The following is a 57,671-nucleotide window of genomic DNA, read 5'->3' as shown; positions in this document are numbered from 1 at the left end:
TATCGTAACAACCGCCTTGTAACGGTTGTAGACATCTATGATTACATCCTCAATGGCAAGCTTACGGGCAATGTAAGACTGGCAGATAATGACGTCATCGTCGTTGGTCCATACGATTGTCTCGTAACCATTACGGGTAAGGTAAAGCGCCCGATGATTTATGAGATGAAGAAGAATGAGAGCGTCAACTCCCTTCTAAAATATTCCGGAGGCTTTGCTGGAGATGCTTACAGAAAATCTGTCCGCGTGAACCGCAAGACCGGAAGGGAAAAATCCGTATATAACGTAGAAGAGTTTGATTTTGCCAACTTCCGCATTGATGATGGCGACTCAGTAAGCGTAGATTCCATTCTGCCTCGTTATGCCAACACCGTAGAGGTAAAGGGTGCCGTGTTCCGCCCTGGAATGTACAACCTTGGAGAACAGGTAAACAGCGTCCGTTCACTGATAGAGCATGCAGAAGGACTCACAGAAGATGCATTCACCAACAGAGCCGTAATGCATCGCATGAAGGCAGACCGCAACCTGGAAGTAATCAGCGTGGATTTAGCCGGAATCATGGCAGGCAACACTCCGGACATTCCATTGAAGGAAAACGATGTACTCTTCATCCCTACCCGACAGGACAAGACCACAGAGCGCACCCTGACCATACGTGGCGAAGTGCAGTATCCTGGTGTCTACAAATATGCTGAGAATGAAACAGTTGAAGACTTCGTACTCCAGGCTGGAGGCTTGACTGACAAGGCTTCAACGGTTAACGTGATGGTAAGCAGACGAGTAAGCGATGCTAAGGCAACAGCGCCCGACAGCATCATTGCGCAGACCTATATTCTGTCTTTGAAGGACGGTTTTGTCATTGACGGAACTCCGGGCTTCAAGCTGATGCCTTTTGACGAGGTAAGCATTCGCAAGAGTCCTGCCTATGCAGAACAGCAGAACGTAAAGATTGAGGGTGAGGTGATGTTTGGTGGCACTTATACTTTGAGCCGTCGCAATGTGCGCCTCAGTGATCTCTTCCATAGAGCTGGTGGCGCAACCGAGCAAGCCTATATCAAGGGTGCCCGCCTGATGCGTAAGGCAAACGAAGCCGAAAAAGCTCGTATGGAAGCCGTCCTGAAAATGCAACGTGAACAGCAGCAGAAAAATCTTCTGCAACTGGCTGCCAGCAGCAACAATGCTAGCGCCATCACGCAGACAGCAAAGGAAGCCAAGGACGCGGATCTTCTGAAGTTCAATGTGCCGGAAGAATATCCTGTTGGTATTGATTTGGAAGAAGCGTTGAACAAGCCTGGCTCAGATGCAGACATCATCCTCAGGGAAGGTGACCGTCTGGTTGTGCCTCAATATAACGGTACGGTCAAGATCAACGGCGCTGTGATGTACGCCAACACAGTTGCCTACGAGAAGGGCAAGAGCGTATCCAAGTACATTGCCGAAGCTGGTGGCTATGCATCAGACGCCTACAAGAGCAAATCCTACATCATCTACATGAACGGCAAGGTAGCCAAGGTGGGACATGGTACCAAGGTTCAGCCAGGCTGCGAGATAGTAATACCTGCCAAGATGAAGCGCAAGATGAGCGTTGCAGAAACCATGAGTCTGGGTACAAGCATGAGTAGCATCGCAGCCATGATTGCGACGATAGCTAATCTGAGCAAGTAATGACGATTAACATAAACGAAAAATGGAAGCAAAAAAGATAGATTATAAAAAGGTATTTCAAGAAATAAAGCTGAGACGTAAGCTATATGCAATAATCATACCCATCGTATTTGTATTGTCATGTCTCTATATCGTTTGCGTACCTAGGGTCTATGCTGCTGAAGCAGTAGTAGTACCAGAAGTGGAAAGTGCCGGTTCCGGTAGCGGTTCTGCCTTGAGTTCGCTGGCCTCTACTTTTGGACTGGATCTGTCGTCCATGCAGTCCACAGACGCTATCACTCCGCTGCTCTATCCGGAACTGATGGATGATAATGGTTTCGTATCAAAATTGTTTCATATCAAGGTCACGAATAAGGATCATTCCATCTCCACCGATTACTATACTTACTTGAAGAAACACCAGGAAGTTGCCTGGTGGACTGCATGTATGGGTTGGATTAAGGGGAAACTGACTTCAAAGAAACAGGACTTGGCAACGGATGGCAAATTCAATCCTTATAATTTGTCAAAAGACGATTCAAATATCGTAGAACAAATCAAGGAGAGCATCAAATTTACAACAGACAAGAAGACCGGTGCCATCACCATTAGTGCCAAAGCACAGGATCCATATATCTGTAAGATTCTGGTAGATTCTGTAAGACAACATCTCCAGGTATTTATAACCAATTATCGAACCAATAAGGCGAGAAATGATGTGAAGTATTACCAGAAACTTACAGCAGAAGCCAAAGCTGCATACGAAAAATCCCGCCAGCTCTACGGAAGCTATTCGGATGCAAACATGGACGTTATTTTGGAAAGTATTCATGCAAAACAGAATGACCTGGAGAATGACATGCAGCTAAAGTACAATAGTTATTCCTCTCTCAGCACACAATTGCAACTGGCAAAAGCCAAGGTTCAGGAACGTACACCTGCCTTTTCCTTGATAAAAGGTGCTGTTGTGCCTCTCAGACCAGAATCACCAAAGCGCATGATATTCGTTCTGATGATGACTTTCCTTGCTTTTGCAGGAACAACCATTTATGTGTTAAGGGATATAGTTTTAGATTAAAAAGCTTATGAACACCAATAGTAAAGTTGACAACACACAATCCACCAAACGCATTGCAAGCAACACCATCGTGTTGTTTGCAAGAATGGTGGTATTGATGTTTGTCAATTTATACACTGTAAGGTTGATCATCAAAGCTTTAGGGCTTGTAGACTATGGATTGTTCAATACGATAGCGGGCGTAATCACTACTTCCGCTTTCATCTCCGGCGTACTGACACTTTCCATCCAGCGCTTCTACTCCGTAGCTTTAGGCAAGCAAGATAAGGGAGAGTTGAAAAAAGTATATTCTGCGAGTATAAACATTGAATTAATCTTATGCATCATCATTATTACAATTTTTGAGACTGTAGGTTTATGGTTTGTCAATACTCAGCTTAACATACCTGCAGATAGAATGGAGGCTGTACTATGGGTTTATCAATTTTCTTTGATTACCTTTCTGTGTTCTTTCATACAAATACCATTCCTCTCTCTCATCTTTGCATACGAAAAGATAGGAGTATATGCGCTGGTTTCAACCTTTGAAAGTCTTGGAAAGCTGGTATTAACCTATGTAACCATCCTAATAGGTATGGACCATTTGTGCTTCTATAGCGGCTCGTTACTCTTCGTTGCACTTTTTGTCTTAACCACCTATGTCGTCCTAAGCCATTTACTCTTTAAAGATTTAAAATACACGAAAATAAAGGACAAGAGTATCTATAAAAACTTATTGTCTTTTTCCGGCTGGACAATATTGGGTTCAATAGCCAACACAAGCATGTTTCAAGGAGGTATTATTCTGATAAATATTTTCTTTGGTCCAATCATTAATGCAGCTTTTGGCGTTGCACTCCAGATAAACAATGCTGTTACCGCCTTGGTCAATAGTATGATTGTTCCATTCCGTCCTGCCATGCAAAAAAAATACGCAGAAGGCAATCTGGAATATGTCTGCCAACTGTTTACGATGTCCAATAAATTCATTTATTATGTATTGACAGCGGTATCCATCCCACTGTTCATCAAAATGAAATGGATTCTGACCTGCTGGCTTGGCTTTGCCAATGATATAACGGTTCTGTTCTGTCAATTGATGCTAGTCTATCTCATAGTAATATCCATGCATAATCCTATCACTATCATCATTCATGCAACGGGAAAAATCCGTAACTATCATCTACTGACAGAAAGTCTCACTGCATTGAGTCTTCCTATAACGTGGTTATTCTATAAGCTTGGATTACCATCCGAATCATTGTTCATGTCTATGTTGATAGTTTGCATACTGGCCCATATCGTAAGAATTTATTATATCCGAAAAATATTCACATATTTTTCACTGAGACAATATATGTGGGGATTTCTGATTCCTGCACTTATAGTTTCAATAGTAAGCTACGCTATATTTGCTTTCCTGAATGGATTCATCTCCAATCAGTGGATTAACTTAGCCAGTGTACTCTTAGGTGCGCCCTTATGCATGGCTATTCTAGGTTATATGTTGGGACTTTCTTCAAATGAGCGGCAACTTATCAAAAAGTTTTTAACATCAACAGTATTCAAACATGTCTGAAATCGTATCAAATAATATATTAAGCATATCCTATCTGTTAGTCTGGATATTGACGTTTATCTGGTATCATTATAAAAAAATGGTATTAGATACAGGAAGCGTCATTATGTTTATGTATATTCTATATGCTTTCTTTTCGGTTTTATCCATCAATGATCCGCTGTTTTCAGAAGCATACAAGCCTCTGAAATTATTCCCCTATATCTATTTATATACGATGTTAATGATAGCCCTGTCCCCTATTATCATACATCATCATCATCCTTCGGAATCCATCGAAAATCCCAATACCAGAATATTGGTCATAATAGGGTGCATCATTGTCATCTCAGCAATACTGATGATTCCAGGAATCATAACGCAGGCGAATAAGGGCATCTTGAATTTATTTGTTGATGAGACTGCGGCTAAAGAAGTATATACAGACCAGGTTGATGAAGTTAGCAACTCTGGTGGAGCCATACGTAATCTGCCAGCAGTAATCTACAATTCTCTTTCTGACATTACCATATTCTTACTGTTTTATTTTCTGTCGTTGAAAAATTTTAAACATAAACTAGTGATTTATGGCTTGGCATTTACAACTGTCCTAGGTATTATCATACCTATTACTCATGGACAGCGAGGCGGTATAGTGTCATGTACCCTTACTGTAATTGTTGGCTATTTTCTGTTTAAGCCCTATTTATCAAGCAGAATCAACAAGGCTGTAAAGAAGATTGGAATCATTTCCATGATTGTCATTTCACTGCCAATCATAGCAATAACCATGAGTAGATTTGGCAAGGAAAATGCCGGTGTTGGTGGTTTCATCAATTGGTATTTGGGACAAGGCAGCTTGTATTTCAACAATAATGGACTAGATGCAGGCGGCATAAGATACGGTGATAGAACCATCAATCTGTTCAAACGTATCATTGATCCAGGTACGCCCAAGAATTTTGTTGAGCGTAGAGACAAATATCATAACTTAGAATTGGATGACAATTTCTTCTCCACATTCGTTGGTGATTTTACAATCGATTTCGGTCCAATCCTGGCTTTTGTCATATTTGTCTGTGTATTCTATATGATAAGTCGCAAGACGAGGCTACATGATACTACAATAAAATTACATCAGTTACTGTTGATATACTTTACTGCATGTATCAGCATACAAGGAGGAATGACTCTATTCTCGTATGCAGACACAGGCAACTTGCGAATAATTACCCTTTTGGGATTATATGCATACTTAAGATATCACGAAGTATTATTAATCAAATATCCAAAAGAATAAAGACATGATAAAGAAGATATTAGATGTTATTGGTCAAACTTTGGGCTTGATTTATCCTCGTCAGCTAACGCCCTTATTTCATTCTATTCACAATAGAATATACACAGGTTTTCTGAGAAGAAGATTCAAAACATTCGGAAAATCCATTATCATCTGGCATCCATATACGCTGATGGGTGAAGAATACATAGAAATAGGAAATGATACCATTATAGAGAAGGATATTCAATTGACAGCAAGAAAAATTGATGAAAATCCTCCCTCAATCAAGATAGGCAATCATTGTCTTATCAGGCGTGGTGCACACATCACCGCCATCAGATCCATTGAAATTGGTAATCATGTGCTTACAGGTACAAATGTTTTTATCAGTGACAATTCACATGGCAATACTGACTACCAATCATTACACGAACCAACCACTGCAAGGCCAATAGTCAGTAAAGGTAAAGTAAGAATTGGCAACAATGTATGGATAGGCAATAATGTCTGTATTATGGCTGGCGTAACCATCGGAGATGGGGTTATTATTGGCGCTAACAGCGTTGTGACAAAAGATATTCCTGCTTATACAGTTATTGCAGGTGTTCCTGCAACAAACTTATACAAGAATGAGAATATACCTGGAAAATAGATAAATGCAGAAAATAATGACTGTAGTTGATGGCTATGTCATTTATTTTATATATCTTTGCAATATGGTTGCCCAAGGGCAAGATTATGTTCAACACAATAAGAATCGACTAGAAGATAAAAACAGAAATAAAGATGGAAGCAAGAATCATAGCAAATTATTTGCCACAATTTCACCCTATTCCCGAGAATGATAAGTTCTGGGGAAAGGGGTTTACTGAATGGACAAATGTAGCCAAGGCAAAACCATTCTTCAAGGGACATTATCAGCCTAGAATACCTGCAGATCTTGGCTTTTATGATTTAAGACTGCCAGAAATAAGAGAACAGCAGGCACAATTGGCGCGTGAAGCAGGGGTTGAAGGCTTCTGCTATTGGCATTATTGGTTTGGAAACGGCAAGCAATTGCTGGAAAGACCATTTCAGGAAGTAGTTGCTTCTGGCAAACCGGATTTCCCGTTCTGCCTCTGCTGGGCTAATCATGATTGGTCAAACAAATCATGGAAGAAGGACAGTAAGCTGGATGCTATGATTGCGAAGCAGGAATATTTGGGTGAGAAGGATCATACGGAACATTTCTATTCTCTCCTGCCGGCATTCAATGACCACAGATACATTACGGTAGATGGCAAAATCTTATTCGTAATATATGACCCATATAGATTCCAAGGTATAGAAGAGTTCATACAATTGTGGCGTAAACTGGCTAAGGATAATGGGTTGAAAGATTTCTATTTCGTCGCTATGTGTAACAATACAACTACTATACAGCGAACGGAAGATGGAACACTTAAGAGAGTATTGCCCAATCTGAAAAGCAGTAAAGAGGTTTATGAAAATCTCCTGAAACTCGGATTTGACGGGCTGAACTCGTACGGAAAGTCAAGAGCAGAAATGCTAAGTCAAGGAAAATGGAGAAGAATCATAAGTCTTTATCTACACCAGAAATTCCCTTGGCTCCCTGTACAGAAGTATAACTATCCCAAAGTGGTAAAGTACTTTTTCTCTCCAGAAGACCGATGGGAGAATATTTACCCAACCATTCTTCCACAATGGGACAGAACAGCCAGAGTAGGAAGAAAAGAGGGAGTTTACTATAACTCAACACCAGAAAATTTCAAGAAACATCTTAAAGATGCTTTGAAAATTGTTGAAGGAAGACCTCTTGAACACAAAATACTTTTCCTCCGTTCATGGAATGAATGGGGAGAAGGCAATTACGTAGAACCAGACTTGAAATATGGTCATGGATTTCTTGATGCCATAAAAGAATGTATATTGAAATGAAGCAAAAACTCTGTTTTATAACAAACATCGGGCCACATTATCGATTGCCTATATTCCAGAAGATTTCAGAAACATTCTCCTGCGATTTCTATCTAGGTGACCACATCAACACCAAGATTAAGGCTTTTGATTATAACAAGTTGAAAGGCTATAAAGAAACCCTGCACAATCGTTTCTTTCATAACTTTTATTGGCAAAGCGGCTCTATACAATTAGTCAATAGAGACTATACTCACTATATCCTCGATGGCGAACCATATTGTTTATCATCGTGGATAATATTGTTGTGGGCTTTAATAAGGCATAAGGAAACTATAGCATGGACACATGGCTTTTATGGAAATGAATCCTTTGTTAAGAACATTATCAAAAAAACTTACTATAAATTATTCACGAAGTTAATGGTTTACAGTGAATATTCCATAAACGTCATGAAATCCAAAGGTTTCAACCCGGAGAATATGTATTGCATTGCCAATTCCCTGGACTCTGCACATTTATTGGATATCAGGAAAAGACTTTGCAAATCTAATGTATACTCTAAGCATTTTCACAACAATTACCCAGTTGTGATTTATTGCGGCAGAATACAGAAGAGAAAGCAATTGAACCACATAATAGATAGTGCAAAAATGCTCTACGAGGAAAACTGCCCTATCAATATTATATTTGTAGGAAAAGATGTAGACGGAGTAGACATTCCAAGCTATGCTAAAGAAAAGGGAATAGAACAAAGCGTATGGATGTATGGTCCTTGTTATGAAGACTCTACCCTAGCTGAACTGTTCTACAATGCTTCCGTATGCGTTTCACCTGGTAATATTGGCTTAACTGCCATCCATGCTCTCTCATTTGGTTGCCCGATTATTACTCATGACAACTTTGCAGAACAAATGCCTGAGTTTGAAGCCATAAAGCCATCAAAGACCGGATACTTTTACCTGCAGGGAGATGTAGCTGATTTGAAAGATAAAATCAGAAAAGTTATATCAGCTGACGAAAAGACCTGGGAAGAAACCCGAAAAGAAGCATTCAAGGAAATAGACAGAAAATGGAATGTTGATTATCAAATTAATGTACTCAAAAAAGTTTTAGAAAATGAATAATCTGAAAATGTATTTTCGAACACAAGCAAGAAATTGCTTTCTTCATATCATGGGACTCTTCAAAGAGCCTCAGCCAGGAATTCATATTCTTAACGGACACCGTATAGCAAAGGAGAACGAACCATCTACATTCAGAAAAATGCTGGAAGAGCTTTCTCAAAAGGTTGAGTTCATTAGATTTGAAGATGCTGTCGAGAAGATTCATCATCATGAAATGCCTTCAAAGCCACTTGTTGCATTCAGCTTTGATGATGGTTTTCTGGAAGACTACGAGATATTTGCCCCTATATTAGAGGAATTTGGTACGAATGCAGCTTTCTTCATCAATCCGAATTATGCTGAAGGTTCACAGGAATATATCAATCATTTTAATGATTGCATCGTGATGACTCCAAACAAGAAACCTATGAGATGGGAGCAGATTATTGACCTGCACAAACGTGGACATATTGTTGGTGCTCATACGATGGATCATTACATGATCAATAGTACAGATAAAAAAGAACTAGAGTACCAGATTGTAGAGTGTAAAAAGATAATAGAAGACAAATTGGGATGCACCTGCAAATATTTTGCCTTCCCATACGGTAAGCTCTCACAGGCAAACAATCTATCTATTGATATTGCCTGTAAAACATACCAGTATGTGTTTGCACAGTCTGTTTATAAAAAATATTTTTCATTCAACGGAAAAGTAATCAACAGACGTCACTTTGAACCTTTCTGGCCAATCAGACACATGTACTATTTCCTGGGATGTAATAAGAAGTATGAAGAATAAAAAAATGTTTGAATGAAACTACTGCAGATTAACATAACAGCCAATTGGGGTTCGCACGGAAAAATTGCCGAAGGAATCGGCCAACTTGCCATAAAGGAAGGATGGGAAAGCTACATCGCCTATGGGCGCTGGAGTAATCCCAGCCAATCTCATCTCTACCAGATTGGCTGCATGATGGATGAAAGAATACATGGAATCGCTTCACGTATTCTGGACAATCATGGACTGATGTCAAAACATCCAACCCGACGATTAATCAGCTATATAGAAGAAATCAACCCCGATATTATCCACCTGCATAATATACACGGATACTATCTGAACTATCCACTATTGATGGAGTTTCTTGCCACATATAACAAACCTGTGGTATGGACGCTACATGACTGTTGGGCTTTTACCGGACACTGTGCCCACTACATGTTTGTAAAATGCAATAAATGGCAAACACATTGTGAGAAATGTCCTCAGAAAAAAGCTTATCCCAGCTCGTTATTGCTTGATAATGCCTACCGTAATTTTGAACTGAAAAAGAAATACTTCAATTCCATTCCCAATCTGACAATCGTTCCTGTCAGTAAATGGCTGGAAGGTGAAGTCAGGAAATCTTTTCTTTGTAATATTCCTCTCCAACAAATATATAACGGCATTGATTTGGAGACTTTCAAGCCTAGCCTTGAAATAGACATTAGAACAAAATATCAGCTTGCCAAGAATACAAAAATCATTTTGGGAGTGGCTTCTAATTGGTACAGAAAAGGATTAGATGACTTCATTTCCTTGAGCAAGATCTTGCCTGAGGGATATAAGATAATCCTGGTTGGAATCAACGAAAAAGATGCGCAAAACCTACCGGATGAAATCACAGCTATAAGAAGAACAGAAAACATCAATGAGATGAGATGTCTCTATTCGCAGGCTAATGTTTTCTTCAACCCAACCATCGAAGACAACTTCCCGACTACCAATATAGAATCATTGGCATGCGGCACTCCAATTGTTACCTATAAGACTGGTGGTTGTGAAGAAGCCATTTCTGCAGAAACGGGCTATGCTGTTGAACCAAAGAATTTAGAAGAGGCAAAAGGCTATATTCTGGAAATATGTGAGAAAGATAAAAAAGCCTACCAGCTTTCCTGCAGACAAAGAGCAATGAAACTTTTTGATAAAAATGAAAGACTCATAGAATATATAAACCTTTACAAACAACTGATATAGGTTCATTGAGTTTAGAGCATTCACTTAGAATACTCTAAACTCAAAAATCTTATACAGGAATTTTAGAGAGACAAGAAATGAATTGGTATAAATGCCATTATCGCGACAAGCTTTAACATCTTCGCGGATAAGCGTGAGGCGATTTCTGAAATATTGATTGCTGGCTCCCCCCGTTCGCATGGTTACAAAATCCTTAGATATGTAGCGACTTGAAATGCCATATTTTCTGAATAAGCGAACCATCATCTCATAATCAGCTCCAATCTTGTAATCCAAACTATATAACCCCGCCTTGTCGAAAACCTCACGTTTGCAATAAAAGGAAGGATGAGCGGGCATGAAACCGAAACGAAGCCAAAATGGAGAAAATAATCTTGAAGAATAATACCTCACACATTTGCCTAAATCAGCATCATGAACAAAATGAATATCGCCATAAACTGCATCTACAGAATAATTCATGAAATTATCAGCTACTGTCTGCAATACATTTTCATCCGTATAGAAATCATCAGAATTCAAAATTCCCACAACATCACCGGTTGCCATTCTGATTCCTTTATTCATCGCATCATAAATTCCCTTGTCTCTTTCTGAAATCCACTTCAATCTACCCTTGAAAGCAACTTGATATTCCTTCACAATATCAATAGAATTATCTGTAGAACCTCCATCGACAACTATATATTCAAAATCTGGATATGTTTGACGAAGTACAGATTCTACAGTATGCCTGATTGTCTTACCTCTATTATAAGAAGCTGTAATTATACTAATTTTCATTTCATCTCTTTAATTATTATTTGAATAGATTCATCTCACTAAGCAAAAGTGCAAGACTATCTTTCTGCAAATTTACATCTTTTGTATGAAACTGCCAAACTTTTATGATTATTTTATGCCTGCAGATAAAAATATTGGTTGTTGATGCAATAAATAACTACATTTAAGGTTATTAATAAAAAAGAGAAAAATTAAAATACTAAATAATGACACAAATATTGTTACCCATTATAGGGTCTTTCCTGCTCAGCGCTTGCTGCGGATTCCTGTTTATCCCTGCATTATTGCGTTTCTGCAAGCAAAAGAATCTATACGATTTGCCCAACCTTAGAAAGGTGCACCATACAATGATTCCGCGACTTGGAGGTATTGCATTCATACCCAGCATGATCATTGCAGCAGTCATCGTCATGTATACTATGACTTCCAACACAATGAATGGCAAAATCCAAATCAGCCTATGGAGCATGGGCTTTCTACTCAGCTTACTCCTGGTTTATGCTGCAGGAATAGTGGATGACATCATAGGACTGAATGCCAATATCAAGTTTTTCATCCAGATTGTTGCAGCTTCCATATTACCGCTGTGTGGACTATGCATCAATAATCTGTATGGTCTTCTGGGAATATACGAAGTGCCTGCATGTATAGGAATACCGCTAACCGTATTTGTCATCGTCTTTATTGACAATGCAATAAACCTGATTGATGGCATTGACGGCTTGGCAGCCAGCTTGTCATTGATAGCATTATGCGGCTTTGTATATTGCTTCATGCAGTATAGTCTTACAGCTTACGAAGTAATGATTTCAGGATTAATAGGTGTATTGGTTACTTACCTCTACTTCAATGTTTGGGGAGATCCGGCAAAGGGCACGAAAATATTCATGGGTGATTCAGGCAGTCTTACCCTGGGTTTTATCCTGGCTTTCCTGTTCGTAAAATCAATAGCCGTAAGCCCTAACTTAATGCCTGTTTCCATGGAAAGAGTTTTCCTGGCTTACAGTCTACTGATAGTCCCAACATTTGATGTCGTGAGAGTAGTATTACATCGTATACGCAAGAAGAAACCGATTTTCAGTCCTGATAAAAGCCATATACATCATAAACTGATGCAACTGGGCATGAGCCAGCATCTTGCGCTGATAAGTATTATCCTACTAGCCTTGCTTTATATCATCATCAATCTGTTAATGTATAACTGGGGCTGTAATTTGACCATTACAATGGTTGCAGATATAGTAATCTATGTCCTACTCCATTTGCTCATTAATAAAGGTATCAGGAACAAAGCTATCATTTCATGAAAGAAAAAGAAAAGACATACATAGATAAGAGTAGTTTTATCGAACGGTTTGTAAAGCGTTCGATAGACTTCTTCTTGTCTGGAGGATGTTTAATAATCTTCTCTCCTCTTTTCGCTATTATTGCCTTAGCTATCAGACGGGAGGATGGATTACCTGTCATTTATAGCCAGGAACGAATCGGGCGGTACGGAAAGCCCTTTCATATATATAAATTCCGCTCAATGAAAATAGATGCAGAAAAAGACGGACCCAACCTATTGGAAACTAGCGGAGACCCCAGACTGACAAAGGTGGGAAGATTCTTGAGAACACATCATTTGGACGAACTACCTCAGCTCTGGAATGTCCTGAAGGGAGATATGGCTTTTATCGGTCCGCGTCCGGAACGTAAGTATTACATAGACCAAATCATTGAGCAAGATCCTAGATATAAATACTTGTATCAGATAAGACCGGGAGTAACTTCCTATGCAACCCTATACAATGGATATACTGATACAATGGAAAAGATGTTGAGGCGATTAGAGCTAGACCTTTACTATCTGGAGCATCGCTCATGGTGGTTTGATACTAAAATTCTGGGTAAGACCTTTATCAACATCATTTTCGGCAAAAAGTTCTAGTTTTAAAAGGAAACTAGAACTTTTTAAAATTCAATCTTAATTCTTTCGTACGAAGAATCATCTTATCGCCATTCATTTTCTCTTTATAATATGACTCAACCAGGTGGTTAATTCCACACTGGCGAAGTGTATCATTGATTTCTGTCAGGGGAATATCTCCACCATTCTCTACATCCTGATGCCAATTATTCTTATAGGGGGATAAAAGAATGAGACTATCAGAAGTCTGACGGAATCGGAAATAAAATCTCCCTCCTTCGTAATTATTCACTGACAGCAGCTTGTATTGTACTCCCCAGAAAACCCGTTGCTTGCTATAGTCGCTTCTGCCACCAGTGGCAAGCGTATCAATACTCTCCAAATGCCAGAATCCATCAAGACTGCCATTGTCACTACTCTCTATTTCACAGGAGTTCAACAATACACTGCCCAGCACTAGCATCAGCAGAACAAAAACAGATGCAATATTCTTATTCATATTTTTATTCATCTTTGGTTAAACGAATCATTTTAGCAATCCCTTCTTGGAAATGGTAAATTGGAATCCTGCATTATGTCCCAACATCTGATTACTTCCAAAATCCATTGCATAACCAGCCTTGACACTCCAGCCATGATTAAAATCATACTGCGACTCTAACAGAAAACTCATATTGTGATGCTCCTTCGTAAAAGGCTCGTCATAAGTACCCCAGCCTTTCTGATACGTAGCCATAGCCCGATATCCCAGTCGTTTTGTAGGCTGTCCGTCAAATCCTAAATGGTAAGCTATGAAACGGTTATTCTGCACCATTATTTTCCCATCTGTATTATAAATAGGTGAACGGAAAAGAGGGTTTCCGATTACTTGCCCCCAATGCTGCCAGCCGGTATAAATATTGTGATTATAATAATCGTCCATTCCGGCTACATGATCAGGAATATTCAACGTATGGTCGTGATTATACGGACCGCTTTGATACTTGGTGTAGATATATTCGAATACAACATTTCTCAACCATCTGGAGTTCTTTAAGTTCAACTCCATTCCCCAGAGCATATCCTTCAGTGCATAACGGAAGAAACGGGACTTCTTCTTCTGATTCCATTCATCACCTTCACCATATCCGTTATAGTCCAGCAGGAACATCTGGCTATGATCCTCAAAAAAATGGTCTAAATATGCATGAAGCGCCCAACTATCTGCCTGATAATTCACACGCATCAGCCAGGAACCCATCTGATTACCTGCAGCATTCGTATATTCACCATCCGTCGCATCAGAACCACCTGGAACAAAAGCGTGCCAAAAGCCTTTCAAACCTTTCTCGGTAGGCATCTGCACCATTTGTCCATCATACATCTGATAGGGATTTCCTCCAAACTCAGCGCCCATTTCCAAACCTAGTTCTACGCTCCAAAGACTGTTCATCCTCTGATTTTCTATCTTAAGATAACCCGCCTTGCTATGAAAAAGGACATGATCAGCATATTTTGATTGACGTGAAGTGAATTCGTGCTGCCAACGGTCATCAGTCATCATTCCATAAGCAATATGACCTTTCAGCTGCAACCAACCATTCAGAATAGGTAGCGTTATGTATTCTGGCAAAGCCAAACGAACTTGAGGTATTGGACGAGCATTAATACCCAACGTCTGACTACCGCTTGACAAAGTCTGATTCTTGAGTTCCATAGGATATTCCTTAGATCCTATGGTCATAGTTCCATGAAGCCAGCGAACCTCAGCAAAAGCCTGCTGTACAATAAAACTGCTGGTATAATTTACTGGTACAGCAATATCCAAGCCATAGCCAACTGCCCAACGACGAGCTGAATCTGATTCCAAAGGACGAACCAGACTACCGCGTAAATAACCATTGCAGTCATCTAATGAACTGAGACCATGCTTATTGGCATTAAGCCATAAAGGCGTTTTTCCCTTGGAAAAAGAACCCTGCATTTCGGCTTTCCATTCAATATTGCTGCAAAGATTTATCTTACTTTTCCCCTCTCCTTCGTAATCTGCATTCTGCGCATGTATAATAGGAGATAGAAAGGATAAAACCGCAAGAAAAGGTTTAATATTCTTCATTTTTGATTACTATTTATATAATAAACGATTTCTATCCACATTTATTATATCTATTGAATGAAGGATTTCTTTTTTCTTTTATTATATCAGTTTATCAGACAGTAGAAGTCGTTGGAAAAGACAGTAGAAGTTGTTGGAAAAGATAGTATATGTTTTCAGAAAAGTTAGCTTCTTAGGCCGCACAACAGCTGTTGTGCGCTTGCATAACAACTGATGTGCGCTCGTAAATCAGCTGATATGCGTCCGTCGCACAACTGTTATGCAGCAACAGAAATCATACCAGACTTTCCTAAAAAAATCGCCTTACCGATTATTCGGCAAGGCGATTATAATTTCATATCATCCTATGCAATTACTTGCTCTCTTCCTCAGCCTTCTTGGTCTCAGGTGCATTAGGCCCATAGTAACCATAGTAAGCCTGGTAACGGGTGTAACCCCAGTTAGCCTGTGCCTTCTCTGGATCGAGTTCCTTAGCCTTATCAAGAATCTTGATTGCCTCCTGAAAAACTACCTTACGGCCCTGAACAGCCTGGATATCACCAGCCTTGCTGTTGTAGCAAGCACCAAGATATGTCATCACTACAACATTGTCTGGCTTTGCTTCGAGAGCCTGCTTGAGGCACTTGATTGCATTGTCAGCATCGTTCTTCTGAATGTACATCATACCCTTGTTGGCAAGAGCTACGAAGTTCTTAGGATCCTTAGCGATAGCTGCATCCAAAAGCTCAGTCTGCTCTTTCTCCATCTTCAAGGCAGAATACATAGAGTTCAAGCCATCGAGCATTACCTCATTAGATGGATCCTTAGCATAGAGATCCTTCAGCTTGTTAACGTAGTTCAAAGAGTCTTCCTTAGTCTTCAAACCATCCTTCATTACATAGAGCTTGAGGTTAAGAGCATCCTTAGCCTCCTTCTCGCTTGTCATGGCAATGTCGCAATACTTCTCGCAACGAGCAGCATCCTTAGCCTGATAAGCATAACGAGCTGCGAAGAGAGCAACCTGACCGATATACTCCTTCTCACCTTCCTTCTGCTTAGCATCAATAGATGCGAAGAGAGGCTCAGCATCAGTATCCAAGAATGCACCCCAATACTTCAAAACATCATCAGCCTTATTGTTCTGAGCTGCAGTCTGACCTGCATTTACAAGCTGCTGGCGAGCACCCCAAACGCGGGAAGCATTGCCATTGAACTTAGGAGACACCTTACCCTTTGCATTAGGAAGCTGATCGTACTTGTAGCACTCGATAGCGTTCATCAAAGCATTGTAAGCGCCCTCGTTCATTACATTCTCATCAACAGGATCATTCTTCTTCATGAGCTGATTGGTCTGCTGAATAGACTGCTGATCGTTAAAATCCTTCATACTAAGGTCTACCAACTTGTTGTAAGCCTTAGCCTTCTCTGCATCATTAGCAAACTGACCCAAGTTCTGCTTTACCAAAGCCTCAGCCTCAGCATAAGTCTTTGCCTTCATGACAGCCTTGAGTGCATCACTGTCACCTGCGAATGCTGATGTGGCACCTAGTACCAACATAGCAGCTACGATTAACTTTTTCATTTTGTTTAAAGTTTAAAAAGTTGAAATTTATAATTTGTTACGCTTCGACAATATGATATGAACGAGTGTTCAGGGGATTACTCCTGAACATTCTCGTCATCTTGATTCTCCAACTGAGCTTCTGCCTCAGCTGCTTCTTCAGCAGTCTTGGCACCAACAGTATCGTTTTCTATTTCCTCGCTCTTCTTTGCCCAAGCTGAACGGCTCTCCTCTTCTACAGAAGCTTCGAGTTCTGAACTCATCACCTTACATACGCTAGCAATGACATCATTCTTCTTAGCCAGATTGATGAGGCGGACTCCCTGAGTAGCACGACCCATGATACGGCAATCGGCAACAGCAAGACGAATCACGATTCCACTCTGATTGATAATCATGAGGTCGTTATCATCGGTTACGTTCTTGATAGCTACCAGACGACCGGTCTTTTCTGTAATGTTAAGAGTCTTCACACCCTTACCGCCACGGTTGGTTACACGGTAATCTACTACGTCAGAACGCTTACCATAACCCTGCTCGCTGACAACCATCACGGTTTCCTTCTCAGGATCATTGACTACAATCATACCAATCAAGGCATCATCGCCCTCATCAAGACGCATACCGCGGACACCGGTAGAAGTACGTCCCATAGTACGGATCTGATTCTCATCAAAACGAACGGCACGACCGTTTCTGTTGGCAAGAATCAACTCGTTATGACCATTTGTCAAACGAACATCTACCACCTCATCACCCTCTACGATGTTGATGGCAATCACACCGTTAGTACGTGGACGTGAATATGCCTCGAGACATGTCTTCTTCACTGTACCGTTCTTGGTAGCAAAGACTACATAGTGATTATTGATAAATTCGGCATCATTCAAGCCTCTCAGGCGGAGGAATGCATTTACCTGATCATCATTCTCGATATTGAGGAGGTTCTGGATAGCACGACCCTTTGAATTGCGGTCGCCCTCAGGAATCTCATAGCACTTGAGCCAGTAGCAACGTCCCTTTTTGGTAAAGAACAGCATGGTCTGGTGCATAGTTGCAGGATAGATATACTCAGTGAAGTCCTTATCACGAGTACGTGCACCCTTAGAACCTACACCTCCACGAGCCTGTTCACGGAACTCTGACAATGGAGTACGCTTGATATAACCAAGGTGACTCACGGTAATAACCACAGGATCATTTGGATAGAAATCCTCTGGATTGAACTCATGATCATCTGGCTTAATCATGGTACGGCGAGCATCACCATACTTTTCCTTCACCTCATTGAGTTCATCCTTCATTACCTTCTTGCAAAGCTCAGGGTCATTCAAGATCTGATTCAAGTAGTCGATGGTCTTCATCAACTCATTGAACTCGTTATGCAACTGCTCCAGACGCAAGCCTGTCAACTGGCTGAGTCGCATGTCTACGATTGCCTTACTCTGCAGTTCATCCAGTTCAAAACGCTTCTCCAAGTTGCGCTGAGCATCAGATGGAGTCTTGCTGGCACGAATGATATGTACTACCTCATCAATATTATCACAAGCGATAATCAGACCTTCAAGAATGTGAGCACGCTCCTGTGCCTTCTTCAACTCGAACTGAGTACGACGGATTGTTACATCATGACGATGGTCAACGAAGTACTTCACGCATTCCTTCAAGCTCAAAAGGCGCGGACGACCATTAACCAAAGCAATGCAATTCACTGAGAATGAACTCTGAAGAGCTGTCAACTTGAAGAGTTTGTTCAAGAGAACATTGGCATTGGAATCACGCTTTACATCGACAACGATACGCATACCCTGACGACCGGACTCATCGTTCACGTTAGCAATTCCATCAACCTTACCTTCCTTGGCAAGATCTGCAATTGCCATTACGAGCTGCTCCTTGTTAACTCCGTAAGGAATCTCAGTGATTACAATCTTATCATGGCTTTCACCGCTTTCTATTTCGGCAGTAGCACGAACCACGATTCTACCCTTACCTGTCTCGTAGGCATCCTTCACTCCCTGGATACCATAGATAGTAGCACCTGTAGGGAAGTCAGGAGCAGGAATATACTGCATCAAGCCATCAGTATCGATATCAGGATTATCGATATAAGCACAGCAACCATCAATCACCTCGCCCAAGTTATGGGTAGGGATATTTGTAGCCATACCTACAGCAATACCATTACCGCCATTCACAAGGAGATTAGGAATCTTTGTTGGCATGACGGTAGGCTCCTGGAGCGTATCATCAAAGTTGTTCATCATGTCAACGGTCTCCTTATCGAGGTCGTCCATGATGTGTTCACCCATCTTTGAAAGACGGCACTCTGTATAACGCATAGCAGCAGGAGAGTCGCCATCCACAGAACCGAAGTTACCCTGTCCGTCGATGAGAGTATATCGCATATTCCATTCCTGACCCATGCGAACCAAGGCACCATATACGGAAGAGTCACCGTGTGGGTGGTACTTACCGAGCACCTCACCTACAACACGCGCACATTTCTTATATGGTTTGTCACTGGTGTTTCCAATTCCCAGCATACCGTAAAGAATACGGCGGTGCACAGGCTTGAAACCATCACGTACATCAGGAAGGGCACGAGCCACAATCACTGACATCGAATAGTCGATGTAGCTAGACTTCATCTCCTCCTCAATGTTGATTTTCATGATTCTATCATGATCCATTGTCTGATTTTCGTCCATTTCTTATATTTATGTTTATGTATTTTTATTACCATGATTTTAATGGAAAATCGCTCAGAAGGGCATTTATTTGCGTTCTAAGCCGTTTTGCCTCTCCAAAAATCTCGACAAAGATACAAAAAAATATCCATACTCAAACGCTTTACAGGCAAAAAAAATGAATCTTTTAGCATTATTTGTCTTTTGAGAAAGAAAAAAAGTTGGCTGGAGGTTTGCAAATACCAAAATTATTTGTAACTTTGCACTACTTTATTAAGAAAGGAATATAGAATATGCAAAATCCATTTGAACATATACAGAAGATTCTAGCGCAGTGTGGTGAGAATGTAGCTCGCCGCCATGGCAATAAGATTACGATAGAACATCTAATCTTGGAATTCGTGCGAAAGAATAAAGAGATAAACTACATATTGGAGACAGGATTCAGGGTCGACATCAACGTTCTTGAAAATTCACTCAATCAAGAAATTGCGAAAGAACCAAATTGCGACTCAGAAGAATCTGAACAGGGAACTCCTTCTTTGGACGCAACAGCTTCCGAGCTGATGCGTAATGCAATTAAGGAGGCTTATATCTGCGACAATTCACCTTATGTAGAGCCTAAGCATGTACTTCTGGCTCTGCTGAAACAGAACAATAATCCTATTTCCAATTTGCTTTCCGGCAATGGAATCACCTACGATAGTCTCAGAGATTATCTGAAAAACCAAAACAGGAAAGCGGATGATGAAGCAAAACATCAGGCAGAAGAGATTGCAGAGGCTGAAGATTCAGAAATGGAACATGGAGAGATTACTGAAACAGACATAGAGGATACTCATGCAGAAAGTGAGTTGGCTGTAGATGAAAACAACGAGAATGACGAAGTTGAAACAGAAGAAGATATGGAACAGAAAAGTAAACGTCCGAAAGCTAACCTCCTGGATTCAGACGATGAGCCCCTGGACCTCAACAGCAATCCTGAAGACAATAAGAAAACGGCTAAGAAAGAGGAGAAAAAGACTAAGACAAACACTCCTTTCATAGACAAATATGGTCACGATTTAACTCAGGATGCAGCTAAGGGAATTCTCGACCCTATGGTTGGAAGAGAAAACGAGGTACAGAGAGTGATGGAGATTCTGGGACGCCGCAAGAAGAACAATCCTGTTCTCATTGGTGAACCAGGCGTGGGTAAGAGTGCTATCGTTGAAGGGTTAGCCCAACTCATCAAGAACCACCAGTCTGCCCCACTCCTCTTTGATAAGCGTGTCATCAGTCTCGATCTTACGAGTCTTGTCGCAGGCACTAAATATCGCGGTTCCTTCGAAGAGCGTATCAAGGGAATCGTGAACGAACTGGAGACGCACCCGGAAATAATCCTCTTCATCGATGAGATTCATACGCTCATCGGTGCAGGAGGAGCTGAAGGTGCCATGGACGCAGCCAACATCCTGAAACCGGCTCTGGCTCGTGGAGTAATACAATGCATCGGTGCAACAACACTGGATGAATATCGCAAGAGTATTGAGAAAGACGGTGCACTGGAAAGACGATTTCAAAAGATAATCATCAATCCGACAACGCCAGAGGAGACACTGCGGATACTTCATAACATCAAGAACACCTATGAGAAATTCCATGAGGTTACCTATAGTGATGAAGCATTGGAAGCATGTGTGAAACTGACTGACAGATATGTTACTGACCGTTTCTTCCCAGACAAGGCCATAGATATTCTTGACGAGGTCGGCTCGCGCGTACATCTTAAGAATGCAAGCATTCCTGATGACATTCTGGAATTGGAGCATAATATAGAAGTATTGATTACAAATAAGCAAAATGCTGTAGCGAATCAAAACTATGAATTGGCCGCTGCTTATCGTGACCAGCAAGCCCAAATGGAGAAGATGCTGACACGTGCCAGAGAAAAATGGCAAAACGGAGAAAGCGACAGTCATCGTACACCAGTAGAAGTAGATGACATTACTGCCGTGGTGAGCAAAATGACAGGTGTTCCGGTACAACGTATGGCTGAGGCTGAGAATAGCAGACTCTTGAAGATGGCAGAAAAATTGAAGAGTAAGGTCATCGCACAAGATAATGCCGTAGACAAGATTGTAAAAGCTATACAGCGCAATCGTATCGGCTTGCGAGATCCAAATCATCCAATAGGAGTATTCATGTTCCTGGGTCCTACAGGTGTTGGAAAGACATATCTGGCAAAAAAACTTGCTGAAGAAGTTTACGGAGATTCCAGTGCACTGATCCGCATAGACATGAGCGAATACGCTGATGAGTTCAACTCATCCAGACTGGTTGGTGCACCTCCGGGATACGTAGGATATAATGAAGGTGGTCAACTTACCGAGAAGGTTAGACGCAAGCCTTACAGCATCGTCTTACTCGATGAGATAGAGAAAGCTAGCGGCAAAATTTTCAACATGCTTCTGCAAGTACTTGACGAAGGTAGACTCACAGATGGCAATGGACGTCTCATCGACTTCCGCAATACCATCATCATTATGACTTCAAATGCCGGAACCCGTCAGCTAAAAGAGTTCGGCAAGGGTGTCGGCTTCAAGTCTGGCAGTATAGGTAATGTTGCCACCATGTCGGATACGGACAAGGAATACGCCCGCAATGTGATACAGAAGAGTCTGAGCAAGCAGTTTGCACCGGAATTTCTGAATCGCCTTGACGAGATTATCACCTTCGACCAGCTCGACATCAATGCCATCAAGCGAATCATCGACCTGGAACTCAGTTCGCTCATCAAGCGCATCAACGATATGGGTTATGGCTTCCAGATAACAGAAAAGGCAAAGCAGCTGGTTGCCGAGAAGGGATATGATGTACAATTTGGTGCTCGTCCATTGAAGCGCGCCATCCAAACCTATATAGAAGATGGAGTCTGCGAGTTGCTGATGCAGGGTAAATTGGAAAAAGGAAGCATCATCAATGTCGGGAAATGCCCTGGTAAGGATGAGTTGACTTTCAAATAAAAAAGGAAGAATCAATAACACTTCATTAAAAACATAAAGCGAAGCCCCTGTGCCTAAAAAAAAGAGCACAGGGGCTTTATTTTTTAAAGTATCATTCTACAAGCTATTATTAAGCGCCATCAAGGCAAGTACAGCCTCATTGTATTCATTGATAACATCAGCTTGTTTCATTCTCATATCGATTGCCTCGTTCAAGGCATTCACATATTCCACATAATTGATTTCACCATTCTCATATTCCGTGGTACTCAGACGAACTATCTCATTGGCTTTATCAATATTCTCTCCGTTGTAATATTGCAACTTCTTCGTAGCATTCTGCAAACGGTTATACCACAACCGGTAATCACGTTCTTTCTCGCGGCGTTCCTGCTGCATATTCAGCTCTGCCAGCTCCCGGTCTTTCCTTGCAGCCTTCACCTTGGCCTTGGTTGCCCCATAAAAAAGAGGTACACCCACACCAATTTCAAAACCGAAGAAATTACCCTCTGTAAAACGCTGACGGTCGATATGATATGGATCCCAACTGGAAATCAGCAACTGCGAACGCAAAGCCAGAGAAAGCGAAGGCGCATAACCGGTCTTTGCACTTTTTATCTCCTGATCGAGTACCTTCAGGCGGTCCTGCTGATACTGGGCATCAGCCGTCTGCTGGTAATTAAACGAACTACTGATTGATGAATCCAATATGATAAGATGAGACTCTGACGGCAATATAGGCTGGTCTGAATTCAGCAGATTCATCAAAATCATCTGTTGATTCTCTGCCTCCGACTTCACATTTCTCATCTCCACCTGATTCTCATCACGCAGACGCTCTGAGGTAAGTACTTCCAACTGGCGGGTTTCTCCCGCCTTGTATCGTTTACCGGCAATATCACAATAACGATTCAGTATAGAATCAAGACGTTGAAGAATACTCAGACGATAGGTCTGATACAGCATCGCATAATAAGTAGAAGCGATTTCCTGCTTCAACTGTTGCCTGGACACATTCAATCTGCTCTTTTCAGCCTGCGTCTCTGCTTTCAACTGTTTCTTCCTAGCTGCATAGACAGTAGGAAAATCGATGCTCTGAGAGAAGGTAAGTCCATTATCTGTATCACCGCTCGAAGCAGGATTCTGAGAGAAAGCCACCTCGGTTTTATCTACATCCCAAGCTGTACCTTCCATTACCTTGGCACGTTCTATCGTTTTTCTCCCTGCCTGAAGCGAGAGATTCTGCTGTTCAGCCAGATCAAAACACTGCTGCAAAGTCATTTTCTTCCCCGGCAGACTCGCATCAAAAAACTGGGCATGGACTGTTCCTGGCAGCAACAATATCATGACCGAGAATGTTACCTTTCTAAATGTTCCTATATACTTCTTCATGATAAGTTATTTTTTAATAAAAGTCTTGTAGATGGCTGGCAACACAAGCAATGTGAGCAACGTACTTGTTATCAAGCCACCTATCACTACAGTAGCCAACGGGCGCTGCACCTCTGCACCATCGCCCTGCGAAAGTGCCATTGGCAAGAAACCCATAGAAGCAACAAGAGCTGTCATTAAGACAGGGCGCAAACGAACCATACAACTCTCGATGATGCGATGATGAATCACTTCTGAGAGATTGGCAGAAGTGTTATCAGGCGAAGCCTTCTCTTCACGCTGCATCTGATTCATCTGTCCGATGAGTACAATGCCATTGAGAACTGCCACACCAAAAAGAGCAATGAACCCAACACCAGCCGAAATACTAAACGGCATTCCCCTGAACCATAAAGCCCAAACACCACCGATTGCTGCCAAAGGAATGGCAGAGAACACGAAGAGCGACTCTCGAACATTCTTGACCGTAGCATAAAGCAGCAGCAAGATGATGACAAGCGCTATCGGTATTACCACCATCAAACGCTGCGTTGCACTCTGCAGGTTTTCAAACTCGCCACCATAATTATAATAGTAGCCCTCCGGCAGCTTCAACTTTTCATCGAGAATTTCCTGAATATCCTCTACAGTACTCTGCACGTCTCTCCCCTTTACATTGAATCCCACATAGATGCGACGGGCACCATTTTCATGAGACACCTGTGCCGGAGCTGGCTCATAGACGATATCCGTAATCTGAGAAAGAGGAATCTTAGAACCATCAGTCAATGGAATACTCAATTCCTGCAGGGACTCTGCATTACGCTGAGAAGGATCCATACGAAGCACAACATCAAACTTCTTATCACCTTCATAAAGTGCACCAGCTACTGCACCAGCAAAGGTGGTTTCCAAGACCTGATTGATTTCATCTACGCTCACTCCATAAGAAGCCATGCGTTCATGATTGTATTTCACCTGAATCTGAGGCAAACCCGATACTTCCTCTACAAAAATGCCACTCACACCCGGTACACGCTCTATCAACTTCTTTACCTTTCCGGCTTCAGAAGTCAAGACATCAAGGTCTTCACCGAAGATTTTGATAGCCACGTCCTGTTTGATACCCGTCAGCAACTCATTGTTACGCATCTGTATAGGTTGCGAAATCTCAGCTTCCAAACCAGGAATCGCCTTCAAGGTCTCCTCCATCTTCTCCATCAACTCCGGAGTAGTTTCTGCAGACGTCCATTCTGCCTTCGGTTTGAGGGCAATCATGATGTCAGCACGTTCTATAGGCATCGGGTCTGTAGGAATCTCTGCACTACCAATGCGGCTCACCACCTGTTTGACTTCCGGATACTGCGCCTTCAGCAGCTTTTCTGCCTTGGTACAACATTCCACCATCTGAGAGAGCGAAGTACCTTGTGCCATACTCATCTCTACAGCGAAATCACCTTCTTCCAAACTAGGAATAAACTCGCCGCCAAGGAACTTGAAGCCCATGATACTGACACAGAACAATCCGATAGCGGCAGTAATGACATCTTTATTGCGCGCCAACACCCAGTCAAGGACAGGTCGATACCAACCTTGGAGTTTCTCTATCATCTTATCAGAAAATGTCTTTCGGTTATGTACCTTGCGACTCAACAACAGTGAGCTGACCATTGGCACATAGGTAAGCGAAAGAATGAAAGCGCCAAGGATGGCGAAGAAAACAGTCAGCGCCATCGGACGGAACATCTTCCCTTCAATCCCAACCAAGGTCATCAGCGGAATATAAACTATCATGATCATAATTTCACCGAACGCAGCACTCTGTCGGATGCGTGAAGCTGAAAAATGCACCTCTTCATCCATCTGCTTCTGTGTAAGAGCAAATGGAATATTCTGTCCGCCATTCTGACTTTGAGCCAGATAAGCAGCCCTCAGTTCTGGCTGCGAAAAATGCCCCGTATTAATATGTGTTACTACCGCCTCAACAATAATAACGGCAGAATCCACTATCATTCCAAAGTCGATAGCTCCGAGCGACATCAGGTTGCCATCAATACCGAAAGTCTTCATCATACCGAATGCAAAGAGCATACTGAGCGGAATCACACTGGCTACCACCAAACCCGCACGCCAATTACCTAAGAAGATAACCAGCACAAAGATAACAATGAGTCCACCTTCTATCAGGTTTCGGGCAATGGTACCCTCTACTCTATCCACCAGGTTGGTACGGTCAATGAACGGCTCTATCACAACGCCTTCTGGCAGCAATTTCTGAATCTGCTGAATACGCTCCTTCACATTGTGGCTTACTTCCTGAAAGTTTTCGCCTTTCAACATGATGGCGATACCAGCCACAACCTCACCTTCTCCATTGCGGGTTACAGCACCAAATCTCGTCGCATGTCCTAACTGAACCTTAGCTACATCGCTCACCTTAACCGGTGTACCGCCAGCTGTCTTCACCGTGATATTGGCAATATCCTCCAAACTCTTGACGGTTCCGATACCACGGATATAATATTGGTTGGCATTTTCTTCTATATAACTGCCACCGGTATTGGCATTGTTCTTTTCCAGCGCATCAAAAACTTCGCTAACGGTAATATTGTTGGCATTCAGCTGGTCAGTATTCACTGCCACTTCATATTGCTTCACGTAACCGCCCCAACCGCTCACTTCTGCAACACCGGGAGTTCCTGAAAGTTGCTTTCTTACTATCCAGTCCTGCAAAGTTCGCAATTGGGTAAGAGAGTATTTATGCTCATATCCTTCCTTGGCCCTTACCGTATAATGGTAGATTTCACCCAATCCGGTAGCAATGGGTCCCATTTCAGTATCAGTATTCTTTGGCAACTCTTTCTCTACCTGAGTCAGTACTTGGCTCACCTGCGAGCGAGCCCAATAGATATCTGCATGATCATCAAACACCAAGGTGATGACGGAGAGACCGCTACGGGAAATACTTCTACGTTCCTGAAGCCTAGGAATATTGGCGAGCGCCATTTCCACAGGAGTGGTAACATATTGTTCCACTTCTTGCGCTCCAAGAGAAGGGGCTTGGGTTATCACCTGAACCTGATTATCAGTAATATCAGGAGTAGAATCAAATGGAAGATGAACAAGCGACCAGATGCCCCATACCATTAGGGCTATAGAGAGAACTCCAATCACCAGCTTATGGCGAATGGAATAAGTAATCAATTTCTGAAACATAAGCTTTAATCTAAAATCTTTTACTGTCTATTGATAAATAATCAACTAAAGCTTAGTGAGCATGTTCACCATGTTCGCCTGTAAGCGATGCGAGATAGAACGCATTGTCGGTAACTATCTTCTTGCCTGCCTTCAGATGGTCGCAAAGCTTCACTTCTGTAAATCCACCGCCTGTAACGCCAGTGCTAACCTCATGTCGGGAGAAACTATACTCACCCTTCTTTGGTTCTCCATTGAGAGCAAAGACATACTGCTTACCATCGGTAGAAACAATTGCTTCAGAAGGCAAGGCAAGACATCTCTGTGAACCAATAGCAATCTGTCCACTCACATACATACCATCAAAGAGTTTGATATGATTGATACGACTTGTTTTCAATGAAGAATCATCCATTTTTATATGAACAGCAACAGATTTCGAACCGTCGTTAAAGTATTGGTTCATACCATAAACTGTACCAGACAGCTTGACACCAGGCTGATTGGTCAAAGAGAGAGTTACACGATTACCCACCTTCACCTTGGCCAAATCTTTCTCAAAAACATTCAGATCGCATTCCACTGCCTGAGTATTTCGAATTTTCATCAGTGGAGTCTGCATATCTGCATAACTACCCAGACTTGCCGTCAACTGACTGACAACACCGGAGATAGGTGCACGAAGAGGAAAAGCCGTAGTAAACTTACCTTTGGCAACAGCCGAAGTAGAAATGCCCATCTGAGCGAGCTGTCTGCCAATACCCAAAAGATTGGCATGAGCCACTTGGTAATCTTTCCGGGTCTGCTGTAAGTTGCGCTTCACACCCGCTCCCTGCTTACTGAGCAGAAGTTGGCGCTCCAAATCAGCCTTAGCAAGTTCACACTCCTTGGCAGCAGAGTAATACTCACGCTGAAGACTTACCACATCTGTATTTTCAACAGAAGCAACAATCTGTCCTCTATGAACAAGCTGCCCTTCTTTTACAAAAATAGATTTCACGATACCGCCCATCAAGGAGGCAACATCACCCATCGCCTGTGCACGCAGTACAAGCGATCCTTTTGCTTCTATAGTGGCATCCATCTCGCGCTCCACAGCCTCACCCATCTTCAAATCTACGGTGCTGACCTGCTTGGCTGTCAACGGAATATGATCAAAATCCACTTCTTCATGCTCATTCTCCTCGTGTGCATGAGCCTCTGAGCCGGTCTGTTTCGCCAAGAAAGCGAATCCAGCCCAGGCTATCGCCGTAACGGCGACAATCAAAATTACTTTTTTCATGTTTGTCTTTTCTTCTATTTTATAATTCTACACAACAATTTCACACAACGAATCTTATCAAAAAGCCGTTGGCAAAAGTATACAAAAAATCTTGCAACTCAGTTGCATTCGAATCTTCAAACCGATTTCTGCAACCAAGTGGCAAACTTGTAAAATCATAAAATAGAAGGAGGTCCCCGTCTGCTATAGCCTGCCGCCAGTTCCTCAGCAAGATGAGAAGCAGCCACATGCTGCCATCTCACTGAAATGAGTGAGAGACGAGGGAGGGTTAAAAGGGAAGAACAAGACAAGACCACAAACTGATGGTTCTCATCTACCAGCAACTTGCGGATATTCTTCACCGCCTTGGAATTGACTACAAACTGATGCATTTGACGAACGCTACAGTTCTCACGATCACCTTCGCTCTCCTGATCATGATGCTCAGTATGCTCATCATTGATATTGCCGTCCTGCTCACATTGTTCTTCTACCATACAGATACGCCCTTTGTGGTGATGATGTGTCATCACCGTAGATAGCATGATACTCATGGTGGCTATCCAAAGACAGAATATGTACAGTATTCTTTTCTGCATACTAAATTTTTGCGCAAAATTACAGAAAAAAAGGTTAACCACCAAGAATAACAGATGTTTTTATAGCATTTTTTCTTAAAAAAACAAAAAGACCTATACCCGAATCAAAATTATAGGCGTATTTATAAGTATTAATTCGTAACTTTGCATTCAAAATTAATACAAATATAGAAATGAAAAAAATTTTTGCAGTTTTACAATTACTCCTAGTAGTAATGTTGGCGCAGGCGCAGATGGTGAACCCAGTCAAGTTCTCTACTTCGCTCAAGACCAATGGTACCGCAATAGCGGAAATCGTATTTAATGGTAAAATCCAATCGGGATGGCATGTCTATTCTACAGGATTGGGAGCAGACGGACCTATCTCAGCTACTTTCAATGTCAACAAGATGGATGGTGTAGAGTTGGTTGGCAAACTTCAAGCTCGTGGTAACGAGATTAGTAAGTTTGACCCACTCTTCGAGATGAAGCTACGTTATTTTGAAGGCAGCGTTACCTTCGTTCAGAAAGTGAAGTTTGTCAAGCCAAACTACCATATCGATGCATACGTTGAATACGGTGCGTGCAGCGACCAGAATTGCCTTCCTCCTAGCGAGGCAAGTTTCAAGAAGAGTGGAAAATCTCCAGCAGTAGATGGCAAGGCTGAGACTGACAGTAAGGACGCAGCCAAGGCTAACGGTCCTGAAGTCATTGATGCCGTCAAGGCCAACACCGACTCTTCTTCACTTCAGGGAGTAGCTGAAAAGATGGACAGTACAGCCAATATCGATGCTGCATTCTCTGTAGATAGTGATGACGCAAAGGCCTGGTGGGCTCCAGTAGTAAAAGAGCTTCAGGCTTTCGGTGGCAATAACGACATTGCAAACCACTCACTCTTCTATATCTTTATCATTGGCTTTGTAGGCGGACTTCTAGCACTTGTCATGCCATGTATCTGGCCTATCATCCCTATGACTGTAAGCTTCTTCCTCAAACGAGCTAAGAACGATAAGAAAAAGGGTATTCGCGATGCTTGTACATACGGATTGAGCATTGTTGTCATCTATTTGGTTCTCGGTCTTGCCGTTACAGCCATTGCAGGTCCTAGCACCTTGAATGCACTCAGCACCAGTGCTGTGTTCAATATCATCCTCTTCCTGCTCTTGGCAGTTTTCGCCTTCTCATTCTTCGGATGGTTTGAAATCAAATTGCCAGACAGTTGGGGAAATGCCGTAGACAGCAAGGCTTCCAGCACTACAGGTATGATCAGCATTTTCCTGATGGCTTTCACACTCGTGCTCGTAAGTTTCTCTTGTACCGCTCCTATCATCGGATTGCTTTTAGTACAGACTGTTACTTCTGGCGATTGGCTGGCTCCTACCATCGGTATGTTTGGTTTTGCCCTTGCTTTGGCACTTCCATTTACCCTCTTCGCCTTGTTCCCATCATGGTTGAAGTCTGCTCCTAAGTCAGGTTCATGGATGGAAACTGTAAAGATTGTACTGGGCTTTATCGAGTTGGCATTCTCATTGAAGTTCCTTTCTGTTGCAGATTTGGCATACGGCTGGCACATTCTTGACCGTGAGGTATTCCTCTCTCTCTGGATTGTCATCTTCGGTCTCTTGGGGCTCTATCTCATCGGCAAGTTGAAATTCCAGGTTGATGCCATTGGTGGCGACATCCAGAAGCCTATGCCTGTACCTTGCATCATGCTCGGTCTCTGCTCTTTGGCTTTCTCTGTATATATGATTCCTGGACTTTGGGGTGCACCTTGCAAGGCTGTCAGCGCTTTCGCTCCACCTATCAATACACAGGATTTCAATCTCAATACCAAGACTGTAGAACCTGCTTACAAGGACTACGAAACCGGTATGGCAGCAGCTAAGGCAGCAGGTAAGCCAGTACTCATAGACTTCACAGGTTTTGGATGCGTAAACTGCCGTAAAATGGAAGCATCAGTATGGACAGATCCTACTGTAGCAGACATTTTGACAAAGGATTACGTCCTCATCTCTCTTTATGTAGATGACAAGACTCCGTTGCCTCAGCCAATGGAAGTAGAATTCAATGGCGAGAAGCGTACACTCCGCACCATCGGAGACAAGTGGAGCTATCTGCAGGCAAGTAAATTTGGTGCCAATGCCCAGCCTTTCTACGTACCAGTAGACAACGATGGCAAGCCTTTGAATGCAGCATTCAGCTTCAAGGAGGACGTCAGTGCCTATCTCGATTTCCTGCACAAGGGACTTGAGAATTACAGAAAATAATCTGGAATTATAGATTACCAGCAAATAATCTATATATATATATTGAATTTAATTGATTACAATGATGAACAACAAGGAAGTTCCGGTACTCCTACTCACAGGTTACCTTGGCAGTGGTAAGACCACACTGCTAAACAAAATTTTGGCAAATAAGAAAGGTATCAAATTCGCAGTTATTGTGAATGACATTGGTGAGGTCAACATTGATGCAGCACTCATAGAGAAAGGTGGCGTAGTGGGTCAGAAAGATGACTCGCTCGTTTCATTGCAGAACGGTTGCATCTGCTGCACGCTCAAAATGGACTTGGTTGAACAGTTGAAGGAAATCGTAGACATGAAGCGCTTTGACTATATTGTAATCGAAGCTAGCGGCATCTGCGAGCCAGCTCCTATTGCCCAGACCATCTGCTCTATCCCATCATTGGGACCTCAGTATATCAAGAATGGTATCTTGCGTCTCGACAGCATTGTAACCGTCGTAGATGCTCTCCGTATGAAGGATGAGTTTGCAAACGGTTCTGATTTGATGAAGTCAAATCTTGACGAGGAAGATCTTGCATCGCTTGTTATCCAGCAGATAGAGTTCTGTAATATCATCCTCTTGAACAAGGCTGCAGAGGTAGAGCCTAAGGAGCTGGAACATCTCAAGCAGATTATCCGTGCCATACAGCCTAAGGCAGAGATCTTTGAATGCAACTATGGTGATATTGATCTCGATTTAATCGTGAATACCCATAAGTTTGATTGGGAGACTGTAGCTACATCTGCTGGTTGGATTCAGGAGATAGAGGCTGAAAGAAATGGCGAGGAAGATGAACATGAGGAACATGAACATCATCATCACGATGATGAACATGAGCACCATCATCACGATGACCATGACCACGATCATGACCATTGCCACCACCACGATCACGACCATGACCATGAAGGTGGTGAGGTAGAAGAATACGGAATCGGAACCTTTGTATATTATAGACGTAAGGCATTCGATCTAGCTCTCTTTGATGAATTCGTAGCCAGAAAATGGCCTCGTGACGTAGTACGTGCCAAGGGTATCTGCTATTTTGCTGACGAACCTGACATGTGCTATGTATTCGAACAGGCAGGACAGCAGAAAACTGTAAAGCAGGCAGGACAATGGCTCGCAACGATGCCAGCTGACCAATTGGCTGAGCTTCGCAGAAACAACCCTCAACTGGAGAAGGAATGGGATGACAAGTATGGTGACCGAATGATAAAAATCGTATTTATCGGCCAGCACATCAAAGAGCAGAAGGATGCCATCATCAAGGAGCTCGATAAATGTTTGAGCTTGTAACAACATGCTAGGGCATCTTTGAAGACTATAGTTTCAGAATTTGAAGCTATAATAGCCTCAAAATAGAGAAAAAAGGAGAAAAATCGACACATTGGTTTAGTTTTTTCTCCTTTTTCGCTTTTATTTCGTTTTTTTTTGTTAAATTTGCAGCGGATTTAATATAATAAAGGAAAGATAATATGAAGACTGACTTCAGACCTGCATACAAAAAAGATTTTGAAGCTTGCTGGAATGTCATAGATCAGGCAAGAAAACTCATGATTGCTTCTGGAAGACACCAGTGGACTAACGATTATCCGTCTGTTAAAGACATTCAAAACGACATAGACAATGGTAATGCTTTTGTCATCACGGTTGATGATCAAGTAGCTGTCTATGGTGCCGTCATGCTGAACGGAGAACCACAATATGACTTTCTTAAAGGAGAATGGCTAACGAATGGAGATTACTATGTAATTCATCGTTTCGCTACTTTGCCGATGTTCCAGAGAGAAGGATTGGCTCGAATCTTTATCGATAAGGTTAACAGCCTTTGCGAAGTAGAAAAAGTACCAAGTATCAAGGTTGATACCAATCACGACAACTTACCTATGATAAATCTTCTCTCTTCAATGGGATTCTGCATCTGCGGACAAGTAAACTACGGAACGAGAGGTATGAGATTTGCATTTGAAAAAACGACTATGGAAATTGAAAAATAATGAACGATAAAATATCACTTATGAGAAGCTTGGTTGAACGACTCAATCAAGCTTCTCTTGCTTATTACAATGGTGAAGGCGAACGGATGACCGACTACGAGTGGGACGCCATGTTCGACCAACTGAAAAAACTGGAAGAGGAAACTGGTGAAATACTACCCAACTCCCCTACCAATAAAGTTTCTGAAGACCAGATTGCCGGTCAGAAAGAAGAGCATGAATTTGCAGCACTATCCCTTGCAAAGACAAAAAAGGTGAGCGATCTCGTCAAGTGGGCTGAAGACCGCCCGATATGGATTTCCTGGAAGCTGGACGGTCTGACTTTGGTGGTAACTTACGATAACGGTAGTCTCAGCAAGGTGGTAACACGTGGTAATGGACATGTCGGCACCAACATCACCCACCTGGCTCCAGCTATCAGTGGTATTCCAGCAACAATCAAGGAGAAGGGTCATCTTGTTGTACGTGGTGAGGCAGTCATCTCCTATGCCGATTTCGAACAGTTCATCATTGAGAGTGAAGGCGACTATGCCAATCCTAGAAACCTGGCATCAGGCTCCCTCTCACTGAAAGATGTAGAAGTGGTTAAGCAGCGCCATATACAATGGATTCCATTTACACTGGTATATACCGAACATGAAATCACATCGTGGGGAAAACGTATGCAGTTACTGGAAGACCTGGGACTACATCCTGTGGAACGACAGTTGATAGAGCATCCTACGGAAGACCACATCCTACAGGAAATTGATGTCTTTACCAAAAAGGTAACCAACAAGAAAAATCCATTTCCTGTCGATGGTCTGGTTATCTGCTACGATGATACCGTGTATGGTGCCACAGGTTCTGTTACGGGCCATCATGCAACCAGAGCTGGCTTTGCCTTTAAATGGCAAGACGAACATGCAGATACAGAATTAGACCATATCGAATGGTCGTGTGCTGCAAATACCATCACGCCTGTTGCCGTTTTCAAGCCAGTAGAGTTGGAAGGAACCACTGTGCAACGTGCATCTCTCTGCAATGTAAGCGAATGTGAACGCTTGGGTATCGGTGGTAAGGGAACGAAATTGCAGGTGATTAAAGCAAATAAGATTATTCCTAAAGTGATTCATGTCACTGAAGCTATAGGAACTTTCGAAATACCAGAGTTCTGTCCGGTTTGCCATGCTGAAGCCAAAGTACAGGAAAGCGAGAGCGGTACAAAAACCCTACATTGTACAAACCCACATTGTGCAGCCAAGCAACTGAAGAAATTTGCCAGATTCGTCAGCAAAGAAGGTCTCAATATCGAAGGTATTTCTGAGCAGACTATCTGGAAATTCGTAAACGAAGGACTAATAAGCGAATATGCTGATTTCTATAAACTCAGAGAACCAGAAAAAGTCTTTAAAATTTCTAACTTTGAAGGCTTTGGCAAGAAAAGCGTCAGCAATTTACTGAACAGTGTAGAAAAAAGCCGTCATACCGATGGGCGTCATCTTCTCTATGCGCTCAACATTCCCCTTTGCGGTGGCGATGTTGCCAAGAAATTGATAGAGCGCTACCCGTTAGAGGAATTGATAGATATAGCCCAAAACAGCACCAGCTTGTTTGGTGATGACTTTGCTGACATTGATGGCATTGGACCGGAAAAAAGTGCTAAGTTCATCAACTGGTTCCATGATGCAGACAATAGAGCTCATGTAGCGCACCTCCTTCCACATCTCGTCATCGAGAAGCAGGAGCCTATAGAAAAAGGTACGAAGTGTGATGGTTTGACATTCGTAGTTACGGGAGATGTACATCATTATAAAAATCGCAATGAACTGAAAGCGTACATCGAGAGCCAAGGTGGTAAAGTGACTGGCAGTGTGAGCAAGAGCACCCATTATCTCATCAACAATGATGCAGAATCACAAAGTTCAAAGAATAAGAAAGCGCATGAATTGAATATTCCTATCATAACCGAAGAGCAATTCATTGCACAATTTGGAGAAGAACAAGAAAAGAGCATCTCGTGAAAACGGGTATTCCCTTATTGTTATCAAGACGCCCTGTAAGGACAAAAGCATGAAAATGAAAGCCTTTGCCTTTACAGGGCGTATTATTTCTTCGGATAGTGAATCATACAACTTTCACTCATCCCCCTTCAGCTGGTATAAACACAAATGTTATTTTGCCTTCTTCTTTTTCAATTCCAACTTTGGAATCTTGATCTTCTGTCCACTCTTAATAGTAGAGGTACCATTGAGAGCCTCAATATAACATTCCATACCAGGACCTAAATATCGCTTGCTGAGTGTAGCCATTGTCTGATGCTCGCCAACAGTTACTACCTGGTCTACACCTATGATACGATAGGCACCAGTACGAACCCTTGGGTCACTGTCATATTTATCTGACACTACATTTGCATGTTCAGCTGCCTTATCCTGCTTTTTATCTGTTGCAGACTTCTTTTTAAGTTCTGCAGACTTTTCATCAGTTTTCAAGTTCTTTACAGAGATTTCTTTATCTACAGCAGCCGATTTTAATGAATCGGCTCTTTCTGCAGCCTTAATAGCATCATTTGCCTTTGCCATACGCAAACTGTCCTGTCTTGCTTTTTCCTGAAGAAGTTGCTCTTGACTCTTCACATTAGCAGGCTTCGCTACGACATTCTTATCCGTCTTATATTGCGCCAATTGCAATTCAAGATGATCACGTTGAGCTGCCATCTGCCCGTAATTGAAGGCAAACCATCCCAAGCCTCCTATTAATAATAATAAGGTGAAGCTTGCAATAATCACCACATATTTTGGAATGATGAAATGACGATGACGTATCTCAACTTCATCATCTGCCTCAATTTCAGCATCAGTCTCAGCCTCAATTTCTGCATCGGCCCCAATTTCAGCATCTGTCTCAGCCTCAATTTCTGCATTAGAATTTTCCTCCCTGCTATCTGCCTGAATATCATCTGATACAGATGAAGGAATCTCCTCCGTTGGCACTACCTGAGAAACAGTTGTCTGCGGTTCAATCGTCGAGTCTTCACCAATCACCACCACACTACTATCTTCAGATGGATTTTCAGGAACATCCAGAAAATCTATAACTCCACTAGTAGTAGGTTCTGAAGAGGAAACAGCTTCAGCCTGTGTAGTTTCTTCTGAAATAACGTCCGGTAAAGGAGTTTCCGTAGGTTCAACAACCTCTATTATAGGCTTAGGTTTCTCAAGAGATTCCTCTTGCTCCTCATCCTCTAAACTATCCTCATATTTCTTATCTATTGACTCGAAATCAACACCGTCGTTCACAATCACAGTCTCAAACTGAGCAAAAGGCCTATTGACAATTTCCTTGAGAATATTATCAGGAGTAAAGGAAATCTTATCACGTCCCTCTATAACGATACGCTCACCCGTATTCACATCTACACTCTCACGTTCCTTCACGGAAGTAACCTTGAAAGTACCTAGCCAGCGCATCTTGACTATCTTATCAGCAACAAGCCCCTGATGACAGACATCAAACATTTTACGAATAAAAAGTTCTGCCTCAATTTGGCTCAGCCCACTCTTCTCGGCCAATTTATCAGCCAATCCATTCAGACTATTCTTACTCATACAGCATCCCCTCCATTTTTAAGTTTCTCCTTGACAGCAGCTACCGGACGAAATCCTAATACGAGCTTCGGTGGCACCAACTGGCGCTTTTTGGTAGTAGGATTAACCACCACACGCTCCATACGCTTCTTTACCTCAAACGTACCAAAATTGGGGATAGCGACAACCTCGCCATCCTCAAACTCAGTTATCATAGCATCGATAACCTTACGTACCAACTTCTGAGTGTCATCTTGTGAATAACCAGTTTGCTGAGCCAACTCAGCGACAAATTCCTTATTATTCATAAGCCATTTATTATTTCACCACTTCACCATAGAGATCAAACTCTTCGCTTGCAGTAATCTTAACATTATAGAAACAACCCACACGCAGGCGCTTCTCCGTAGCACGAATCAATACTTCTGGATCTACTTCCGGCGAACAGAATTCTGTACGACCTATATAATAATCACCTTCCTTACGGTCGATGATAACCTTTAAGACCTTGCCTACCTTTTCTGCCTCTATATCAGCACTGATGTCCTGCTGAAGAATCATCAATTCATCAAGCCGGCGCTGCTTCACATCTGCAGGCACATCATCCTCATAGTGAGTAGCACTATAGGTTCCCTCTTCTTCAGAATATGCAAAGGCTCCCATACGCTCAAAACGCTGCTCACGTACAAAATCCATCAATTCGTCAAAGTCTTCCTTAGTCTCACCAGGGAAACCAACCATCAGTGTAGTACGGATATGAATTCCTGGCACACGCTCACGGATAGCCTTCAAGAGATCTATTGTCTCCTGCTTGGACACATGACGGTGCATACGGGAAAGCATGTGATCACTGATATGCTGCAACGCTATATCAAGATACTTGCAGACATTTGGTTTCTCGCGCATCACATCGAGCAGATCCATAGGGAACTGATTAGGATAAGCATAATGCAATCTAATCCATTTCACGCCTGGAATATCAGCCATTTCGCTGATAAGCTCTGTGATATGATGCTTGCCATCAAGGTCAACACCATAATAGGTTAATTCCTGAGCAATAATCTGAAATTCCTTAACTCCTTCTGCCATTAACTCCCTAACCTCATTCAAAATCTCCTCCTTAGGGCGAGAAACATGTTTTCCTGTAATGATTGGGATGGCACAATAGGCACAATGACGGTTACAGCCCTCTGCTATCTTGACATAAGCATAATGACGAGGAGTAGTAAGATGACGGTGTCCATCGCAGGAAGGAACGTCAGCCTTACCTAATTCGTGAAGTAACTGCTTATAATTGAATTTGCCGTAAAACTTATCAACCTCAGGCATTTCTGCTTCCAGTTCCTTCTGATAACGCTGTGAAAGACAACCCATTACATAAAGTTTCTTCAGTTTTCCTTCTTCCTTAGCCTGGATAAACTCCAGAATGGTATCAATACTCTCTTGCTTGGCATCTTCTATAAAACCGCAGGTATTGATAACGGCTATTTCCCCCTGAGGACGCTTTGGGTCATGAGTACAATGATAACCGTTGGCCTCAAACTGCTTCATGAGCAATTCGCTGTCAACCAGGTTCTTCGAACAACCCAAAGTTATAATATCTATCTGATTTTTCTTCATCTATTTTTTCACTACTATTTCTTAAAAAGAGAGTCAACGAACTCACGCTTATTGAAAAGCTGGAGATCTTCCATACCCTCACCAAGTCCAATGTACTTAACAGGTACCTTCAACTGATCAGAGATACCGATAACAACACCACCCTTTGCTGTACCATCCAGCTTGGTGATAGCAAGCGAAGTGATATTGGTAACAGCCGAAAATTGCTTAGCCTGTTCAAAGGCATTCTGACCAGTACTGCCATCAAGAACCAGCATTACCTCATCAGGTGCATCAGGAAGCACCTTCTTCATCACTTCCTTAATCTTCTTCAACTCGTTCATCAGGTTCACCTTATTATGAAGACGACCGGCTGTATCAATCAGAACTACGTCAGCACCGTTAGCCTTAGCACTCTGCAGAGCATCAAAAGCCACACTGGCAGGATCGCTACCCATCTGCTGTTTTACAACAGGCACCCCGACACGTTCGCCCCAAATACAGATTTGCTCTACAGCAGCTGCGCGGAATGTATCGGCAGCACCGAGATAAACCTTCTTGCCAGCCTTCTTAAACTGGTAAGCCAATTTGCCAATGGTGGTAGTCTTACCTACACCATTCACGCCAACCACGAGAATAACGTATGGTTTATGGTCGCTAGGCAAATCCCAATCATCATTATCATCAGAATGATTCTCAGACAAGAGATTGGCGATTTCTTCACGCAAGATCTGATTGAGCTCTGAAGTTGAAACATATTTATCACGTGCTACACGCTCTTCGATGCGACGAATGATTTTCACGGTAGTCTCTACACCTACATCAGAAGTGATGAGAACTTCCTCCAAATCATCAAGCACATCGTCATCTACGGTCGACTTACCAGCCACCGCACGAGCTAATTTTCCGAAAACACTCTCTTTGGTTTTTTCCAAACCCTTATCGAGAGTTTCTTTTTTCTTATTACTGAAAAATCCGAATAATCCCATTATTTATTTTTTATAGCTATAATTTTCTGCAAAGATACGAAAAAAAATGTATACATCTGCCATTTGAGGCGAAACTTTTCAATTAATTTTTATTTATATTGAAACCTTTTGCCAGTCCTCCCTCACTCGTTTCCTTATAAAGAGAAGGCAAATCATGTCCTGTCTGGCGCATCACCTCCACCACTCTATCAAATGAAACACTATGATGACCATCAGAGAAGGAAGCATAGAGATCTGCATCCAAAGCACGGGCTGCCGCAAAGGCATTACGCTCAATACAAGGAATCTGAACCAAGCCACAAACAGGATCGCAGGTCATGCCCAAGTGATGTTCCAAGCCCATCTCGGCAGCATATTCTACCTGTGCAGGACTTCCACCAAAGAGCTGACAGGCTGCAGCCGAAGCCATTGCACAAGCCACACCTACTTCACCCTGGCAACCAACATCTGCACCACTGATAGAAGCATTATGCTTCACGATATTACCCACCAATCCGGCAGTAGCCAAAGCACGAAGGATGCGCTGTTCACTCATATCATGAGCCGTGTGCATATGATAAAGCACAGCAGGCAACACACCACAAGCACCGCAAGTTGGAGCTGTCACGATGGTACCACCAGAAGCGTTTTCTTCACTTACAGCCAAAGCATAGGAATAAACCAATCCTCTGCTCTGCAAAGAGGCACGATAGCCCCTTGCCTTGATAAAATAAGTAGCAGCCTTGCGCTGAAGCTTGAGAGGACCAGGCAATACTCCTTCATGATCCAATCCATTACGGATGGACTGTTTCATTGTTTGCCAGACAGTACCGAGGAAATCCCAAATATCACTACCCTCACACTTTTCTACATACTCCCAGAATGATCGGCCGTTATCATAACACCATTGCTGAATCTCGTGCATGGTATTCAAATCATATATATCTTTAGCCCCCAACTCATCATGGCCATCTGTGCCATCAGAAAGAGCACCACCACCAATACTGTAAACCGTCCACTCTTCAATAATATCACCATTCAGATCTTTACCCACAAACTTCATCCCGTTTGGGTGGAAAGGCAGGAAGGTCTGTGGCTCCCAAATGATGTGAACTAACTTATGCGGCCTGAAGACCTCCTCAATAGCAACATCAGTCATGTGCCCCTTACCAGTAGCCGCAAGACTTCCATAGAGGGTAACTTCGTAAGTAGAGGCATTTGCACAACGTTCCATAAACAGCTTTGCTGCACGCTGAGGTCCCATGGTATGACTACTGGATGGTCCCTTACCAATTCTGTACAATTCCTTTAAAGATTTCATCGTAATAATGTTTTTTTCAGTTATTTATAGATTTTATTTCACTTGAATAGCCTTGAGGATTACTACATCCTCTAAAGGTCGGTCATTATTTTCTTTGTTAGTGGCTACATTCTGAATTTTGTCTACCACTTCCAAACCTTCCAGCACCTCTCCAAAGACGGTATAGCCGTTATCGAGATGTGGCACTCCTCCATGCTTCATATATCCTTGCTGAATCTGCTCAGAAGGAATGGCATAGTTCTTACCCTCGTTCTTCATTTTGTTGACGGTATACTCCATTTGGCGTGGAGAGAAATTGCGACCCCAAGTGATATAAAAATCAGTAGAAGCCGAAGCCTTGGTTGGGTTTTCATCATCTCCTTCACGGGCAGCACAAAGCTGACCGCGTTTGTGATAGTATTTAGGATAAATGATTTCAGCAGGCACGGTATAATCAACATCAAACTTTTCAACCTTTCCTGGAGTCACCTTTCGGGTCGAATAGTCACCACCCTGTATCATAAAGTTCTTGATAACTCGCTGGAAGATGCAGCCATTGTAAAATCCGGAATTCACAAGTTTCAGAAAGTTATCTCTATGCTTCGGTGTATCATTATATAACGCCACAAGAATATTGCCCATATTGGTTTCGATCATCACCTGATGACAGGTTGGATCATGAGGAGTTTCCCAAGGCAAGAGTTGCATGGTACTATCCAGAGCTGCCTTGTCCATCAAATTTCCTTTTGAACCCATATTTGCATTTTGAGCATGAACGGCTGTTGCAGTCATCATGAACAAAATAGTGAATAAAGAGAATACTTTTTTCATTTTTTCTTCAATTTTTACCCTTATTTATGTTATCGAGTGCAAAGATAACGATTTTATTCTAAAAAGATGAGTGTTTCTCAAACTTTCTTTATAACTTTGCGTCTGAAATACAACTTTACGTCTTATTTCTTGCTTTTCAGTAGAATTACATGACGGTCATGGCATTCTGAATCTGGGATTTCAGGAATCTGAGTAAAGAATTTATAAAAAACAATATACAATGAATAAGAAAAGACTATATATCCTTTTCATGTCGGCCTGTCTGATGATGACCCATGCATACGCCCAACAAATCAGTTTCGGGCCTTTGCATAGTCTTGACAGTCCTCGTGAAGATTGGATTTTGCCAGGCGATACCATTCTACAGGATGGCAAAAAGATGATTTATAGCGGAAAGCCTATGCAGAACTCCTATGTTCCGTTACGACATATCAATGAATCCGCATCTAATGGACTTGCTCCAACGGCAGTATACAGTTCTGCACAAGATAGCCTTCAGACAAGTCTTTGCCTTTCCAATCCTACCCCAACCGATTACGGATATGGATGGGGAGATTACGGTTGGGGACTTCATAAAGGACTCAATATGTCGGTTGATCTTTCTGCCTTTGCCACCTTCGGCAAACATGCGCCTCATCGTGGCGGGTTTACCCAGACGATAGATGCCACCTATCTTACACCACTCAGTAAGGACGAAAAGTTATGGATGGCATTAGGTGCTTATCTTACAAATACCAATTATGGTGGCGACAGTTATCATGACGGTGGTCTCTATGGCATTCTAGGATATAAAATCAACAAGAATTGGGAGGCTTACGTATATGGTCAACTGAGCGTTGCCAATAATTACAACTCAATCTATGGCAGATATGCCGGTTACGGTCCATACGGATATGGTGCGTACGGTTACGGTCCATACGGATATGGTGCGTACGGTTACGGTCCTTATGGTTTTGGAATGCATCCAGGTTATTGGAGCCACGGCATTATGCCAGGAGGTTATGGAATGGGAGTACCGGGAGCCAACGTGTTAGGCGGTGGCATCAGATACACCAATGACAAGAAAACATTCTCCATCGGTCTGAATGTAGAAGGTATCTGGTATGACAATAAAACTCCTTCTTATTTCAAGAAATACGATTATCCTACGCCAAATAATACAGCAAAATAAAAAAAAGCGCCCTGAAAAAGCAAGAGCATTTTACATCAATGCTTCTGCCTTTTCAGGGCGCTTTACCATGCTATATGAATCCCCTTTCTTCAAAGGATTATTCAGCAAGAATCTGAACGATGCGTTCTGCAGATCTTCCATCCCATCTGTCAGGAATACCAGCCTTTTTCCATTCACCATTCAATATTTTTTCCATCGCATTCTGCAATTTTTCAGGGTCCTCTGCCACCAGTTCATTGGTACCTACAGTCACAGTCTCCATGTGCTCGGTATAACTGTTGAGCGTAACACAAGGCACGCCATTGAAGGTTGCCTCTTCAGCCACATTACCGGAATCTGTAATGACGCCCATCGCATGAGCGGTAAGATATGAGAACTCGAGATAACCCTGTGGTTGTACCACCATAATGCCCGACTGATGATCGGCAACATCCTGATAAGCCTTGAAGGCGAGAACAAAACCCAATGCCTTACCACGCAATGGAGCCACGACCTTGATGCCAGCCTTTCGAGCCACGGAATCAATAACTGTGATAAGACTCTTCATTTCATCAATGTTATTGACTATCGCCTTGCGGTTCAAGGTCAGCACCATATACTTGCCTTCTTCCAGATGCATCTCATCCATCACCGCAGGACGCTGCATACGCTGCTGCAGGAATCGGATATTATCGATAAGCACATTACCTACCATATACACCTTGGAAAGCTCAGCTCCCTCTTTATTGGCAATACTGTTATTGGAAATACCTGCGGTAAAGAGAATGTCAGAAAGCCCGTCAATCACAAGACGATTGATTTCCTTTGGCATCGTAATATCAAAACTGCGGGTTCCTGCAGCAATATGAGCCAACTGCACGCCCTGCTTCTTGGTTACGATAGCAACAGCCATGGTAGAAGCCAGGTCATCAACAACGATAACGACATCCGTAGGATGATCCTGAAGATAACGCTCGAATTGCGCCATTACCATACCCGTCAGTTCATTCATATTCACGCAATCCACCTCAAGGAAAACGTCAGGACTCTGAATATCCAAGTCAGAAAAGAGTGAAGATTCCAGTGTTGGATCGTCCTTTCTTCCTGTATAAACCAATTGATATTCTACATCAACGCCCGACTTCTGGGCATTGCGAATGGCTCTGATAACTGGTGCTACCTTAATAAAATTTGGTCTGGCACCAGCTACAATACATATATTCTTACTCATTTTTTATAATAAAGTACCGTTTATTAAAAATCAACCTTTAAACAAATCTTTGATACCACCAATAGATCCCATCAGATTTGTAGCCTCATAAGGCAGGTAAACCACCTTATTATCCTTACCCTGAGCCACTTCCTGCATCATGGCAATATACTTCTGGGCAAGGAGATAGTTGGCAGGATTTGTACTCTGTCCCACAGCTTCTGTAATCTTCTGAATGGCAATAGCCTCTGCCTCTGCCTTGCGGATACGGGCTGTTGCCTCACCTTCAGCTCTGAGGATAGCCTGCTGTTTGGCTGCCTCTGCCTTGTTGACGATGGCAGCCTTCTCACCCTCAGAAAGCAGACGCTGCTTCTCTTTCTCACCTTCAGAGGTAAGGATGGTAGCACGTTTGTTACGTTCTGCCTGCATCTGCTTCTCCATTGCCTGCAATACACTTTCCGGTGGAGTAATATCCTGCAACTCTACACGGTTCACCTTGATACCCCACTTATTAGTAGCATCATCCAGTACCGCACGAAGTTTAGTATTGATGGTATCACGAGAGGTCAGGGTCTGGTCCAATTCCATCTCACCTATGATATTACGAAGAGTAGTCTGAGTCAACTTCTCGATAGCATTTGGCAAATTGTTGATTTCATATACACTCTTGAAAGGGTCTACAATCTGGAAATACAGCAAGGCATTAATCTGCATCTGGATATTATCCTTGGTAATCACATTCTGTCGGTCGAAATCATATACCTGTTCACGGAGATCAATGCTGTTGGTATAAGTATATCTTCCATTTCTCATAGCCACGATGTCCTTGGCATGATCGATAAAAGGAATGATGATATTGATACCTGGCTTCAAGGTGGCGTAATAACGTCCCAGACGCTCAATGATTTTCGTTTCACTCTGAGGAATGATAACGATGGTTTTCTTAACCACGACAAGTGCGAGCAATACGAGAGCTGCAAGTACATAAATTCCTATGCTCATGATGTTTATGATATTAAGTGAATAATGATTATTTCTACCTTTATAATTAATTCTTCCCAGGAAACAAGAATTAAACTTTTTCTACTTTCAGAATGATAGACTCAAGTCCCAGCACCCTTACTCGCTGACCCACCTGCAAGTCTTCAGTACTATCAGGAGCCTGTGCCTTCCAGTCATCGCCATCAAGTTTCACGCGTCCGAAACCGCCAGCCACGATGGTCTCACTCACTTCACCAATCTGTCCTGCCAAAGCATCATAATTGCTCTTTCTGTTATCTGCCCCATGTCTTATTGCCTTTACAAGATGTGGTCTAATCAAGAGAATGCTCAATACCGAGCAAACGGCCCATACCACTACTTGAACCCAGAAGGGAGCATCCATCACGGCCACAGGAATACTGACCAAAGCACCGATGGCAAAGCACGTAACATAGAAGTCACCCGAAGACAACTCCAGGATAAGGCAGATGAACATGATAACTGTCCAGAACAGCCAAAGATTTTGTGAGATATAATCCATCATAGTTGTTAATATTTAGTGAATACTACTTTCTTCTTTTAGTTGTTTTCTTGGTTGACACCTTCGTGGTCTTCACTGTCTTGGAGGTAGAAGTAGCCGGCTTGTAATACTTCAAAGCCTCTGGCATTTCCTTCTGAAGAGCAGCAATACGCTTGGCGTCCGAAGGATGATCACTGAAGATATCACTCTGGTTGGCGCTCTTACCTTGCGACATGCGCTGCCAGAATGGAATTGCCTGCCGAGGGTCGTAACCTGCCATGGCAGCAAAGATAAGTCCCATGTAATCAGCCTCAGTCTCGTTGTCACGGGAATATTTCAAGTTGCGGAAAGAGAAATACTGTCCGGCTACGGCACTAGCCACATCGCCAACGCCATTACCTACAGCCTGATTCAACACACTACCCACAATGGCAGTACCTACCTGCTGGTTCTGCTGCTTACTCAATTGCTCGGCACTATGCTTAGCCACGGCATGCGCAATTTCATGACCTAACACAATAGCCAGACAAGTCTCATTCTGAGTATAAGGTAACAAACCTTCGAAAACAACGATCTTGCCGCCAGGCATACAAAATGCATTGACGTTTTTATCTTGTACGAGATTAAACTCCCATGCATAATTCTTCACATCATTGGCAAAGCCATTATTCTTCAGGTAAGTTTCTACAGCATTAGCCAACTTTTTACCAACACGCTGCACCATGGCAGTATTGGCAGCGTTTGTCGACTTTTTAGCCGATGCCATATATTTGGTGTATTCCTGATTAGACAAGCTCAAGACCTGCTCATCGGATACAGAGATGCGATGAGTTCTACCAGTAAGAGGCACCTGCTGAGTGGTACCACAAGATGACAGCGCAAGAATTGTGACTGCTGTCAAAGCCATCATTTTAATACTTTTCATTTTTACCTATAACATTTTAAAATATTTACACTGCAAATTTAATATATCTTACCGAAACCACCAAATAATTCAACAAAAAACTAAACAAAAATTCTCATTTATTTCAAAAGGTATGACCTTTTATCCTTCTACCGTTAATATTACCTAAAAATCAACCACCTTTCTTGCTCCTTTCCAAGAATATCATTACTTTTGCGAACGATTATCACGGGGTGCTGAAAATTCGGCTGAGATTATACCCATTGAACCTGACACAGATAATGCTGTCGCAGGGATTCGATATAAGCTTATCATGATAGAGCCCCTATTCCGTGCAACTTCTGCTAGGATTAGGGGCTTTATTCATACCGGACTTTCTCAAGAACAGTTCTCCGTGTTGATTACATATTATTATTAGGAATAAACAACGATGATTATCATCGATGGCGAAAGATAAACATCTTTCTTTTCCCATGATGAATATCATCATAAAAACGAACTGTTATGAAAGTAACTATCAACAACAAAGAGACAGAAACTCAGGCAAAGAACGTAAAGGAACTTGCCCAGGAACTCGACCTTCCTGCTACAGGTTGCGCTGTAGCCATCAGTAACGAAATGGTGCCACGTGATGAATGGGAAAACCATCTCATCCAGGAGGGCGCAGACATCGTGATTGTCAAGGCATTCTGCGGAGGATAATCTATAGTTTATAATTTATAGTTTATAGGACTATGGCAAAAATACCTCTAGACAGTTTTCAACTGCAGTTCATCTCTCACCAGAATGAGAAGATGACTTACCTGGATGGCATCCACGAGGCGATAACAGGACTCTGCAGATGGGTTCAGCTCCGCATGAAGGATGCCTCTGACAATGAGGTGCGCCCCATCGCCTACAAGGTGAAGGAATGGTGCAAGATCATGAATGTTACCTTCATCATCGACGACCGTGTGGAACTAGTGAAAGAGGTGGGTGCCGATGGCGTGCATCTGGGCAAGAACGATATGCCGATTGCCGAGGCCCGCAAGATTCTGGGCGACGACTTCATCATCGGCGGAACGGCAAACACCTTCGAGGATGTGAAGGCTCACTATGAGGCTGGAGCCGATTATATCGGTTGCGGTCCGTTCCGCTTCACTACCACTAAGGAGAAGCTCTCCCCCATCCTTGGTCTTGAAGGCTATCGCGAGATCATCCAGAAGATGAAGGCAGAAAATATCGATATCCCTATCGTTGCCATCGGTGGCATCACCAGGGAGGATATCCCCGACATCATGAAGACGGGAGTTAACGGCATCGCCCTCAGCGGCTGCATCCTCAATGCCAAGGACCCGGCATCAGAAACCCATGATATCATGGAAATGATGAAGGAATTCAGATAAGCGACGCTAGGCATCCAAAAAAATAAAGCCCCCTAGGCGTACAGAAAAAATAAAGCCCGCTAGGCGTCCCGCCGGATTTGCAATCCGGCGTAAAAAAGGTCCCAACCTATTTAAGATCTGCGGATTTGAAATCCGCAGCAAACTAGGTTGATAAGGGGATTACAAATCCCCAGGTTTAAGTGGTCGAACATTTTTTAACGACGGATTGCAAATCCGACGGAACGCCTAGCGGATGAAGGACCGTCGGAACGCCTGGCGGATAAAGTGATTCAGATAAGCAAACATTTAAAAATAACAATACAAAAAAAATGGAAAAATTAGTAATTGCAGGACGAGAGTTCAACTCCCGCCTCTTCCTCGGAACAGGAAAGTTCAACAACAACCAGCTCATGGCTGAAGCCATCAAGGCTTCTGAAACAGAAATGGTGACCGTTGCCATGAAGCGTATCGAACTCGAAGACAAGCAGGACGACCTGCTCTCTCATATCGTGCAGAACCCAAATATCCAGCTCCTTCCTAACACCAGTGGCGTGCGCAACGCCGAGGAGGCTGTATTCGCAGCACAGATGGCTCGCGAGGCTTTCGGAACCAACTGGCTCAAGCTCGAAATCCACCCAGACCCTCGCTATCTTCTTCCAGACTCTATCGAGACTCTGAAGGCTACCGAGAAACTGGTAAAACTCGGTTTCGTGGTATTGCCATATTGCCAGGCAGACCCAACCCTCTGCAAGCACCTCGAAGAGGCTGGTGCTGCTACCGTGATGCCACTCGCTGCACCTATCGGTACCAACAAGGGATTGAGAATGAAGGACTTCCTGCAGATCATCATCGAACAGGCTACTGTTCCAGTAGTAGTAGATGCAGGTATCGGTGCGCCTAGCCACGCAGCCGAAGCCATGGAGATGGGTGCCAGCGCTTGCTTGGTTAACACAGCCATCGCCGTTGCCGGTGACCCTGTAGAGATGGCCAAGGCATTCAAGGAAGCAGTAGTATGCGGTCGCCGTGCATACGAGGCTGGTCTCGGAGCCATCAGCGATTGTGCCGAGGCAAGTTCTCCTCTCACCGCATTCCTCAACGACTAATTATAATTATAGATATACAAAGGCATGAAGGATGAAGGCAAAGAAGCAGAATGTTCTTTTTACCTTTTTACCCTTTTACCTTTTTACCTTTAAAAAAATAAAAGGCATGAAGGATGAAGGCAAAGAAGCAGAATGTTCTTTTTACCTTTTTACCCTTTTACCTTTTTACCTTTAAAAAAATTATGCCAAACGATAAGAAAGCTTACGCCCAGAGAGAAAAGGCGTATATGCAGGGAAAAATCTTCCCACAGATCAAGGTTGGAATGACCAAGGTAAACCTCACTCCTACTGTTGTGAAGGATGAGCGCGGCATTCCACATACAGAGCCAAACGCTCCGGTTTACATCTACGATACCAGCGGTCCTTACAGCGACCCTAACTATCAGGTAGATTTGAAGAAGGGCTTGCCAAGAATGCGCGAGCAGTGGATTCTCGACCGCAACGATACCGAGCAGCTCAAGGAAGTTACCAGCGAGTATGGCAAGCAGCGCCTTGCTGACCATAGCCTCGACCACCTCCGCTTCGAGCACATCCAGTTGCCTCGCCGTGCACAGGCAGGCAAGCACATCACCCAGATGGCATACGCCAAGGCTGGCATCATCACTCCAGAGATGGAGTACGTGGCTATCCGCGAGAACATGAACTGCCAGGAGTTGGGCATCGATACCCATATCACTCCTGAGTATGTGCGTGATGAGATTGCACGCGGACGTGCCGTTCTTCCTGCCAACATCAATCACCCGGAGAGCGAACCGATGATCATCGGCCGCAACTTCCTCGTGAAGATCAATACCAATATCGGTAACTCTGCCACTACTTCCAGCATCGAGGAAGAGGTGGATAAGGCTGTATGGTCTTGCAAGTGGGGAGGCGATACTTTAATGGACCTCTCTACCGGCGACAACATCCACGAAACCCGTGAATGGATTGTGCGCAACTGTCCTGTACCAGTAGGAACCGTGCCTATCTACCAGGCTTTGGAGAAGGTAAACGGCAAGGTAGAGGACCTGAACTGGGAAGTATTCCGTGATACCCTCATCGAGCAGTGTGAGCAGGGTGTTGACTATTTCACCATCCATGCCGGCATCCGTCGCCACAACGTGCATCTTGCTGATAGCCGTCTCTGCGGTATCGTGAGCCGTGGCGGTAGTATCATGAGCAAGTGGTGTCTCTATCACGACCAGGAGAGCTTCCTCTATGAGCACTTCGACGACATCTGCGACATCGTGGCACAGTACGACGTAGCCCTCTCTTTGGGCGATGGTCTGCGCCCAGGCTGTATTGCCGATGCCAACGATGCAGCCCAGTTTGCCGAGTTGGATACCATGGGCGAACTCGTTACCCGTGCCTGGGACAAGAACGTGCAGGCATTCATCGAGGGCCCTGGTCACGTGCCATTGCAGAAGATCAAGGAGAACATGGAGCGCCAGCTCGACCACTGTCACGAGGCACCATTCTACACCCTCGGCCCATTGGTTACCGATATCGCTCCAGGTTACGACCACATCACTTCAGCCATCGGTGGCGCCCAGATTGCATGGCTCGGCACCGCTATGCTCTGCTATGTAACACCAAAGGAGCACCTCGCCTTGCCTAACAAGGAAGATGTGCGCACAGGTGTGGTAACCTATAAGATTGCCGCTCATGCAGCCGATTTGGCTAAGGGTCATCCAGGTGCAACCATCCGCGACAACGCCCTCTCCAAGGCACGTTTCGAGTTCCGCTGGAGAGACCAGTTCCACCTCTCACTCGACCCAGAGCTTGCCTTGAAGTATTTCGAGGAGGCAGGTCATACCGAGGGTGAATACTGCACCATGTGTGGTCCTAACTTCTGTGCAGCCAAGTTGACACACGATTTGAGAAAGTTTAAAAAGTAAGAAAATGTTTTCAGACGAATTAAAGAATATCAGTTGGGAGGAGACCACGGAGCGCATTGCTCGAATGACCGATAACGATGTGCGCCGTGCCCTTGCCAAGGATCATTGCGATGTGAACGACTTCATGGCGCTGATTTCACCGGCAGCCGAACCATACCTGGAGGTTATGGCGCGTCTTTCCCGCAAATATACCGAGGAGCGCTTCGGCAAGACCATGTCGATGTTCATTCCTCTCTACATCACCAATTCATGCTCCAACTCCTGCGTGTATTGCGGTTTCCATCGTGAGAATCCGATGGCTCGTACCATCCTCACCCCAGAGCAGATTGAGAACGAGTACAAGGCAATCAAGCAGTTGGCTCCATTCGAGAACATCCTTCTCGTTACGGGCGAGAACCCAGCCAAGGCTGGCACCCCTTATCTTGCCAAGGCAATCGACATCGCCAAGAAGTATTTCTCTAACGTGAAGATTGAGGTGATGCCGCTCTCTACAGAGGATTACAAGACCCTCGCCGACCATGGTATGAACGGCGTAATCTGTTTCCAGGAAACCTACAACCACGAGCACTACAAGCTCTACCACCCACGTGGCATGAAGAGCAAGTTTGAGTGGCGCTGCGATGGTTTCGACCGCATGGGTATGGCAGGCGTTCACTCCATCGGCATGGGTGTGCTCATCGGCTTGGAGAAGGAATGGCGCACGGATGTAGTGATGATGGCTCATCATCTGCGCTATCTGCAGAAGCATTACTGGAAGACCAAGTACAGCGTGAACTTCCCTCGTATGCGCCCTGCACAGAACGAAGGTTTCCAGCCAAACTGCTTCATGACCGATAAGCAGTTGGCCCAGGCAACTTTCGCCATGCGTATCTTCGACCACGATGTAGATATCTCCTACTCTACCCGTGAGCCAGCCTACATCCGTGACAACATGGCAACACTGGGTGTCACCACCATGTCGGCAGAATCAAAGGTAAATCCTGGTGGTTACCATACCTATCCTCAGGCATTGGAGCAGTTCACCGTAAGCGATGAGCGTACCGCCAAGGTAATCAATGCGAGATTGAAGGAATTGGGCAGAGAGCCAGTATGGAAGGATTGGGATGCCTCATTCGATTTCTTCGGAAATATCGCAAACGGATAAAGAAGATGTAATTAAACAGAATAAAAAAAAGAGTGTATCATAAATTCATGACACACTCTTTTTTGTTAATATTCTCAGACTGACGCCCCTATAATAGATCATTTCAGATGGATGGTCTGTGTTTTCCCCGTGATATCAGTTACCACGGCGATCCCTCCATCACGAATCTCGACCTTCTCATATTTGGCATCAACTATCACCTTGCCTTTTAAGGTCATAATACCCCAATATCTTGGAATCTCTTCAAAGGCACAATAGGCACCAACAGGTTGCGCTATGCTGCGATAAAGGGGTGGCACGACAACTCTGCCATCCACTTTTATGCCCCATTTCTTTCCAGCCTGATATAATTCCACATGTCCTGCTACAGACTTTTCATGCAAAAGAATCATCTCGCTTGCTTCCTTTTTCTTCTCCTGTAACATCATCTCATCATAGTATTTCTTGCCAAGGCGAGGCATTACAATATGAAGATCTTCATTTTCATTCTTTGGGTTATTGCATCCAATATAGGTCTTCTTCAAATATGCATCCACCAGGTAGTAGTCCTGCTTGCTGTCCATAACCACGATACAACCACAACGAAGAGTGGCACACATCCAATACACATGTTCATAATCACCACGCAAGAAACATACTCGATTACTATCTATAGTAGCCTTCATCATCAAGCCATTGCCTCCTTCATAATAGTACCATTCCTGGCAACCACTATCTACTAAATAATTATAACGATATATCAGGTAATCCCCAAAATTGAACAGGTCATATTTGGAAGGGCAATATGGCCAAGAGAAATGTTCGTAGGTGCGAGACATATAAACATCTCCATATTTGATGAACTCCCAACCTTCTAGCGTAACCACCTTTGGAACATCGTAAACATTGGAACCATCGTCAATAATAGCTCCAGACAACAGGTCATAATAGCAGACCTCCTTTCTGCGATGTCGGTAGAACAGGATGTTGCCATCCAACAGCTTCATGTCACGGTAATCGCCTGGCTCCAAGACTTGTTCTCCCTGCCGGTTCACTACCGTCATCTTCCCATCAGGAAGCTTGATGATGCCAAACTCCCCTTTGCTATCTACAAACTCACGATACTGTATCGTTTGGAGCAATTCTTCATGGCTCATCACCATCATCATTTCTGAGTCTGGATGAATCAGAATATCGTCTTGCTTCTCGTTCATCAGGAAAAACTCTCTATCCTTCGGAGTCTCCTTTCTCTTGCCAACTTTCAGCTTTCCCTCGAACATAGCATTCCAGTTCCATACTTGCGAAGGCAACCCGAACACCCGATATAGTCCCACATTATCTATAATCACGCAATTCTTCTTTCCCCTGGCTACTCGCAATCCTCTTCCTACCATCTGCAGATACTTGGCAAGCGACAACGTTGGTCGTGCCAACTGTACAAACTCCACATCCGGGCAGTCAAATCCCTCCGAGAAGATGTCCACATTCACCAATACTTGTATAGGAGCAAGTCCATCAGCAAGTCTATCAGCAAGTCTATCAGCAGCCCCATCAGCAGGTCGCAAGCAAGTAGTACCAAGCCCATCAGCAGCCCGCAAACAAGTAGCAGCAAGTCTATCGCCAACTTTATCTGCAGGCCGCAAGCAAGTAGCACCCAGGCGGTCCCCAAGACCATCACCAAGGCGGTTTACACCGCACAAACAATCTGGCGAGACCTTTGATGGTCCGCCATCCTTAGAGCGTAGCGGTTCCGAGCGACGAGGAGGAGCGGTTACATCCCCGCTTCCTGAGGAAGAGGGGCTTGGGGAGAAAGTGGAGCCCTCTTTGGAAAGAGGGACGGGGTGATTCGAAAAATCCTTATGAAGGATGGATGGTTGGGTTTTCGAAAAAGAAGAATATTTGAACCTTTCAATAAGTTCTTTTCGTAAAGAACTTGGCGTTTTACTATCAATAGCAACAGCCGCGATGCCGTGTTCTCTGTAGAACTCGGCAATAGCATTAGCATGACTGATATTGATGGCATACACGATGCCCTTTCTGTCTTTACCAAATTCTTCCAAGCTCCGATAGAGCCTTTCGATACTCGGCTTCTTATTCAGCAGCATATCCATTTCCTTGTTCTGATAATCACCATCTGCTCCTCGCTTCTGCAAGGAGTCGATGAGCCGTTGCGTCACACCATCTGATTTGATGCTCACAAAATCGTATGTTGCCAATCTTCCCTTGCTGATAAACTCAGGAACACTCCACGACTGCACCAAGACATCAAACAGATCAGTGAATCCCTTACCATTCAATCGGCAAGGAGTAGCCGTCAGTCCCAGGAACTTAGCATTCGGGAATCTCTCCCACATCCCCTTATAGGTCTTGGCAAGCGCATGGTGCGCCTCGTCAATCACAATCATCCCCGGTTCTTCCTCTATCTCGTCATAGTGCTTCGACAACCATTGTATCGACACAGCCTTTATAAGTGAAGAACGAAGAGTGAAGAGTGAAGAATCCAACGGCTTTTCTATCAAATTGAAAGAAGTATCATCCTCTTTTTCAGCAAGGCGGTTTACACCGCACAAACGATCTGGCGAGACCTTTGATGGTCCGCCAACCTTAGAGCGTAGCGGTTCTGAGCACCGGAGGGCGGTTACATCCCCTGTCCCCTGAGGGGAAAGGGGCTTGGGGAAAGCGGTGGAGCCTCCCTTAAGGGTAAGGGAGGACGGGTGGGTTTTCGAAAAAAAACCTTCTTTGGCTAAAGAGGGACGGGGTGATTCGAAAAAAACTCTTTGAATCGTTTCTCGAATCTGAGAAACCAACTCCCTTCTATGGGCAACAATCCAAACCTGACAATTGGAATGTTCCCTCAAAAACGATTCTACGACCGAAGCGAGTAGAACCGTTTTTCCCGTACCCGTTGGCATTTGTGCCATCACGGACCGATGAAGGCGCAACGCCTTCTCAATCCGTTCCTTCATATCCTCCTGGTAATCAAAGAGTTTAATATTCTTCATATAAAAGCATATAATGAATATAGCGTCCCTGCTATATTCCAAGCAGTGACACCTATCAGTATGTTAAAAAGTAATATGGTATCTTTTTTTTAAGAAAAGTCAAAAAGATAGGCAGAGCTTCATCAAAAGCCCTGCCAATCTTAAAGTATATAATTAAAATTATAAATCTTATCCCTTTGTGTTTCTCTGATATTATTTATATAACTTTCCAAAAATACACTTTTTCCTCGAAACCACCAAGAAAATCAAAAGAAATCAGCAATTTACCAGCAAATAACCTGGATATAAACTATAACCAGTCATCCCCATGCGGTCCCATCCCGCATAACATGGCGAAGACCTTTGATGGTCCGCCATCCATAGAGCGTAGCGGTTCTGAGCACCGGAGGGCGGTTACATCCTTCCTCCTGAGGAGGAAGGCTTGGTTAGAGGTGGAGCTCTCCTTGCAGGAGAGACGGAGAGGTAGAAAAGTCAGCACTAAGGGCGGTTTTCCTCCTCTTCCCTGAGGGGAGAAGACCGAGATGAGAGGTGGAGCCTTCTTTAATGGTAAAGAAGGACGGGATGATTTTAGAAAAACCTCCTTTTGGCTAAAGGAAGACGGAGGGATTCGAAAAATATCACCTCAATATTTTTAGGAAGAGCCCTTTCTTTTAGTTTTCAAAAGGACTTTCAAAGTCCTTCAACACCTCATGTTTTGTATCCTTTTCCGAAAGATTAGCGTGTTCCGTAGGAATGCGCCAATCGATACCGAGAGAATCATCCAGTATCGAGATACCCCCATCAGCCTCTGGGTGATAGAAGTTATCACACTTATACTGAAATACCGCAGTCTCTGATAATACAGCAAAACCATGCGCAAAGCCCTTAGGAATAAAGAACTGACGATGATTATCTTCCGTCAGTTCCACAGCCACATGCTTACCGTATGTCGGCGAACCCTTGCGGATATCCACGGCAACATCCTGCACTCTACCCTTCACGCATCTTACCAGCTTGCTCTGTGTAAACGGAGGCCTCTGGAAATGCAAGCCTCGCATTACACCATAACTACTCATGCTTTCGTTATCCTGGCAGAACTCCACCTTGTAGCCAACCAATGGCTCCACTTTCTCTTTAAACTCTCGCTCGCTAAAGCTCTCGAAGAAATAGCCACGAGCATCTCTAAACAGACGAGGCTCAATAATGAGCACGCCTTCAATATCAGTCTTTATTATTTCCATAATAGCAATTACAAAATAAAATTCAACTTACAAGCACCAGCAAAATCCGGTATAGAATATCCATGCTTCTTAAAGAAAGTCCTTAAACTCTTGAAATGCATAAAAGCTTTTTTTCCTATTTTTGCACTAGCACGCAGATGATTATGTATCATCTGCGATTGAGGTACATAAACAACAGGTCTATTCATTAGCCAAGACCTTAAACAGAGGTCTTCATCTTCCATATATAGGAAATAGTCTTTATCAAATCCAGCAAGTTTGCTATAAACCTCTCTTGAAACAAAGAGAGCTGCACCAACTGCCCAATTTACAGGTTGAACCTTTTCCACATCAATATTCTTACACAGATATTTCTCTACAGCCTTGTTTGCTGCATCATCCTTACCATGCGACAGTACACGATTCACAAAAATCATTGGAGTAATAAATCCTCTAATAGAAAATTGATGAGTCAAGTCCTTATTAAAAAGGTGAGGAACGGCAATACCTACCTCGGGATTCTTTTCCATAAAATCGTAAAGCGAATCAAGACTTCCCTTGCAAAAAGAAACATCAGGATTGATGATGGCTAGATATTTACCTGTCGATGCTAATGCACCAATATTATTATTCTCACCAAATCCTTTAGGGGTTCTATTCCTGATAATTTTCACTTGTGGATATTCCTTTTGAAGAAATTCCACACTACCATCTTTTGAGCAGTTATCTACATAAATGGCTTCGAAAGAAACATTTGGTTTTGTTTCTTTCGCATATATGGACCTATAAAGCTCCTTTATATATATTAAATGATTCATACCTACCGTAATGATAGATACCATAGGATTTTCCATAATTACATTATTATTTAATTAAAGTTTTAATTTGCCTAAATCCCCACATAAACAATAATGGGAACCCTACTCCAAATAGAGCATAAACAAAAAGCAAGAGATTATTACCATCAACACCTGGAGTCAAATCACTAAGATTTGCCCCCCCATAACCTATGCCTTGCAATGCTAAAGTACAAATTTTAAAGCCAACAAAGTGCAAAGCCATCACATAAAAAGAGTCCTTTCCAATATATGCGATAGCCTTACCTACTACATTAGCCTCGATATGCTTACCTATATACATTATTATATATAGAACTGCAGGCGCAGCAACTAACAGCTGAAGAATATCTTTATATTCATTACCATTCAGAGCTACACCACCAAGCATACAAGCAACTTCGAAAGCCACCAATCCACATACAATTGCCAAATATCCATTATTAAAAGACAATTTTATATTCTGATACATTATTTTGCCAACATATATCAACAGCATTGCAGTAAATGTATTACTAAATCGACGGATGGTCAAACCATACTTATTACTAAGAATACCTGCTATCATACACATTGTCAGCAATGCAATGAATCTCATCCACTCATATTGTCTATCATTCTTTGCAATCTTCTTGATTGCCCAGGAAACAATAGATAAACCTATCAGAGCCATGAAAAGCACATACACAAACCACATTGCACCAACAATCGGTTCTCTTCCGCCTAAACAGATAGCCAATACAGTGTAAGTATCCGCTCAACTCCGTATTGCAAATCTCAAAATAATGTTGTACCTTTGCACGGCGGCATCATTTTTCTAATTTTGAGACAAGAATACGCAATTTAGCCCTCCATC

The 57,671-nt window shown here is 43.1% G+C and carries 46 protein-coding genes and 1 riboswitch (1 of these 47 running past the window's edge); of the genes, 22 read left to right on the top strand and 24 right to left on the bottom strand.

Annotated features, from left to right (window positions below):
• The 9 genes from ACTQ16_RS10910 to ACTQ16_RS10870 form a co-directional block, all read left to right on the top strand.
• Positions 1 to 1,665 carry the 3' portion of an SLBB domain-containing protein gene (locus tag ACTQ16_RS10910; protein WP_441937398.1) on the top strand. Its footprint begins 936 nt before the window's first position, so only the last 1,665 of its 2,601 coding nucleotides appear in the window; the start codon falls outside the window, past its left edge; it ends in the stop codon at positions 1,663 to 1,665.
• A gap of 22 nt (positions 1,666 to 1,687) precedes the next feature.
• Positions 1,688 to 2,722, top strand: coding sequence for a chain-length determining protein (locus ACTQ16_RS10905; RefSeq protein WP_441937396.1), 1,035 nt, complete (start codon positions 1,688 to 1,690; stop codon positions 2,720 to 2,722).
• A 7-nt stretch (positions 2,723 to 2,729) separates the two neighbouring features.
• Positions 2,730 to 4,280 carry a polysaccharide biosynthesis protein gene (locus tag ACTQ16_RS10900; protein ID WP_441937394.1) on the top strand — a complete coding sequence of 517 codons (1,551 nt, stop codon included), beginning with the start codon at positions 2,730 to 2,732 and terminating at the stop codon, positions 4,278 to 4,280.
• Positions 4,273 to 5,559, top strand: a complete 1,287-nt coding sequence (locus tag ACTQ16_RS10895) for an O-antigen polymerase (protein WP_441937392.1) — start codon at positions 4,273 to 4,275, stop codon at positions 5,557 to 5,559. Before ACTQ16_RS10900 ends, ACTQ16_RS10895 begins: the two co-directional genes overlap by 8 nt.
• A 4-nt stretch (positions 5,560 to 5,563) precedes the next feature.
• On the top strand, positions 5,564 to 6,193 hold the full coding sequence (locus ACTQ16_RS10890; protein ID WP_441937391.1) for an acyltransferase: 630 nt from the start codon (positions 5,564 to 5,566) through the stop codon (positions 6,191 to 6,193).
• 134 nt (positions 6,194 to 6,327) lie between these two features.
• A complete protein-coding gene (locus tag ACTQ16_RS10885) occupies positions 6,328 to 7,479 on the top strand; it encodes a glycosyltransferase WbsX family protein (RefSeq protein WP_441937390.1) in 1,152 nt (383 codons plus the stop codon).
• Positions 7,464 to 8,585: a glycosyltransferase gene (locus ACTQ16_RS10880; protein WP_441937389.1), complete on the top strand. Its 1,122-nt coding sequence runs from the start codon at positions 7,464 to 7,466 to the stop codon at positions 8,583 to 8,585. The genes ACTQ16_RS10885 and ACTQ16_RS10880 overlap by 16 nt, the downstream gene beginning before the upstream one ends.
• Before the next feature lie 49 nt (positions 8,586 to 8,634).
• Entirely contained in the window at positions 8,635 to 9,366 is a 732-nt protein-coding gene (locus ACTQ16_RS10875; protein ID WP_441937388.1) for a polysaccharide deacetylase family protein, read from the top strand.
• A 12-nt stretch (positions 9,367 to 9,378) separates the two neighbouring features.
• The gene (locus ACTQ16_RS10870; RefSeq protein WP_441937386.1) at positions 9,379 to 10,584 is read left to right on the top strand and encodes a glycosyltransferase; all 1,206 of its coding nucleotides are present in this window, start codon (positions 9,379 to 9,381) and stop codon (positions 10,582 to 10,584) included.
• 24 nt (positions 10,585 to 10,608) lie between these two features.
• On the opposite strand, the gene ACTQ16_RS10865 is transcribed toward ACTQ16_RS10870, so the two are convergent.
• Positions 10,609 to 11,367: a glycosyltransferase family 2 protein gene (locus ACTQ16_RS10865; RefSeq protein ID WP_441937384.1), complete on the bottom strand. Its 759-nt coding sequence runs from the start codon at positions 11,365 to 11,367 to the stop codon at positions 10,609 to 10,611.
• A 347-nt stretch (positions 11,368 to 11,714) separates the two neighbouring features.
• Here ACTQ16_RS10865 and ACTQ16_RS10860 point away from each other — a divergent pair, with 347 nt between their 5' ends.
• Together ACTQ16_RS10860 and ACTQ16_RS10855 are read left to right on the top strand one after the other, a co-directional pair.
• The gene (locus ACTQ16_RS10860) at positions 11,715 to 12,674 is read left to right on the top strand and encodes an MraY family glycosyltransferase (RefSeq protein WP_441937383.1); all 960 of its coding nucleotides are present in this window, start codon (positions 11,715 to 11,717) and stop codon (positions 12,672 to 12,674) included.
• Positions 12,671 to 13,297 (top strand): sugar transferase, encoded by a 627-nt coding sequence (locus ACTQ16_RS10855; protein ID WP_441937381.1) that lies wholly within the window; start codon positions 12,671 to 12,673, stop codon positions 13,295 to 13,297. Before ACTQ16_RS10860 ends, ACTQ16_RS10855 begins: the two co-directional genes overlap by 4 nt.
• Before the next feature lie 13 nt (positions 13,298 to 13,310).
• On the opposite strand, the gene ACTQ16_RS10850 is transcribed toward ACTQ16_RS10855, so the two are convergent.
• The 4 genes from ACTQ16_RS10850 to gyrA all read right to left on the bottom strand — a co-directional run bounded on the left by ACTQ16_RS10850 (position 13,311) and on the right by gyrA (position 19,622).
• The gene (locus ACTQ16_RS10850) at positions 13,311 to 13,775 is read right to left on the bottom strand and encodes a lipocalin-like domain-containing protein (protein ID WP_441937380.1); all 465 of its coding nucleotides are present in this window, start codon (positions 13,773 to 13,775) and stop codon (positions 13,311 to 13,313) included.
• Positions 13,776 to 13,802: 27 nt separating this feature from the next.
• Positions 13,803 to 15,371 carry a capsule assembly Wzi family protein gene (locus ACTQ16_RS10845; protein WP_441937379.1) on the bottom strand — a complete coding sequence of 523 codons (1,569 nt, stop codon included), beginning with the start codon at positions 15,369 to 15,371 and terminating at the stop codon, positions 13,803 to 13,805.
• Between the two features lie 352 nt (positions 15,372 to 15,723).
• Positions 15,724 to 16,932 carry a tetratricopeptide repeat protein gene (locus ACTQ16_RS10840; RefSeq protein ID WP_294970732.1) on the bottom strand — a complete coding sequence of 403 codons (1,209 nt, stop codon included), beginning with the start codon at positions 16,930 to 16,932 and terminating at the stop codon, positions 15,724 to 15,726.
• A gap of 77 nt (positions 16,933 to 17,009) precedes the next feature.
• On the bottom strand, positions 17,010 to 19,622 hold the full coding sequence (gene gyrA, locus ACTQ16_RS10835; protein WP_294970734.1) for a DNA gyrase subunit A: 2,613 nt from the start codon (positions 19,620 to 19,622) through the stop codon (positions 17,010 to 17,012).
• A gap of 545 nt (positions 19,623 to 20,167) precedes the next feature.
• On the opposite strand from gyrA, the gene ACTQ16_RS10830 reads away from it, so the two are divergent.
• Positions 20,168 to 22,606, top strand: a complete 2,439-nt coding sequence (locus ACTQ16_RS10830; protein ID WP_441932545.1) for an ATP-dependent Clp protease ATP-binding subunit — start codon at positions 20,168 to 20,170, stop codon at positions 22,604 to 22,606.
• Positions 22,607 to 22,702: 96 nt separating this feature from the next.
• Here ACTQ16_RS10830 and ACTQ16_RS10825 read toward each other — a convergent pair whose 3' ends face one another.
• From ACTQ16_RS10825 to ACTQ16_RS10810, 4 genes are all read right to left on the bottom strand, one after another.
• Positions 22,703 to 23,977: a TolC family protein gene (locus ACTQ16_RS10825; protein WP_294970736.1), complete on the bottom strand. Its 1,275-nt coding sequence runs from the start codon at positions 23,975 to 23,977 to the stop codon at positions 22,703 to 22,705.
• 6 nt (positions 23,978 to 23,983) lie between these two features.
• Entirely contained in the window at positions 23,984 to 27,172 is a 3,189-nt protein-coding gene (locus tag ACTQ16_RS10820) for an efflux RND transporter permease subunit (protein ID WP_441937376.1), read from the bottom strand.
• A gap of 52 nt (positions 27,173 to 27,224) precedes the next feature.
• Positions 27,225 to 28,433 (bottom strand): efflux RND transporter periplasmic adaptor subunit, encoded by a 1,209-nt coding sequence (locus ACTQ16_RS10815; RefSeq protein ID WP_441937374.1) that lies wholly within the window; start codon positions 28,431 to 28,433, stop codon positions 27,225 to 27,227.
• A 155-nt stretch (positions 28,434 to 28,588) separates the two neighbouring features.
• The gene (locus ACTQ16_RS10810) at positions 28,589 to 29,011 is read right to left on the bottom strand and encodes a hypothetical protein (protein WP_295346553.1); all 423 of its coding nucleotides are present in this window, start codon (positions 29,009 to 29,011) and stop codon (positions 28,589 to 28,591) included.
• 173 nt (positions 29,012 to 29,184) lie between these two features.
• On the opposite strand from ACTQ16_RS10810, the gene ACTQ16_RS10805 reads away from it, so the two are divergent.
• From ACTQ16_RS10805 to ligA, 4 genes are all read left to right on the top strand, one after another.
• Entirely contained in the window at positions 29,185 to 31,257 is a 2,073-nt protein-coding gene (locus tag ACTQ16_RS10805) for a cytochrome c biogenesis protein CcdA (protein WP_294970744.1), read from the top strand.
• Positions 31,258 to 31,321: 64 nt separating this feature from the next.
• A complete protein-coding gene (locus tag ACTQ16_RS10800) occupies positions 31,322 to 32,578 on the top strand; it encodes a CobW family GTP-binding protein (protein WP_441937431.1) in 1,257 nt (418 codons plus the stop codon).
• Positions 32,579 to 32,757: 179 nt separating this feature from the next.
• On the top strand, positions 32,758 to 33,279 hold the full coding sequence (locus ACTQ16_RS10795) for a GNAT family N-acetyltransferase (protein ID WP_153125955.1): 522 nt from the start codon (positions 32,758 to 32,760) through the stop codon (positions 33,277 to 33,279).
• The gene (gene ligA / locus ACTQ16_RS10790) at positions 33,279 to 35,282 is read left to right on the top strand and encodes an NAD-dependent DNA ligase LigA (RefSeq protein WP_441937372.1); all 2,004 of its coding nucleotides are present in this window, start codon (positions 33,279 to 33,281) and stop codon (positions 35,280 to 35,282) included. Before ACTQ16_RS10795 ends, ligA begins: the two co-directional genes overlap by 1 nt.
• Positions 35,283 to 35,432: 150 nt before the next feature.
• On the opposite strand, the gene ACTQ16_RS10785 is transcribed toward ligA, so the two are convergent.
• The 6 genes from ACTQ16_RS10785 to ACTQ16_RS10760 all read right to left on the bottom strand — a co-directional run bounded on the left by ACTQ16_RS10785 (position 35,433) and on the right by ACTQ16_RS10760 (position 41,546).
• Positions 35,433 to 36,869 (bottom strand): HU family DNA-binding protein, encoded by a 1,437-nt coding sequence (locus ACTQ16_RS10785; protein WP_441937370.1) that lies wholly within the window; start codon positions 36,867 to 36,869, stop codon positions 35,433 to 35,435.
• Complete coding sequence (locus ACTQ16_RS10780; protein ID WP_217760689.1) at positions 36,866 to 37,156, bottom strand: HU family DNA-binding protein; 291 nt, start codon at positions 37,154 to 37,156, stop codon at positions 36,866 to 36,868. The genes ACTQ16_RS10785 and ACTQ16_RS10780 overlap by 4 nt, the downstream gene beginning before the upstream one ends.
• A 10-nt stretch (positions 37,157 to 37,166) precedes the next feature.
• Complete coding sequence (rimO, locus tag ACTQ16_RS10775; RefSeq protein ID WP_441937368.1) at positions 37,167 to 38,468, bottom strand: 30S ribosomal protein S12 methylthiotransferase RimO; 1,302 nt, start codon at positions 38,466 to 38,468, stop codon at positions 37,167 to 37,169.
• Between the two features lie 14 nt (positions 38,469 to 38,482).
• Positions 38,483 to 39,436, bottom strand: a complete 954-nt coding sequence (gene ftsY, locus ACTQ16_RS10770) for a signal recognition particle-docking protein FtsY (protein ID WP_295346561.1) — start codon at positions 39,434 to 39,436, stop codon at positions 38,483 to 38,485.
• Positions 39,437 to 39,518: 82 nt separating this feature from the next.
• Positions 39,519 to 40,736, bottom strand: coding sequence for an L-serine ammonia-lyase (locus ACTQ16_RS10765; protein WP_294970756.1), 1,218 nt, complete (start codon positions 40,734 to 40,736; stop codon positions 39,519 to 39,521).
• A 33-nt stretch (positions 40,737 to 40,769) separates the two neighbouring features.
• Positions 40,770 to 41,546 carry a peptidylprolyl isomerase gene (locus tag ACTQ16_RS10760; protein WP_295346563.1) on the bottom strand — a complete coding sequence of 259 codons (777 nt, stop codon included), beginning with the start codon at positions 41,544 to 41,546 and terminating at the stop codon, positions 40,770 to 40,772.
• 220 nt (positions 41,547 to 41,766) lie between these two features.
• On the opposite strand from ACTQ16_RS10760, the gene ACTQ16_RS10755 reads away from it, so the two are divergent.
• On the top strand, positions 41,767 to 42,717 hold the full coding sequence (locus ACTQ16_RS10755; RefSeq protein ID WP_441937367.1) for a hypothetical protein: 951 nt from the start codon (positions 41,767 to 41,769) through the stop codon (positions 42,715 to 42,717).
• A 97-nt stretch (positions 42,718 to 42,814) separates the two neighbouring features.
• Here ACTQ16_RS10755 and ACTQ16_RS10750 read toward each other — a convergent pair whose 3' ends face one another.
• The 4 genes from ACTQ16_RS10750 to ACTQ16_RS10735 all read right to left on the bottom strand — a co-directional run bounded on the left by ACTQ16_RS10750 (position 42,815) and on the right by ACTQ16_RS10735 (position 46,332).
• Positions 42,815 to 43,927 carry a UDP-N-acetyl glucosamine 2-epimerase gene (locus ACTQ16_RS10750; RefSeq protein WP_441937365.1) on the bottom strand — a complete coding sequence of 371 codons (1,113 nt, stop codon included), beginning with the start codon at positions 43,925 to 43,927 and terminating at the stop codon, positions 42,815 to 42,817.
• Positions 43,928 to 43,957: 30 nt separating this feature from the next.
• Positions 43,958 to 44,908: an SPFH domain-containing protein gene (locus ACTQ16_RS10745; protein ID WP_294970765.1), complete on the bottom strand. Its 951-nt coding sequence runs from the start codon at positions 44,906 to 44,908 to the stop codon at positions 43,958 to 43,960.
• Positions 44,909 to 44,978: 70 nt separating this feature from the next.
• Positions 44,979 to 45,431: an NfeD family protein gene (locus ACTQ16_RS10740; protein WP_441937363.1), complete on the bottom strand. Its 453-nt coding sequence runs from the start codon at positions 45,429 to 45,431 to the stop codon at positions 44,979 to 44,981.
• A gap of 22 nt (positions 45,432 to 45,453) precedes the next feature.
• A complete protein-coding gene (locus ACTQ16_RS10735) occupies positions 45,454 to 46,332 on the bottom strand; it encodes a M48 family metallopeptidase (protein WP_294970770.1) in 879 nt (292 codons plus the stop codon).
• A 198-nt stretch (positions 46,333 to 46,530) separates the two neighbouring features.
• A riboswitch (TPP riboswitch) is annotated at positions 46,531 to 46,626 on the top strand.
• A 189-nt stretch (positions 46,627 to 46,815) separates the two neighbouring features.
• Here ACTQ16_RS10735 and thiS point away from each other — a divergent pair.
• The 5 genes from thiS to thiH all read left to right on the top strand — a co-directional run bounded on the left by thiS (position 46,816) and on the right by thiH (position 51,799).
• The gene (gene thiS / locus ACTQ16_RS10730) at positions 46,816 to 47,013 is read left to right on the top strand and encodes a sulfur carrier protein ThiS (RefSeq protein WP_153125928.1); all 198 of its coding nucleotides are present in this window, start codon (positions 46,816 to 46,818) and stop codon (positions 47,011 to 47,013) included.
• Between the two features lie 32 nt (positions 47,014 to 47,045).
• Positions 47,046 to 47,696, top strand: coding sequence for a thiamine phosphate synthase (locus tag ACTQ16_RS10725; protein ID WP_441937362.1), 651 nt, complete (start codon positions 47,046 to 47,048; stop codon positions 47,694 to 47,696).
• A gap of 308 nt (positions 47,697 to 48,004) precedes the next feature.
• Positions 48,005 to 48,778 (top strand): thiazole synthase, encoded by a 774-nt coding sequence (locus ACTQ16_RS10720; RefSeq protein WP_089542780.1) that lies wholly within the window; start codon positions 48,005 to 48,007, stop codon positions 48,776 to 48,778.
• 182 nt (positions 48,779 to 48,960) lie between these two features.
• Entirely contained in the window at positions 48,961 to 50,655 is a 1,695-nt protein-coding gene (thiC, locus tag ACTQ16_RS10715) for a phosphomethylpyrimidine synthase ThiC (RefSeq protein WP_441937360.1), read from the top strand.
• A gap of 4 nt (positions 50,656 to 50,659) precedes the next feature.
• Positions 50,660 to 51,799 carry a 2-iminoacetate synthase ThiH gene (gene thiH / locus ACTQ16_RS10710; RefSeq protein ID WP_006848700.1) on the top strand — a complete coding sequence of 380 codons (1,140 nt, stop codon included), beginning with the start codon at positions 50,660 to 50,662 and terminating at the stop codon, positions 51,797 to 51,799.
• A 98-nt stretch (positions 51,800 to 51,897) separates the two neighbouring features.
• On the opposite strand, the gene ACTQ16_RS10705 is transcribed toward thiH, so the two are convergent.
• The 5 genes from ACTQ16_RS10705 to ACTQ16_RS10685 all read right to left on the bottom strand — a co-directional run bounded on the left by ACTQ16_RS10705 (position 51,898) and on the right by ACTQ16_RS10685 (position 57,554).
• On the bottom strand, positions 51,898 to 54,780 hold the full coding sequence (locus tag ACTQ16_RS10705; protein WP_441937358.1) for a DEAD/DEAH box helicase: 2,883 nt from the start codon (positions 54,778 to 54,780) through the stop codon (positions 51,898 to 51,900).
• A 289-nt stretch (positions 54,781 to 55,069) separates the two neighbouring features.
• On the bottom strand, positions 55,070 to 55,258 hold the full coding sequence (locus ACTQ16_RS10700; protein WP_441937356.1) for a hypothetical protein: 189 nt from the start codon (positions 55,256 to 55,258) through the stop codon (positions 55,070 to 55,072).
• A 172-nt stretch (positions 55,259 to 55,430) separates the two neighbouring features.
• Positions 55,431 to 56,000: a dTDP-4-dehydrorhamnose 3,5-epimerase gene (gene rfbC / locus ACTQ16_RS10695; protein WP_441937354.1), complete on the bottom strand. Its 570-nt coding sequence runs from the start codon at positions 55,998 to 56,000 to the stop codon at positions 55,431 to 55,433.
• 8 nt (positions 56,001 to 56,008) lie between these two features.
• On the bottom strand, positions 56,009 to 56,833 hold the full coding sequence (locus ACTQ16_RS10690; RefSeq protein ID WP_441937352.1) for a glycosyltransferase family 2 protein: 825 nt from the start codon (positions 56,831 to 56,833) through the stop codon (positions 56,009 to 56,011).
• A gap of 10 nt (positions 56,834 to 56,843) precedes the next feature.
• Complete coding sequence (locus ACTQ16_RS10685; protein ID WP_441937351.1) at positions 56,844 to 57,554, bottom strand: hypothetical protein; 711 nt, start codon at positions 57,552 to 57,554, stop codon at positions 56,844 to 56,846.
• Positions 57,555 to 57,671: the final 117 nt, after the last annotated feature.

Origin of the sequence: Prevotella sp. LCP21S3_D2, from assembly GCF_052118345.1 — a bacterium.
Taxonomy (GTDB): domain Bacteria; phylum Bacteroidota; class Bacteroidia; order Bacteroidales; family Bacteroidaceae; genus Prevotella.
Note: the sequence above shows the minus strand (reverse complement) of the source record. Positions and strands in the feature narration are given on the sequence as shown.

Bases quoted from the DNA above. Each gene is read 5' to 3' on its own strand.
- ACTQ16_RS10905 (WP_441937396.1), top strand. From the start codon at position 1,688: ATGGAAGCAAAAAAGATAGATTATAAAAAGGTATTTCAAGAAATAAAG.
- ACTQ16_RS10900 (WP_441937394.1), top strand. From the start codon at position 2,730: ATGAACACCAATAGTAAAGTTGACAACACACAATCCACCAAACGCATT.
- ACTQ16_RS10895 (WP_441937392.1), top strand. From the start codon at position 4,273: ATGTCTGAAATCGTATCAAATAATATATTAAGCATATCCTATCTGTTA.
- ACTQ16_RS10890 (WP_441937391.1), top strand. From the start codon at position 5,564: ATGATAAAGAAGATATTAGATGTTATTGGTCAAACTTTGGGCTTGATT.
- ACTQ16_RS10885 (WP_441937390.1), top strand. From the start codon at position 6,328: ATGGAAGCAAGAATCATAGCAAATTATTTGCCACAATTTCACCCTATT.
- ACTQ16_RS10880 (WP_441937389.1), top strand. From the start codon at position 7,464: ATGTATATTGAAATGAAGCAAAAACTCTGTTTTATAACAAACATCGGG.
- ACTQ16_RS10875 (WP_441937388.1), top strand. From the start codon at position 8,635: ATGGGACTCTTCAAAGAGCCTCAGCCAGGAATTCATATTCTTAACGGA.
- ACTQ16_RS10870 (WP_441937386.1), top strand. From the start codon at position 9,379: ATGAAACTACTGCAGATTAACATAACAGCCAATTGGGGTTCGCACGGA.
- ACTQ16_RS10865 (WP_441937384.1), bottom strand. From the start codon at position 11,367: ATGAAAATTAGTATAATTACAGCTTCTTATAATAGAGGTAAGACAATC.
- ACTQ16_RS10860 (WP_441937383.1), top strand. From the start codon at position 11,715: ATGATTCCGCGACTTGGAGGTATTGCATTCATACCCAGCATGATCATT.
- ACTQ16_RS10855 (WP_441937381.1), top strand. From the start codon at position 12,671: ATGAAAGAAAAAGAAAAGACATACATAGATAAGAGTAGTTTTATCGAA.
- ACTQ16_RS10850 (WP_441937380.1), bottom strand. From the start codon at position 13,775: ATGAATAAGAATATTGCATCTGTTTTTGTTCTGCTGATGCTAGTGCTG.
- ACTQ16_RS10845 (WP_441937379.1), bottom strand. From the start codon at position 15,371: ATGAAGAATATTAAACCTTTTCTTGCGGTTTTATCCTTTCTATCTCCT.
- ACTQ16_RS10840 (WP_294970732.1), bottom strand. From the start codon at position 16,932: ATGAAAAAGTTAATCGTAGCTGCTATGTTGGTACTAGGTGCCACATCA.
- gyrA (WP_294970734.1), bottom strand. From the start codon at position 19,622: ATGGACGAAAATCAGACAATGGATCATGATAGAATCATGAAAATCAAC.
- ACTQ16_RS10830 (WP_441932545.1), top strand. From the start codon at position 20,168: ATGCGTAATGCAATTAAGGAGGCTTATATCTGCGACAATTCACCTTAT.
- ACTQ16_RS10825 (WP_294970736.1), bottom strand. From the start codon at position 23,977: ATGAAGAAGTATATAGGAACATTTAGAAAGGTAACATTCTCGGTCATG.
- ACTQ16_RS10820 (WP_441937376.1), bottom strand. From the start codon at position 27,172: ATGTTTCAGAAATTGATTACTTATTCCATTCGCCATAAGCTGGTGATT.
- ACTQ16_RS10815 (WP_441937374.1), bottom strand. From the start codon at position 28,433: ATGAAAAAAGTAATTTTGATTGTCGCCGTTACGGCGATAGCCTGGGCT.
- ACTQ16_RS10810 (WP_295346553.1), bottom strand. From the start codon at position 29,011: ATGCAGAAAAGAATACTGTACATATTCTGTCTTTGGATAGCCACCATG.
- ACTQ16_RS10805 (WP_294970744.1), top strand. From the start codon at position 29,185: ATGAAAAAAATTTTTGCAGTTTTACAATTACTCCTAGTAGTAATGTTG.
- ACTQ16_RS10800 (WP_441937431.1), top strand. From the start codon at position 31,322: ATGAACAACAAGGAAGTTCCGGTACTCCTACTCACAGGTTACCTTGGC.
- ACTQ16_RS10795 (WP_153125955.1), top strand. From the start codon at position 32,758: ATGAAGACTGACTTCAGACCTGCATACAAAAAAGATTTTGAAGCTTGC.
- ligA (WP_441937372.1), top strand. From the start codon at position 33,279: ATGAACGATAAAATATCACTTATGAGAAGCTTGGTTGAACGACTCAAT.
- ACTQ16_RS10785 (WP_441937370.1), bottom strand. From the start codon at position 36,869: ATGAGTAAGAATAGTCTGAATGGATTGGCTGATAAATTGGCCGAGAAG.
- ACTQ16_RS10780 (WP_217760689.1), bottom strand. From the start codon at position 37,156: ATGAATAATAAGGAATTTGTCGCTGAGTTGGCTCAGCAAACTGGTTAT.
- rimO (WP_441937368.1), bottom strand. From the start codon at position 38,468: ATGAAGAAAAATCAGATAGATATTATAACTTTGGGTTGTTCGAAGAAC.
- ftsY (WP_295346561.1), bottom strand. From the start codon at position 39,436: ATGGGATTATTCGGATTTTTCAGTAATAAGAAAAAAGAAACTCTCGAT.
- ACTQ16_RS10765 (WP_294970756.1), bottom strand. From the start codon at position 40,736: ATGAAATCTTTAAAGGAATTGTACAGAATTGGTAAGGGACCATCCAGT.
- ACTQ16_RS10760 (WP_295346563.1), bottom strand. From the start codon at position 41,546: ATGAAAAAAGTATTCTCTTTATTCACTATTTTGTTCATGATGACTGCA.
- ACTQ16_RS10755 (WP_441937367.1), top strand. From the start codon at position 41,767: ATGAATAAGAAAAGACTATATATCCTTTTCATGTCGGCCTGTCTGATG.
- ACTQ16_RS10750 (WP_441937365.1), bottom strand. From the start codon at position 43,927: ATGAGTAAGAATATATGTATTGTAGCTGGTGCCAGACCAAATTTTATT.
- ACTQ16_RS10745 (WP_294970765.1), bottom strand. From the start codon at position 44,908: ATGAGCATAGGAATTTATGTACTTGCAGCTCTCGTATTGCTCGCACTT.
- ACTQ16_RS10740 (WP_441937363.1), bottom strand. From the start codon at position 45,431: ATGATGGATTATATCTCACAAAATCTTTGGCTGTTCTGGACAGTTATC.
- ACTQ16_RS10735 (WP_294970770.1), bottom strand. From the start codon at position 46,332: ATGAAAAGTATTAAAATGATGGCTTTGACAGCAGTCACAATTCTTGCG.
- thiS (WP_153125928.1), top strand. From the start codon at position 46,816: ATGAAAGTAACTATCAACAACAAAGAGACAGAAACTCAGGCAAAGAAC.
- ACTQ16_RS10725 (WP_441937362.1), top strand. From the start codon at position 47,046: ATGGCAAAAATACCTCTAGACAGTTTTCAACTGCAGTTCATCTCTCAC.
- ACTQ16_RS10720 (WP_089542780.1), top strand. From the start codon at position 48,005: ATGGAAAAATTAGTAATTGCAGGACGAGAGTTCAACTCCCGCCTCTTC.
- thiC (WP_441937360.1), top strand. From the start codon at position 48,961: ATGCCAAACGATAAGAAAGCTTACGCCCAGAGAGAAAAGGCGTATATG.
- thiH (WP_006848700.1), top strand. From the start codon at position 50,660: ATGTTTTCAGACGAATTAAAGAATATCAGTTGGGAGGAGACCACGGAG.
- ACTQ16_RS10705 (WP_441937358.1), bottom strand. From the start codon at position 54,780: ATGAAGAATATTAAACTCTTTGATTACCAGGAGGATATGAAGGAACGG.
- rfbC (WP_441937354.1), bottom strand. From the start codon at position 56,000: ATGGAAATAATAAAGACTGATATTGAAGGCGTGCTCATTATTGAGCCT.
- ACTQ16_RS10690 (WP_441937352.1), bottom strand. From the start codon at position 56,833: ATGGAAAATCCTATGGTATCTATCATTACGGTAGGTATGAATCATTTA.